Genomic DNA, 56,667 nt, shown 5'->3' on the forward strand with positions numbered 1-56,667 from the left:
GCCCCGGCAAAAACCCTGATTACAACTTCTATCGTGTTGCAGGTATGGCGATTGCCGGGAAGCCGAAAGGCTCCGCGCAGAATGAAGCCCAGCCGATCAACGTGAAGAGCTTGCTGCCTTAAGGAAGAAAGATGGAATTCGCTTTCTATTTCGCATCGGGTATCGCGGTTGTGTCCACGCTTCGCGTGATCACCAACACCAACCCTGTGCACGCCCTGCTCTACCTGATCATTTCGCTGATTGCCGTGGCGATGACGTTTTTCGCCCTCGGCGCACCGTTTGCCGGTGTGCTGGAAGTGATCGCCTACGCTGGCGCCATCATGGTGCTGTTCGTGTTCGTGGTGATGATGCTGAACCTGGGCCCGGCCTCGGTTCAGCAAGAGCGCGTCTGGCTCAAGCCCGGTATCTGGCTCGGCCCGGTCGCGCTCGGCACCCTGCTGCTGGTTGAACTGCTGTACGTGCTGTTCAGCCACGACAGCGGCCAGGCCATCGGCCACACCACCGTAGACGCCAAGGCCGTGGGCATCAGCCTGTTCGGTCCTTATCTGCTGGTGGTCGAACTCGCCTCGATGCTGCTGCTCGCCGCAGCCGTCACGGCGTTCCACTTGGGCCGCAACGAAGCCAAGGAGCAATGACGATGCCTGCTATCCCTATGGAGCATGGTCTGGCGGTCGCCGGCATCCTGTTCTGCCTCGGTCTGGTCGGCCTGATGGTCCGCCGCAACATTCTCTTCGTGCTGATGAGCCTGGAGGTCATGATGAATGCCTCCGCACTGGCCTTCATCGTTGCCGGTAGCCGCTGGGCGCAGCCGGATGGACAGATCATGTTCATCCTGGTGATCAGCCTGGCAGCCGCCGAGGCCAGTATTGGCCTGGCGATTCTGTTGCAGCTGTATCGCCGCTTCCACACTCTCGATATCGACGCTGCCAGCGAGATGCGCGGATGAATCTTCTCTATCTGACTTTCGTATTCCCTCTCATAGGTTTCCTGCTGCTGGCGTTCTCACGCGGCCGCCTCTCGGAAAACCTGTCGGCGCTGATCGGCGTCGGCTCCATTGGTCTGTCGGCCATCGTCACGGCTTATGTGATCTGGCAATTCAACGTCGCTCCACCTGAAGGTGGTCACTACACCATGGTGTTGTGGCAGTGGATGGCGGTGGAAGGCTTTACGCCTAACTTCGCGCTGTACCTGGATGGTCTGTCCCTGACCATGCTCGGTGTGGTGGTCGGCGTCGGCTTCCTGATCCACCTGTTCGCGTCCTGGTACATGCGCGGTGAAGCCGGTTACTCGCGCTTCTTCGCCTACACCAACCTGTTTATCGCCAGCATGCTGTTCCTGGTCCTGGGCGATAACCTGTTGTTCCTGTACTTCGGTTGGGAAGGCGTGGGCCTGTGCTCGTACCTGTTGATCGGTTTCTACTACAGCAACCGCAACAACGGTAACGCGGCACTCAAAGCCTTCATCGTCACCCGGATCGGCGACGTGTTCATGGCCATCGGCCTGTTCATCCTGTTCGCGCAACTGGGCACGCTGAACATCCAGGAACTGCTGGTGCTGGCACCGCAGAAATTCCAGGCTGGCGACTTCTGGATGGTCATGGCGACCCTGATGCTGCTGGGCGGCGCTGTCGGTAAATCCGCGCAACTGCCGCTGCAAACCTGGCTGGCGGACGCGATGGCCGGTCCTACTCCGGTTTCGGCACTGATCCACGCCGCAACCATGGTGACCGCCGGTGTCTACCTGATCGCCCGTACTCACGGCCTGTTTTCCCTGGCGCCGGATATCCTGCACCTGGTTGGCGTTGTCGGCGGTGTGACCCTGGTACTCGCCGGTTTTGCCGCACTGGTTCAGACCGACATCAAACGAATCCTCGCCTACTCGACCATGAGCCAGATCGGCTACATGTTCCTGGCGCTGGGCGTTGGTGCCTGGGATGGCGCGATCTTCCACCTGATGACCCACGCCTTCTTCAAGGCGCTGCTGTTCCTTGCATCCGGCTCGGTGATCGTTGCCTGCCACCACGAGCAGAACATCTTCAAGATGGGCGGCCTGTGGAAGAAACTGCCGCTGGCCTACGCCAGCTTCATCGTCGGTGGTGCCGCTCTGGCAGCCCTGCCACTGGTGACCGCAGGCTTCTACTCCAAGGACGAAATCCTCTGGGAAGCGTTCGCCAGCGGCAACCACGGTCTGCTGTACGCAGGTCTGGTCGGTGCGTTCATGACTTCGCTGTACACCTTCCGCCTGATCTTCATCGCGTTCCACGGTGAAGTGAAAACCGAAGCGCACGCCGGTCACGGCATCGCTCACTGGCTGCCACTGTCGGTGCTGATCGTATTGTCTACCGCCATTGGCGCGATGATCGTTCCACCGCTGCACGGTGTGCTGCCGGAAAGCGTCGGTCATGCCGGCGGCGAAGCCAAGCACAGTCTGGAAATCGCGTCGGGCGCCATCGCCCTGTCCGGTATCCTGCTGGCCGCGCTGCTGTTCCTCGGCAAGCGTCGTTTCGTCACTGCAATCGCCAACAGCGGCATCGGCCGCTTCCTTTCGGCCTGGTGGTTCGCTGCCTGGGGCTTCGACTGGATCTACGACAAACTGTTCGTCAAGCCATACCTTGCGATCAGCCACGTACTGCGCAGAGACCCGCTCGACCAGACCATCGGTCTGATCCCGCGTATGGCCAAAGGCGGTCACACCGCCCTGAGCCGTACCGAAACCGGTCAACTGCGTTGGTACGCGGCATCGATGGCAGCCGGCTCCGTGCTGGTCATCGGCGCCATCGTGCTGGTAGCGGTCTGAATATGAACCTTGCGAACTTGCGAAAGGAATTGAGCCCGTCATGATTCTGCCTTGGCTAATCCTGATCCCCTTCATCGGCGGCCTGCTGTGCTGGATGGGTGAGCGCTTCGGCGCTACCCTCCCCCGCTGGATTGCGCTGATCACCATGTCCCTGTTGCTCTCCCTCGGCCTCTGGCTGTGGGCCAACGGTGACTATTCACTTGCCCCGGCGCCTGGCGCCGACCCGACCTGGGTGCTTGAGTTCAAGCATGTCTGGATCCAGCGTTTCGGCATCAGCGTGCACCTGGCCCTCGACGGCCTGTCGCTGCTGATGATCATGCTGACCGGTCTGCTGGGTGTTCTCTCGGTACTGTGTTCGTGGAAAGAGATTCAACGTCATGTTGGCTTCTTCCACCTGAACCTGATGTGGATCCTGGGCGGTGTCGTCGGCGTGTTCCTCGCCCTCGACCTGTTCATGTTCTTCTTCTTCTGGGAAATGATGCTGGTGCCGATGTACTTCCTCATCGCGCTCTGGGGTCACAGTTCTTCGGACGGCAAGAAAACCCGGATCTACGCAGCGACCAAGTTCTTCATCTTCACTCAGGCGTCCGGCCTGATCATGTTGGTGGCGATCCTGGGTCTGGTTCTGGTCAACTTCAACGACACCGGCGTAATTACCTTCAACTACGCCGACCTGTTGAAAACCAAGATGTCGCTGACCACCGAGTACATCCTGATGCTCGGTTTCTTCATCGCTTTCGCGGTGAAGCTGCCAGTGGTGCCGTTCCACTCCTGGTTGCCTGACGCTCACGCCCAGGCGCCAACAGCGGGTTCGGTCGACCTGGCCGGTATCTTGCTGAAAACCGCTGCTTACGGTCTGCTGCGCTTCGCCCTGCCGCTGTTCCCGAATGCGTCGGCCGAGTTTGCGCCGTTCGCCATGACCCTCGGTCTGATCGGGATCTTCTACGGTGCGTTCCTGGCGTTCGCACAAACTGACATCAAGCGTCTGGTCGCGTACTCCAGCGTTTCGCACATGGGCTTCGTGCTGATCGGCATCTACTCCGGCAGCCAACTGGCGCTGCAGGGCGCGGTGATGCAGATGCTCGCGCACGGCCTGTCGGCCGCGGCACTCTTTATCCTGTGTGGCCAGCTCTACGAGCGCACTCACACTCGCGACATGCGTGAAATGGGTGGCCTGTGGTCGAAAATCGCCTACCTGCCAGGCGTCAGCCTGTTCTTCGCGGCGGCCTCCCTGGGCTTGCCGGCGACCGGTAACTTCGTCGGCGAATTCCTGATCCTGATCGGCACGTTCCCTGCCGCCCCATGGATCACTATCATCGCGACGTCCGGTCTGGTGTTCGGTTCGGTCTACTCGCTGATCATGATTCACCGTGCCTACTTCGGCGCGTCCAAATCGGACGCGGTGATGCATGGTATGGACGGTCGCGAACTGATCATGGTGGTCGGTCTGGCGGCACTGCTGATTTACATCGGCGTGTACCCGCAGCCGTTCCTCGACACCTCTGCCGCGACGATGCATGGCGTGCAGCAGTGGCTCGGCACCGCCTTCACTCAACTCGCTTCGGCCCGGTAAGAGCGCTATGGAATTCACGACTCAACACTTTATCGCGCTTGCGCCGTTGTTGATCACCAGCGCCACGATCATCGTGGTGATGCTGGCGATCGCCTGGCGCCGCAACCACTCGCAGACCTTCCTGATTTCCGTGGCGGGTCTGAACCTGGCGTTGCTGTCGATCCTGCCAGCCCTGAAAGTCGCGCCTCTGGCCGTGACTCCACTGCTGCAGATCGACACCTTCGCTTGCTTGTACATGGCGCTGATCCTGGTCGCCACCCTCGCTTGTGTGACCCTCGCCCACGCCTACCTCGGCGATGGCGGTTCGGGTTACCCGGGCAACCGTGAAGAACTTTACCTGCTGATCCTGATGGCCGCCGCCGGTGGCCTGGTACTGGTCAGCGCGCAGCACCTGGCCGGGTTGTTCATCGGTCTGGAACTGCTCTCGGTACCGGTCTACGGTCTGGTGGCTTACGCCTTCTTCAACAAGCGTTCGCTGGAAGCCGGTATCAAGTACATGGTGCTGTCGGCCGCCGGTTCCGCGTTCCTGTTGTTCGGTATGGCACTGCTGTATGCCGACTCCGGTAGCCTGAGCTTCGTCGGTATCGGCCAGGCCCTGGCGGCCACCGGCCTGCCAAGCTCGCTGGCGCAACTGGGCCTGGGCATGATGCTGATCGGTCTGGCGTTCAAGCTGTCGCTGGTACCGTTCCACCTCTGGACCCCGGACGTTTACGAAGGTGCTCCGGCACCGGTAGCTGCGTTCCTGGCCACCGCTTCGAAAGTGGCGGTGTTTGCGGTGATGGTGCGTCTGTTCCAGATCTCGCCAGCCGCAAGCAGCGGTGTCCTGAGCGACGTGCTGACCATCATCGCCATCGCGTCGATCCTGTTCGGTAACCTGCTGGCACTGACCCAGAGCAACCTCAAGCGTCTGCTGGGTTACTCGTCCATCGCTCACTTCGGTTACCTGCTGATCGCCCTGGTGGCGAGCAAGGGTCTGGCCGTGGAAGCCATCGGCGTGTACCTGGTCACCTACGTGATCACCAGCCTCGGCGCGTTCGGCGTGATCACGCTGATGTCCTCGCCGTACAACGGCCGTGACGCGGATGCCCTGTACGAATACCGCGGCCTGTTCTGGCGCCGTCCGTACCTGACCGCCGTACTGACCGTAATGATGCTGTCCCTGGCCGGTATCCCGCTGACCGCGGGCTTCATCGGCAAGTTCTACATCATCGCTACCGGCGTCGAGTCGCACCAATGGTGGCTGGTCGGTTCCCTGGTACTGGGCAGCGCCATCGGCGTCTTCTACTACCTGCGTGTGATGGTCACCCTGTTCCTGATCGAACCGAACCTGCGTCGCCACGATGCGCAACTGCACTGGGAACAGCGTGCAGGCGGCGTGATGCTGCTGGCGATCGCTGCACTGGCGTTCTTCCTTGGGCTGTATCCACAGCCGTTGCTGGTGCTGGTTCAGCAGGCAGGGTTGGCGGGTTGATCGCTTAAGCGACACTTGGTAGAAAACAGAAACGGCACCTTCGGGTGCCGTTTTTGCGTTTTGGGAGATCTCACTCCAGCCTCTCCCCTCTCCTCCTGCATATCCAGAATAGCCTCGCGGGTGAATCAGCCGCGTCCTACATCCCCTTCCCTGCCTTCGACTTAACGTAATGACCTGACCGAATTGGCAGGAACAGAAACCTTGACCTATTCGATTCTTGTGATAGAAATATACGCAGGTAACGTACAGAACATGGACGCTCTTTTTATCGAATTACCCGCATTTCAAAAGCACAGAAATGACTACCTGGACGACGAACTGTTTCGCAGCTTTCAACTGGAGCTGCTGAAAAACCCGGAAGCGGGCGATCCAGTGGAAGGTATGGGCGGCTTGCGAAAGGTCCGTTTCTCCGACCAGCGACGAGGCAAAGGCAAGCGCAGTGGACTAAGGGTGATTTATTACTGGTGGTCGGGTTTTGATCAATTCTGGCTGTTCACCGTATATAGCAAAAACGAGCAAGACGACCTGTCGCCTTCCCAGAAGAAACTTTTCAGACAAACTCTAGATAGCGAAATCAACACGAGATCCCACTATGAAACGTGACATTTTTGCAGAACTGATGGAAGGCCTTGAAGCCTTGGCCGACGAGCGCCAAGGCAAGGTCACGCTGCGAACCCACAAGGTCAAACTGCCAAAACTGGTGCCAATCACTGCCGAGGAAGTCGTAGCCATACGCCAACAACTCAACCTTTCCCGTTCGGTATTCGCGATGTATTTGCGTACGAATACCCGGACGCTGGAAAACTGGGAGCAAGGACGCGCACAACCGAATGCACAGGCCACGACCTTGATTCGACTGGTCGAGCGCTTTCCAGAAACAGTCGAGCAATTGGCGGTGTTGACTTGACTCCAGTGCGATGGCGGCGGACCAGGCACAAACAAAAACGGCACCTTACGGTGCCGTTCGCATTTCGAAGTCCAGCGGTTTACTTACGCGCCGCCTCCCACGATTTCAGCAGTTCGGCATAACTCACGGTTTCACCTTTAGGCTTCTCGTTCGCCAGTTTCGGCTTCGGTGCACCCGGTTGATCCAACCAGTACTGCGCGTCGCGCTCGGGGTTCATTTTCGGTGCGCAGGTGGCTTGCGCCTTCGAGCGTTCCAGTCGGGTCATGATCGCGTCCTGATCCTTGGCCAAACCATCCAGAGCCTGTTGCGGGGTTTTCTCGCCGCTGGCGGCTTCGGCGATGTGGCTCCACCACAGTTGCGCCAAACGCGGATAGTCCGGCACGTTGGTCCCGGTCGGGGTCCATTGCACGCGGGCCGGGCTGCGATAGAACTCGACCAGACCACCGAGTTTCGGTGCCAGGTCGGTCATCGCTTGCGAGTTGATGTCCGACTCGCGGATCGGCGTCAGGCCAACGATGGTTTTCTTCAGGGAGACGGTTTTCGAGGTCACGAACTGCGCGTACAGCCAGGCCGCGAGTTTTTGCTTCTCAGGCGTGGACTTCATGAAAGTCCAGGAACCGGCGTCCTGATAACCGAGCTTCATGCCCTCTTCCCAGTACGGACCTTTCGGCGACGGCGCCATGCGCCATTTCGGCGTGCCGTCGGCGTTCATCACCGGCAAGCCCGGCTTGGTCATGTCGGCGGTAAACGCGGTGTACCAGAAGATCTGCTGGGCGATGTTGCCCTGGGACGGTACCGGACCGGATTCGGAGAAGGTCATGCCCGCCGCTTCCGGTGGCGCATATTTTTTCAGCCAGTCGACATACTTGGTGGTTGCATAGACCGCCGCCGGGCCGTTGGTGTCGCCGCCGCGGGTCACGCTGGAACCCACCGGATGGCAGTCCTCGACGCGGATGCCCCACTCGTCCACCGGCAATCCGTTGGGAATGCCCTTATCGCCAGCACCGGCCATGGAGAACCAGGCATCGGTGAAGCGCCAGCCGAGGGACGGGTCTTTCTTGCCGTAGTCCATGTGCCCGTAGATACGCTTGCCGTCGATTTCCTTGACGTCTTCGCTGAAGAATTTGGCGATGTCTTCATAGGCCGACCAGTTCACCGGCACGCCCAGTTCATAACCGTATTTTTCTTTGAATTTTGCTTTCAGATCCGCCCGCTCGAACCAGTCGGCGCGAAACCAGTAAAGGTTGGCGAACTGCTGGTCGGGCAGTTGATAGATCTTGCCGTCCGGCGCGGTGGTGAACGAGATGCCGATGAAGTCTTTGATGTCCAGAGTCGGCGAGGTATAGGCCTTGCCTTCGTTGGCCATCAGGTCGGTGATCGATTCGGTTTTACCGTAGCGAAAGTGCGTGCCGATCAGGTCCGAGTCGTTGACCCAGCCGTCATAGATGTTCTTGTCCGATTGCATCTGGGTCTGCAGCTTTTCCACCACGTCGCCTTCTTGCAGCAAGTCGTGGGTCAGCTTGATCCCGGTGATCTCGGTAAAGGCCTTGGCCAGCGTTTTGGATTCATATTCGTGGGTCGCGATGGTTTCCGAGACCACCTTGATGCTCATCCCGCGAAACGGCTCGGACGCCTTGATAAACCACTTCAACTCTTCGAGCTGCTGTTCCGGGGTGAGGGTGGACGGTTTGAATTCGCTGCCAATCCATTTCTTGGCGGCGTCTTCATAAGCATCGGCCCAGGCTGCAGCGCTCAGCCCGCTGAGTGCCAGCATGGCTGCCAATGAAACGCTATGTCGCAGCTTATTGTTTTTGTCGAACATAGAGACCTCCTTATAGGGTTTCGGAGCAACTTTGCCGAGCGATTCGACTAGCCCCAACGCATCACAGCCAACAGCCACACCAGGGACAACGCGAACGCAACCCAGATGCTCCAGTCGGTGACGCCGATTACCAGCAAATGCAGGTAGGCGCTGCCGAGAAGACCGATAAACAACCGATCGCCACGGGTGGTGGCAATCGGCAACAAACCACGCCGAAGAATGCTCGGCGAACGCAGTTCCCAGGTCGTCATGCCCACCAGGATCAAGGCAATGACGCTGAAGAATGCCGCCGTAGGGCCGGTCCAACTCATCCATTCCATCATCAGCTCCTCAGACCCGGCCCAGGGCAAAGCCCTTGGCCACGTGGTTGCGAACAAACCAGATCACCAGCATGCCTGGCAGGATAGTCAACACCCCCGCCGCCGCCAGCACGCCCCAGTCGATGCCGGACGCCGAGACCGTGCGCGTCATCACCGCCGCAATCGGTTTGGCGTTGACCGAGGTCAGGGTTCGCGCCAGCAGCAGTTCGACCCAGGAAAACATGAAGCAGAAAAATGCCGTCACACCGATCCCGGAACCAATCAGCGGAACGAAAATCTTCACGAAGAACTTGGGAAAACTGTAGCCATCGATGTAGGCGGTTTCGTCGATCTCCTTCGGCACGCCAGACATGAAACCCTCAAGAATCCACACCGCCAATGGCACGTTAAACAGGCAGTGAGCCAGTGCCACCGCGATGTGGGTGTCGAACAAACCGATCGAGGAATACAGCTGGAAGAACGGCAGCAAAAACACCGCCGGTGGCGCCATGCGGTTGGTCAGGAGCCAGAAAAACAGGTGCTTGTCACCGAGGAACCGATAGCGCGAGAACGCATACGCGGCCGGCAATGCCACGCTCAGCGAAATCACTGTGTTCAGGCTCACGTAGTACAGCGAGTTGAGATAACCGGTGTACCAGCTCGGGTCGGTGAAAATCACTTTGTAGTTGGCGAAGGTGAAATCCTGAGGAAACAGCGTCAGACCGCCGAGGATTTCGGTGTTGCTCTTGAAGGACATGTTCAGCAGCCAGTAGATCGGCACCAGCAGGAACAGGATGTAGATCAGCAGTGGAATCAGCTTTCTCTTGCTCATGGCGGGCCTCACCGATTGGCGTCAGAGTGAGTCATGGCGGTGTAGAACAGCCACGACACCAACAGGATGATCAGGAAGTACACCAGCGAGAAAGCCGCCGCCGGGCCGAGGTCGAATTGCCCTACGGCCATTTGGGTCAAGGTCTGACTCAAGAAGGTCGTGGCATTGCCCGGACCGCCACCGGTCAATACAAACGGCTCGGTGTAGATCATGAAACTGTCCATGAACCGCAGCATCACCGCGATCAACAACACGCTCTTGAGCTTGGGCAACTGGATGTGTCGGAACACCGCCCAGGCCGATGCCCGATCAATCCGTGCCGCCTGGTAATACACGTCCGGAATCGCCCGCAGCCCCGAGAAACACAACAGCGCCACCAACGACGTCCAGTGCCAGACGTCCATCACCAGCACCGTGACCCAGGCGTCCATGGTGTTGGCCGCATAGTTGTAGTTGATGCCCATGGCCTTCAGGCTGGCGCCGAGCAGACCAATGTCCGCCCGACCGAAGATCTGCCAGATCGTCCCCACCACGTTCCACGGAATCAGCAACGGAATCGCCAGGATGATCAGCACCAGCGAGGACCAGCGGCCCTTGATCGGCATGGTCAGGGCGATGGCGATGCCCAGCGGGATTTCGATCAGCAGCACACAGCCGGAGTAGATGAACTGACGCAGTAATGAGTCATGCAGGCGCGGATCGAGCAGCACTTGCTTGTACCAGTCGGCGCCGACGAAGTAGCGGCTGGACTGGTCGAAGATGTCCTGCACCGAGTAGTTGACCACCGTCATCATCGGGACCACCGCACTGAACGCCACCAGCAAAAACACCGGCAACACCAGCCACCAGGCCTTGTTGTTCTGCACCTTGTTCATGGCTACGTCTCCAAGAGATATTCGTCGGCATACACCATCAACCATTGAGCCGGGAAGCTGATGTAGGCGGTTCCCTCAGGCACTGGCTTGTCTTCGGCCAGGCGCACTTTCAAAGGGGCGCCGTCGAGGTTCAGGGTCATGATCTTGTAGGTGCCAAGGTCTTCGACGTGTACGACCTGTGCCTGCATCGCCTCATCAAACGGCTCATCCCACACGTGCACGAACTCCGGACGGATGCCGACCTTCAGGGTTTTCCACTCGGACTCGGCAACGCGTTTCTGTTGAGCATCGGAAAGCGGCAAATGAGTCGAGGCGAAACCGACACCGCCTGGCTGCGGCTGAACCTCGATCAGGTTCATCCCCGGACTGCCGATGAAATAGCCGACAAAGGTGTGGCTCGGCCGCTCGAACAGTTCTCGCGGCGTACCGAATTGCACAATCTGCCCGCCGTACATCACCGCGATCTTGTCGGCGAAGGTCGAGGCTTCGAGCTGATCGTGGGTGACGTAGACCATGGTGATGTTGAACTGCTCGTGGATCTGCTTGAGCTTGCGCCGCAATTTCCACTTCAAGTGCGGGTCGATCACGGTCAGCGGCTCATCGAACAGGATCGCCGACACGTCATCGCGCACCAGCCCACGGCCCATGGAGACTTTCTGTTTTTCATCGGCGGTGAGGTTGCGTGCCTTCTTGTACAGCAATGCCTGAAGGTCGAGGACTTCGGCAATTTCCTGCACCTTGCTGTGAATTTTCGCCTCGGCCATGCCCTGATTACGCAGCGGGAAGGCCAGGTTATCGAACACCGTCATGGTGTCGTAGACCACCGGGAACTGGAAAACCTGGGCGATGTTGCGCTTCTCCGGGGTCAGCTCGTTGACCACTTTGCTGTCGAACAGCACCTGGCCCTGAGACGGGCTGAGCAATCCGGAAATGATGTTGAGCAAGGTCGACTTGCCGCAGCCCGAAGGCCCGAGCAAGGCATAGGCACCGCCCTGCTCCCAAACGTGATCCATCTCGCGAATCGCGTAATCCTCGGGGCCGGTCGGCGTGCGGGTGTAACTGTGGGCGAGGTGCTGCAAACGGATTTCAGCCATCAGGCAACCCTCGCGATACGTCGACCGGGCGCCTGGACCAGCCGCCCCTGCGTATCGAAGACAAACAGTTTATGGGTCGGGATATAGATCCGAATTGGCGCATCGACGTCGTATTCGTGAACGCCGGGCAAGTGCAGCACCAGCAGGAAATGCTCGTTGCGCACGTGCAGGAACGTTTCCGATCCGCTGATCTCGGCCACCTCGACGGTCACCGCCAGTTCCAGGTCATCGTCGTTGCTCGGCACCAGCGAAATATGGCTGGGCCGAACGCCAAAGCGGAACTCGCCCTCGCCCACCGGCCGCAAATCGACGTTGAGCGGGAAGTGCACGAAATTGGCGAAGCTGACTTCGTTGCCGGCGATACGCCCCGGCATCAGGTTGATCGGCGGCTCGGAGAACAGCTCCGCCGCCAGCACGGTTTGCGGCTGGTGATAAACCTCGGAAGACTTGCCGCTCTGAATCACCCGGCCTTCGTGAAGAATGGTGGTCGTGCCGCCCAGCGCCAGGGCTTCGTTGGGTTCGGTGGTGGCGTAGATGGCAATGGTGTGGTGAGCCTTGAACAGCTCGCGCATTTCCTGACGCAATTCTTCGCGCAGTTTGTAGTCAAGGTTCACCAGCGGCTCATCGAACAGGATCAGTTCGGCATCCTTGACCAGCGCCCGGGCCATTGCCGTGCGCTGTTGCTGACCACCGGAAAGTTCAAGCGGATGGCGCTGGAGGAATTTCTCGATGCGCAACATCTTCGCGGTTTCCAGCACTTTGCTCTGGATCAGCTCATTGGAAACGCCGCCCTGGCGCAAGGGCGAGGCAATGTTCTCGAACACCGTCATGGTCGGGTAGTTGATGAATTGCTGATAGACCATCGACACATTGCGCAAACGCACCGGGCGCTGGGTGACGTCGACGCCGTTCATCAGGATGCGGCCGCTGTCGGGCTTGTCCAGACCGGCCATCAGGCGCATGAGACTGGTTTTGCCGGACAGCGTGCGCCCGAGCAAAACGTTGAAGGATCCGGCTTCGAAACTCAGGCACGCATCATCGATCCAGGTCTGGCCCTCGACGGTGCGGCTGACGTGCTCCAGGGTTAATGACATGGCTCGGCCTTTTTATTATTGGAGTCAAGCGACCGGAGCTACAGAGCGACATTCGTGCCAGAAATTGCAAGCCGTTGATCCGGCTTGAGAATCCTGCAAATGGAAGAAAAACTGCGTTCGTTGCTGAACAGAAATGAACAACCGCGACTGAACAATTGAACAATCCGGCGGTTGACAATGAACAATAGTGAACAACACTCTACGGACTGTTCGCGCTCCCTGTAGGAGCACGGCTTGCCGGCGATGGCGTCATCGAAATTGCCATCGCCATCGCCGGCAAGCCGTGCTCCTACAGGTCTGTGACGTGAAACATCACGTGAGAATTTCGACGTGGTGGGCAAAACCATAAAAACAATAAAAGCTTGCTCAGAGATCGACTGCCATGGCCGCACCCGCCTTGCCGCTCTCCCACGACGCCATCATCCAGGACTCCTGGTCCCGATGCCGCGCGTTCGGCCTCAATCATCAGAGCGCCCCGGCGTTCGATCAGTTGCCGGCCGAGGGCATTGCGCAATTGCTGGAGAGCCAGCACTCACTGGTGCAAACCACTCACCAGGAAGTCCTGCCGTATTACGAGAACATCCTCAGCAACTCCAACTGCCTGATCATGCTCGCCGACAATCAGGGCCAGGTGCTGACGTCCTGGGGCACCCAGCGTTTTATCGAGCCGAGCCTGACCCGCGGTTTCAGCGCCGGTGCCAGCTGGATGGAGCGTTGCAGCGGCACCAATGCGATCGGCACCGCGCTGGCCTGCGAGCAGGCGGTGCACATCGAGCACGATGAACACTTCCTCAAGGCCAACCGTTTCATGACCGGTTCCGCCGCACCGATTTTCGATGCCGAACGCAAGGTCATCGCGGTGCTGGATGTGTCCAGCGACAGCTACCTGCCGCCGTCCCACACGCTCGGCATGGTCAAGATGATGAGTCAGACCGTGGAAAACCGGCTGATCCTCAACCTGTTCCATGGCCAGCATTTCCAGCTGACCTTCAACACCGGGCTGAACAACCTCGACAGCCAATGGGCCGGGCTGCTGATCTTCGATGAAACCGGCCAGGTGCTGTCGGCCAACCGCAGGGCTGACAATCTGCTGGGCATCAGTCTGTCGCGGGTCAGTGTCGAAAGCCTGTTCAAGGTCTCGCTGCTGGAGTTGTTGAACCAGCCGGACGGCCTGCCCTTCGCCTTGCAAACCTCAGGGCGCAACCGCTTCCAGTGCCTGTTGAAGCGGCCGAAACAGGCAGTGATTCAGGCGCGGCAATTTTCTGAAACAAAGAGCACTGAACTCACGGCGCCAGCAACCGCCGCGATCAGCCTCAATACCCTGCATTTTGGTGACAGCCGCGTGGAAAAAGCCGTGCGCCAGGCCGAGCGGTTGCTGGAAAAAGACATTCCGCTGTTGATCCACGGCGAAACCGGGGTCGGCAAGGAAGTCTTCGTCAAAGCCCTGCATCACGCCAGTTCGCGCAACAAACAACCGTTCATTGCCGTCAACTGTGCAGCGATCCCCGCCGAACTGGTGGAGTCTGAGCTGTTTGGCTACGAGAAAGGTGCGTTCACCGGTGCCAACCAGAAAGGCAGCATCGGGCTGATCCGCAAGGCCGACAAAGGCACCCTGTTCCTTGATGAAATCGGCGATATGCCGTTGCCGACTCAGGCTCGACTGCTGCGAGTGTTGCAGGAGCGTTGCGTGCAACCGGTGGGCAGCAGCGAGCTGTTCCAGGTGGATATACGGATTATTTCGGCAACCAACCGCTCGTTGCGCGAACAGGTTCAGTTGGGGCGGTTTCGTGAGGATTTGTATTACCGGATTGGTGGTTTGACCCTGGAACTGCCACCGTTAAGAGAACGCAGTGATAAAGAGGCCTTGTTCAAACGTCTGTGGGAACAGCACCGCGAACCGAGCCAATGGGCCGGTTTGAGCAGAGAGGTAGTGGAGTTGTTCGGGCGCCATCCGTGGCCGGGGAATTTGCGCCAGGTCAGCAGCGTGATGCAGGTAGCGCTGGCCATGGCCGAGGAACAACCCGTGCGGCCGGAGCACTTGCCGGATGATTTTTTTGTCGATCTGGAGATGGAGCCGGTGGATTCGCCGGAGCCGTTGGCGGTGGATTTGAATGATGCCGAGGAATTGAATCGGCAGTTGCAGGCGGCTGGGGGGAATATTTCGCATCTGGCTCGGCGCCTTGGGGTTAGCCGGAATACCCTTTACAAGCGGTTGCGCCAGTCGGAAAGCTGACTGCTGCGCAGTCAATCGCGGGCAAGCCTTGCTCCTACGGGATTGCGCCGTACACAAGTTCAGCGAACGACGCTATCCCGTAGGAGCAAGGCTTGCCCGCGATGGCGTTAGCCGAGGCACCGCTGCACTTGAGCCCTCCTAAAAAACAAAAACCCGCACAAGGCGGGTTTTGTTTGTAGCAAACGCAGCAATCAGTCAGCCAGACGCCAGGTCGTGCCGCCCTTGCCGTCTTCCAGCACCACGCCCATCGCGGTGAGCTGGTCGCGGATACGGTCGGACTCGGCCCAGTCTTTACCAGCACGAGCCGCCAGACGCGCGGCAATCAGCGCATCAACTTCAGCCGCATCAACCCGCCCTTCGGCGCCGGCCTGCAGGAAGTCATCAGCCTCAAGCTGCAACACACCCAGCACGCTCGCCAATTCTTTCAAACGAGCCGCCAGACCGGCCGCGGCATTGAGATCGCTCTCGCGCAGACGGTTGATCTCGCGGACCATCTCGAACAGCACCGCACAGGCTTCCGGCGTGCCGAAGTCGTCGTTCATCACCTGGGTGAAACGCTCGACAAAGGCTTCGCCGCCAGCAGGCGCCACGCTCGGCAGGCCTTTCAACGCGTGGTAGAAACGCTCGAGTGCGCCCTTGGCGTCCTTGAGGTTGTCTTCCGAGTAGTTGATCGCGCTGCGGTAGTGGCTCGACACCAGCAGGTAACGCACGACTTCCGGGTGGTACTTTTCCAGCACGTCGCGAATGGTGAAGAAGTTGTTCAAGGACTTGGACATCTTCTCGCCATTGATGCGAATCATGCCGCAATGCATCCACGCGTTGGCGTAGGTCTTGCCGGTGGCCGCTTCGCTCTGGGCGATTTCGTTTTCGTGGTGCGGGAACTCGAGGTCGCTGCCGCCGCCATGAATATCGAAGGTCTCACCGAGGCAGCAGGTGGACATCACCGAGCACTCGATGTGCCAGCCCGGACGACCGTCGCCCCAAGGCGATGGCCAGCTTGGCTCGCCCGGCTTGGCGCCCTTCCACAGCACGAAGTCCAGCGGGTCCTGTTTCGACTCGTCGACTTCGATCCGCGCACCGATGCGCAGGTCTTCGATTTTCTTGCGCGACAGCTTGCCGTAGCCCATGAACTTGGCGACGCGGTAGTACACGTCGCCATTGCCCGGGGCGTAGGCGTAACCCTTGTCGATCAGGGTCTGGATCATGGTCTGCATGCCAGCGATGTGATCGGTGGCCCGCGGTTCCATGTCCGGCTTGAGGATATTGAGGCGCGCCTCGTCCTCGTGCATCGCCGTGATCATGCGCTCGGTCAGCACGTCGAACGGCTCGCCGTTCTCCTTGGCCCGATTGATGATCTTGTCTTCAATGTCGGTGATGTTGCGCACATACGTCAGGTTATAACCGCTGAAACGCAACCAGCGGGTCACCAGGTCGAACGCGACCATGCTGCGGCCGTGGCCAATGTGGCAGTAGTCGTACACGGTCATCCCGCAGACGTACATGCGCACATTGTTGCCATCCAGCGGCTTGAAAACTTCTTTGCTCTTGGTGAGCGTGTTGTAGATCGTAAGCACTTTATGTTGCCTATTTATCAAGGCCGGTCAGGCCTGTAATCACTGGCCCCACGAATCACGCAAGGTCACGGTACGGTTGAATACCGGAGCACCTGGTTTCGAGTCCTTGATATCCGCGACGAAGTAACCTTCGCGCTCGAACTGGAAACGGTCTTCCGGCTGTGCATTGCCCAGCGAAGGCTCAGCACGACAACCGGTAAGGACTTGCAGCGAGTCAGGGTTGATGTTGTCCAGGAAACTGGCGCTGTCTTCGGCCTTCTCAGGGTTGGCCGAGCGGAACAGGCGATCGTACAGACGCACTTCGCATTCGACGCTGGCCGCAGCCGGCACCCAGTGAACCACGCCTTTGACCTTGCGGCCTTCAGGGTTTTTGCCCAATGTTTCCGGGTCGTAGGAGCAACGCAGTTCGACGATGTTGCCATCGGCGTCCTTGATCGCTTCGTCGGCACGGATCACGTAGCTGCCGCGCAGACGCACTTCGCCGGCCGGTTCCAGGCGTTTGTAGCCTTTTGGCGGCTCTTCCATGAAATCTTCACGGTCGATGTAGATCTCACGGGCGAACGGCAGGACGCGCACGCCCATGTCTTCTTTCGGGTGGCACGCCAGTTCGAGGTTCTCGACCTGGCCTTCCGGGTAGTTGGTGATCACGACTTTCAGCGGACGCAGCACGCACATGGCACGCGGGGCGCTGTGGTCGAGGTCGTCACGGATGCTGAATTCGAGCATGCCGAAGTCGACCACGCCGTCGGAACGGTTGGTGCCGATCATTTCGCAGAAGTTGCGGATCGATTTCGGCGTGTAACCACGGCGGCGGAAGCCGGACAGCGTGGACATGCGTGGATCGTCCCAGCCATGAACGTGCTTTTCATCGACCAGTTGCTTGAGCTTGCGCTTGCTGGTGATCGTGTAGTTCAGGTTCAGACGGCTGAATTCGTACTGACGCGGTTGCGCCGGCACGGGCAGGTTCTCGAGGAACCACTCGTACAGCGGACGATGGCTTTCGAACTCCAGGGTGCAGATCGAGTGGGTGATGCCTTCGATGGCGTCCGACTGACCGTGGGTGAAGTCGTAGTTCGGGTAGATGCACCACTTGTCGCCGGTCTGGTGGTGGTGAGCGTGACGGATGCGATACATGATCGGGTCGCGCAGGTTCATGTTCGGCGAAGCCATGTCGATCTTGGCCCGCAGCACGCGTGCGCCGTCCTTGAATTCACCGGCCTTCATGCGGGCGAACCAGTCCAGGTTCTCTTCCACGGAGCGATCGCGGAACGGGCTGTTCTTGCCCGGCTCGGTCAGCGTGCCGCGATATTCCCTGGCCTGTTCAGGGCTCAGGTCATCGACGTAGGCCTTGCCGGCCTTGATCAGTTCAACGGCCCAATCGTGCAACTGGTCGAAATACTGCGAGGCGTAGCGCACTTCACCGGACCATTCGAAGCCCAGCCATTTGACGTCGCTTTCGATCGCGTCGATGTATTCCTGGTCTTCCTTGGCCGGGTTGGTGTCGTCGAAACGCAGGTGCGTGACGCCGCCAAATTCCTGGGCCAGGCCGAAGTTCACGCAAATCGACTTGGCGTGACCGATGTGCAGGTAGCCGTTGGGCTCAGGCGGGAAACGGGTGACGATCTGCGTGTGCTTACCCGAGTCCAGGTCCGCCTGGATGATCGGGCGCAGGAAATTGACCGGCACGGCAGGGCCGGTCTTGGAATTCGAGGTAGGGTCGACAGTGGGCTTGCTCATAGGATCCTTGAACGTACAAGTGCGCGGCCAGTTGGCCAAATCAAAGCGGCGGTTAAAACAAAGGGGCTTATCATAGCCGATGCCGTCAAGTCGCTGACAGAGCAGGCCCGAAAACGGCTGCATTTAATCGGATGCAAATGAAAAACAGCCTCGAAATTCGCGCCCGGCACGCTAAACTGCGCACCTTGGCCGAATTTGGCCGGACCGGTTGAGGGCTTCAACGCCCCGAAACCCACGAATTATTAGAATGAGTACCGATCATGACCCAAGTCAAACTGACCACCAACCATGGCGACATCGTCCTGGAACTGAACGCTGAGAAAGCCCCGATCACCGTGGCCAACTTCATCGAGTACGTCAAAGCCGGTCACTACGAAAACACTGTTTTCCACCGCGTCATCGGTAACTTCATGATCCAGGGCGGCGGTTTCGAGCCAGGCATGAAAGAAAAGAAAGACAAGCGCCCAAGCATCCAGAACGAAGCCGACAACGGCCTGCCGAACGAGAAGTACACCGTTGCCATGGCCCGCACCATGGAGCCGCATTCGGCTTCCGCCCAGTTCTTCATCAACGTGGCTGACAACAGCTTCCTGAACCACAGCGCCAAGACCACTCAGGGCTGGGGTTACGCCGTGTTCGCCAAGGTCGTTGAAGGCACCGACGTGGTCGACAAGATCAAAGGTGTTTCCACCACCATGAAGTCCGGCCACCAGGACGTACCAGCAGAAGACGTGATCATCGAGAAAGCCGAGATCATTGAGTGATACTGCTGATTTCAGACTTGCATCTGGAAGAGGAGCGCCCGGACATCAGCCGGGCGTTTCTGGATTTGCTCGCCGGACGCGCCCGCTCGGCGAGTGCGTTGTACATCCTGGGCGACTTTTTCGAGGCGTGGGTTGGCGACGATGCCATGACGCCGTTCCAGCGTTCCATCTGCCAGGCCCTGCGCGAACTCAGCGACAGCGGCACGGCCATTTTTCTGATGCACGGCAATCGCGACTTCATGCTCGGCCAGGCCTTCTGTAAACAGGCCGGTTGTACGTTGCTGAAGGATCCGAGTGTCGTGCAGTTTTACGGTGAGCCGGTGCTATTGATGCACGGCGACAGCCTCTGCACCCGCGACGAAGCCTATATGAAGCTGCGTCGCTATCTGCGTAATCCGGTCACCCTGTTCATCCTGCGGCACTTGCCTTTGCAGACTCGCCATAAACTGGCGCGCAAGTTGCGCAGTGAAAGCCGTGCGCAGACGCGGATGAAGGCCAATGACATTGTTGATGTCACGCCGGAAGAAGTGCCGCGGATCATGCAGGAATATGGCGTGAAGACCTTGATCCATGGGCACACCCATCGCCCGGCCATTCACAAGTTGCAGATTGGCGAGCAGGCGGCCAAACGGATTGTGTTGGGGGATTGGGATCGTCAGGGCTGGGCGTTGCAGGTGGATGAGCAAGGGTTTGCGCTGGCGCCGTTCGACTTCGCCCCGCCGCTGGGTTTATCGAATGGCTGAAAACCACCCCTCACCCTAACCCTCTCCCCAAGGGGCGAGGGGACTGACCGAGGTGTTCTTGGATTTACATCGACCTGAAAAATCGAGTCGAACTCAGGTTTGAAAAGCATGGAGATCGGCTCCCTTTCCCCTCTCCCCCGTGGGGAGAGGGCTGGGGTGAGGGGTCGATCTCAAGCCGTACCCTCAATGCCCTGACGCTGCCGGCCCCGCTTTAGCCGCAAACGGCGGTTTCGCCAGCCACACCAGCACAATCAAGCCCATGAATGCCCAACCCAGCAACGTGAAGTAATCCACGGTGGAGAGCATGTACGCCTGACTGGTCAGCACATGATCCAGCTGCGCATACGCCGGGTTGCTCGCCCCGCCCAGGCTGTTCAACGCCTCGCGGGTCGCCGGCTCATAGGTGCTGATGCTTTCGCTCATGTAGGCGTGGTGCTGATCGGCCCGGCGAATCCAGATCCAGGTCGTCAGCGACGCCGCAAAACTACCGCCCAGTGTCCGCAGGAACGTCGCCAGGCCTGCGCCGTCGGCGATCTGGCTCGGTGGCAGGTCCGACATCAGAATGCTCAAGGTCGGCATGAAGAACAGTGCCACGCCAATCCCCATGAACAGCTGCACTAGGGCGATGTGCTGGAAGTCCACTTCGTTGGTAAACCCGGCACGCATAAAGCAACTCAGGCCAATCGCCAGGAACGCCAGGCCGGCCAGCAGCCGCAGGTCGAACTTGTGCGCGTACTTGCCGACAAACGGCGACATCAGCACCGGCAGAATCCCGATCGGCGCCACCGCCAGCCCCGCCCAGGTCGCCGTGTAACCCATCTGGGTTTGCAGCCATTGCGGCAGAATCAGGTTGATCCCGAAGAACCCAGCGTAACCCAACACCAGCACGATGGTGCCGATGCGGAAGTTGCGGTAAGCGAACAGCCGCAGGTTGACCACCGGGTGCTTGTCGGTCATTTCCCAGATCACGAACACCGCCAGCGCTATCACTGAAATGGCCGCGCCGACGAGGATGAAGTTCGACTCGAACCAATCCAGGTCGTTACCCTTGTCGAGAATCACCTGCAACGCGCCGACGCCAATGATCAGTGTGATCAAACCGACGTAATCCATCGGCTGGTAGCTGGTTTCCACCGGTCGCGCCTTGAGTTGCTGGCGCACCACCATCACCGCGAAAACACCAATGGGCACGTTGATAAAGAAGATCCACGGCCAGCTATAGCTGTCGGTAATCCAGCCGCCAAGGATCGGGCCGGCAATCGGCGCCACCACCGTGACCATCGCCAGCAACGCCAGGGCCATGCCACGCCTGGCCGGCGGATAGACGGCAATCAGCAGCGTTTGAGTCATTGGGTACAGGGGACCTGCCACCAGACCTTGAAGCACCCGAAAGCCAATCAGCTCCGGCATCGAGGTCGAAATACCACAGAGAAACGAGGCCAATACGAACAGAATCGTCGCCCAGAGAAACAGCTTCACCTCGCCGAAGCGCCGGCTGAGCCAACCGGTCAGCGGCAGCGCGATCGCGTTGCTCACGGCGAACGAGGTAATCACCCAAGTGCCCTGCTCCGAACTCACGCCGAGGTTGCCGGAAATCGTCGGCAGCGCCACGTTGGCGATGGTGGTGTCGAGTACTTGCATGAAGGTCGCCAGCGACAGGCCAATGGTGCTGAGCAGCAGGCTGGGCGGCGTGAAAGACGCGTTATTGCTCATCGCGAATCCTTTGAAACCTGATTGGCGCTGCGCCTGTTACAGACGCAGCTTCCTTTGTGGGAGTGAGCCTGCTCGCGATGGCGGATTAACATTCAACATCTTTGTTGATTGATCCACCGCTATCGCGAGCAGGCTCACTCCCACAGGGTCAGTGTGATGACTAATCAGCGTTGAGCGGTTTTGCTGACCGCAGCGCTGTTGTCGTGGATCAACTGAGTGATCATCGCGTCGGCCTCGGCCAACTGACGGTCGTAGACGTTGGTGCTGAACGAGGCCTTTTGCGGCGGCTGTTGCGCCAGCACCGGGCCGCTCTGGTCACGCAGGTTCACATCGACTTGAGTCGACAGGCCGACCCGCAACGGGTGCTTGGCCAGTTCTTCGGCGTTGATGTGAATCCGCACCGGCACCCGCTGGACGATCTTGATCCAGTTACCGGTGGCGTTCTGCGCCGGTAGCAAGGCAAACGCGCTGCCGGTACCGGCGCCGAGGCTGTCGATGGTGCCGCTGAACTTCACGTCGCTGCCGTACAGGTCGGCTTCGATGTCCACAGGCTGCCCGATGCGCATGTCACGCAGCTGGGTTTCCTTGAAGTTGGCGTCGATCCACAGCTGATCCAGCGGAATCACCGCCATCAATGCGGTGCCCGGCTGGACGCGTTGGCCCAGTTGTACCGAGCGCTTGGCCACGTAACCGGTCACCGGCGCGATCAAGGTGCTGCGGGAGTTGTTCAAGTAAGCCTGACGCAGTTGCGCGGCAGCGGACATCACGTCCGGGTGCGACGACACCACCGTGTCATCCACCAAAGCACTGGTGGTTTTCAGTTGCTGTTTGGCGTTGGCCAGGGCGTTTTGCGCCGAGGTCAGGTCGTCGCGAGCGTGAGACAGTTCTTCCTGGGAAATCGCCCCGCCAGCGGCGAGGTTTTTCCGGCGATTGAAGTTGTCCTGAGCCTTTTGCACTTCAGCCTGTTGCGCGTTGACCTGGGCTTTCATGCCGTCGACGTTGCTGTACAAGCCGCGAACCTGACGCACAGTGCGGGCCAGATTGGCCTGGGCACTTTGCAGGCCGACTTCGGCGTCGTTCGGGTCGAAATTGATCAGCACCTGACCTTCATGAACCAGGTCGCCATCGTCGGCACCGATGCTGACCACGGTGCCGGTGACCAACGGAGTGATTTCCACCACATTGCCGTTCACATAGGCGTCGTCGGTGCTTTCGTTCCAGCGCCCGTAGAATTCGTGATAACCCCAGACGCCGACACCGGCGAGGATCACCACGATCGCGAGCACTACCAGCATGACTTTGCGTTTGCGCGAATTGCTGGTGTCTTGTGTGTTGTCAGGGGTTGGTGTTGTTTCGGCAGTGGCCATGACAAATACCTTGAATTAGTTGTTCAGCGTGGCTGGGGTTGCGTTGGCTGCGGTCAGGGTTTCGCTCTGGAAGCCGCCGCCCAGCGCCTGCATCAATTGGATCGACAGGTCGATCTGCTCGGCATTCAGGTTGGCCAGCTGACGCTGGGCCTGGAGCAATTGCTGCTCGATGCTGAGCACGTCCAGGTAATTCCCGATGCCGGAACCGTACCGCTGGACCACGGTGTTGTAAGAATCCCGGGCAATGTCGGTGGCGCGCTGCTGTGTCCCGATCTGCCGGCCGATATCGCGCAACTGGTTGATGGTGTCGCTGACATCACCCAGGGCTTTCACCAGGCTTTTGTTGTACTGCGCCACCGCGAGGTCGTAATCGGCGTCGCGGGAATCGAGGTCGGCGCGCAGGCGGCCACCATCGAAAATCGGCACCGAGATCGTTGGCGCAATGTTGAAGAAGCGGCTGGCTGAACCGAACATCGCATCGCCCAGCAACGACTCGGCACCGGCCGCGGCGCTCAGGTTGAGGTTGGGGTAGAAGCGGGTTTTGCCGGCGTCGATGTTCTTGCTCGCCGCCTCGACCCGCCAACGCGCGGCCACCAGGTCCGGACGTCGACCGAGTAACTCGGCCGGCAGCACCGACGGCAACGCGACGGCGCTGGCCTGGAGGATTTTCGGCCGGGCGATTTCATTGCCGCGATCCGGGCCTTTGCCGAGCAAGACAGCCAAGGCGATTTTCGCGCTTTGCAGGCGTTTCTCGGCGTCGATCAGGCTGGCTTCGGACGTGGCTTCCAGGCTTTCGGTTTGCTGGTACTGGTACTGACTGTCGATCCCAGAGCTCAGGCGACGCTGGCTCAGGTCGAGCATTTGTTGGGTGCGCTTGAGGTCTTCACTGGCCAGGTCGTAGACGATATGTGCCTGACCCAAATCGCTGTAGGCGCGAGCCACGTCGGCGGACAACGTCAGCTGAGCGGCCTGTTGATCGACTTCGGCAGCACGGGCCTGACCCAGCGCAGCTTCCCAGGCATCACGCTGACCGCCCCAGAGGTCGAAGTTGTAATTGAAACTGGCGCTGATGTTGCGCACGGTGGAATAAGTGCCGCCCTGCCCGCTCGGGTCCTGATCCCGGGCCAGACGCGAACGGCTGACGCCGGCGCTGGCATCGAGGGTCGGCATGCGGGCGGCATCCGCTGCATAAGCGGCGGCGCTGGCCTGGTGAGCACGGGCGTCGGCGATTTGCATGTCGGGGCTGTCGTGCAGGGCTTCGCGGATCAAGCCGTCGAGCTGTGGGTCGCCGAGGCTTTTCCACCAGTCGCTTTTCGGCCAGGCCGCGGGCGACAGGGTCACGCCGCTGAGGGATTGTCCGGCCTTGAGGGTTTTCGCATCCAGGCTTTTGCCTTCGGTAGTCAGGCCGCTGTAGCTGGCGCAACCGGCCAGGGTCATGGCCGCCAGCACCAGGCTCAGGCCGGTACGCAGGGTTTTACTGCTCATTTGTCACCTACCCGCAGCAGGGTGATCGAGTCACCGGCCGCCACCAAGATTTTCTTCAGGATCTGTTCCAGGGTCTGCAACTCCTCTGGTGTGATCGCGCCAGCCAGTTCATTCATGGCGTCGGCACCGATCTCCGGCAGGCGGTCAGTCAACTGCTGGCCTTGTTCGGTCAGCACCAGCTGAACCTGACGGCGATCCGCTTCGGAGCGTTGGCGGGCGAGGAAGCCTTTCTGTTCCAGACGATCGAGCATGCGGGTCATCGACCCGCTGTCCAGCGACAGGTGACGGCACAGCTCGGCCGGGGTATCGACGCCGAACTGGGCCATGATGATCAGCACTTTGAACTGCGCGGCGGTGATGCCGTGGGGTTCCATGTGCGTGTCGATGATCCGGTCCTTGAGCAGCGCAGCGCGCCCGAGCAGGAGGCCGAGATGGCACGTGTGGAATTCGTCTGGGGTGAAATGCTTCATCTGACCACCAATTAGCTGCCTAGGCAGAGAATGTATGTCGAGATGTTACTGCCTAGGCAGCGAATGTCAACGTAATAGTTAGGTTGCTTGCTATTTAGTTGATAAATGGCAGCCGTCAGACCGCTATCGCGAGCAGGCTCGCTCCCACAGGTTCGGTGTGATCCCTGTGGGAGTGAGCCTGCTCGCGATGGGAGCGACTCGGTTTTAGAGAGGACGGGGTCTAGAAATCCCGCTTGTAGAAGATGTCCAGCGAACTGGCCACGCCGCCCGCCGCTTCGAGGTAGACCTTCTTGCTCAGCTTGTAACGCAAGGCGATGGTGTTGGCCGGCTCGAACACACCAACCCCATAACGCAGGCTGAGCTTCTCGGAGATATTGCCGCTGGCGACCACGCTGGTGGCGCTGCCGCTACCCTCGGTATCGAGCTGGAAATCCTGAATCCCCAGGTTTTTCGCCAAGCCGCCGGTCACTCCCGAACTGCCCATCAACCCCAACCCGAGCGCGGCCTGGGCGAGCATGTTGTTGTCTTCACCGTTACTGGCCAACGGACGCCCCAGCACCAGATAGGACAAGGCCTGCTCCTGGCTCATCGCCGGCTCGGAGAAGATCTGTGTGGTCGGCTGCTCGGCGCTGCCGCTCAGGCGAATGCCGGCGATCACGTCGTCGGTCTGGCGAATCGCTTCGATGTCCAGATACGGCTGATCGATCGGGCCGGCAAACAGCAAACGCGCCCGGCGCACGGTCAACCGCTGACCGTAGGCGCGATAACGCCCATCGTTGAGCCAGAGCTCGCCGCGGGTGTCCATGTTGTCGCCGATATGCACATGACCTTGCAGGTTGGCGGTCAAGCCAAACCCGGCGAAGCTGAGTTTGTCCTGCCCGACCACCACATCGATGTCCATCGCCATGGCCATCGGGGGTTTGCCCTCTTCGGTCTGCTGGCCAACGATCACCGTGTCATCGGACACCTTGACCGTCGATGGCGGCAACTCGCGCACGGTGATCTCGCCTTTTGGCACCAGCACCTTGCCGGTGATCGCCAGTTTGTCGTCCTTCACCGAAATCTTCAGGTCCGGCGCCATTTCCAGCTTGGCGTAGGGCTCGACGGTGACGGGCAATTGCGTACCTTTGAGCGCCAGATCCACCACCAACGCCTGACCCCAGGCGATGTTGCCGCTCAAGGTGCCCTGCCCGGTCTTGCCGCTTTTCCAGCCGCCGTTCAATTGCACGGTTTCGCCAGCAATCACGGCTTGAAGTTGCAGCGCTTCGAGGTCCATCGGCAGTTCAGGACCGGAAATCTCGCCGTCGCTGAGCAGCAGATTGCCGTTGACCTGCGGCGCCAGCAGCGTACCGGCGAGCGTGCCGCTGCCATTCAAGCGTCCGGTCAGTTTCTCGACCATCGGCACGAATGGCCGCGCCACCGACAGATCCAGACCACTCAGGCGGAACGAGCCGGTCAGTGGTTTGTCCTTCGGCAACGGATTGATTTGCGCCTGGAGCATCAGTTCACCGAGCTTGCCGCCGACAAAATTGAGGTCAGTGTCGATGCGCTTGGGCGTGAGTTTGCTGTTGAGTTTCAGGGTCTGGTACGGGAAGTCCAGCCACTGGTCCTTTTCCTTGATGCGCAACGTGCCGCCGCTGGCATCGACGCTGATCTGGCCGTTCGGGCCGCTGGCCGGCAGGTCCAGTTGCAGGTCGGCGTTGAGCCGGCCCTTCCAGGCGAAATCCTTGGGCAACCACTGCGCCAGGCTGTCGATCGGGAACTGTTTGAGGTGATAACGCAGCTTCGGCTCAGGCATCAGGCGCTGATCCTCACCGCACAGGCTGGCCGGGCCGGACGTCCAGCAGTGGGCGCCAAAATTGATCTTGCCGTCCGCCATCCGCTCCAGCTTCGCCGGACCTTGCAGTTTCCAGTCTTGACCACCGGCCTGGATATCGCCGCTGGCCAGGCGCCCACGCCAATTGCCTTGGTCCAGATTGCCGTCGAGGCCGAGGGCGAGTTTCAGCTTCGGCCCTTGCAGGTCGAGGGTGAGTTTCTGGTTTTTGATATCGCCCTGCCCGCTAGCGGTCAGCGTGCCCAGCGACGTTTCACCGGCCTGAATGCCGCTGCCCTTGAGGTCGATTTTCGCCCGTTGCGCGCTGTCGAGGGTGGCGTCCAGATTCAGGCTTTGCAGGCGATTGTCTTCGAAGGCCAGTTGCGTGCCTTGCAGACCGAGCTTGCCTTGCGGGGCCTTGAGTGTCCCGGCGACATCGACGCGACCATTGAGCTGACCACGCAGTTGCGGCCACAGCTGAGCCAGGCGCGGCAGCTTGATATCGATCTGACCGGCGAGCTTCTGTTGCAGGCTGCCCTTGCCGTTGATGCTGTTGTCGCCGAGGCGAATTTGCAACGCGCTGAGGTTCCATTGCTCGCCACCGCCATCGGCTTTGGCCTGGATCACTGCCGGTTGGCCGCGCAGTTTGCCTTTCAAGTCGAGATCAGCAGTCAGGCTGAGTTTTTCATTCTTCATCTCGCCCTTGCTGCGCAACGGTCCGGCCAGGGTGCCCGGCAACTCCGCGACCCAGTACGCCGGGTTGATCGCCGACAGGTCCAGTGCCGTGTCCCAGGCAATGCCATCGGCGAATTGCAGGTTCAGGTGCCCTTCGGCCTTGCCTTGCCCGGCTTCGAGTTGAATTTGTTGCAGGTAGATTTTCGTCAGGTCGCCGCTGAACGGGCTGGTCAGGCTGAACGCCCCGGCCGGGCCGTCGAGTGCGGCTTTGAAGCTGCCGAGGTATTTGCCGTCGGTGTAAGAGACTTCACCGTTGAAACTGCGCAACGCCACTTCTGGCTCATCGATCAGCGGATAGAGGCTGTGCCACGGGAAATCCAGCCAGTCGATTTTGGCATCGGCGCTCAGGCCTTTGCTCCAGTCGAGTTTGCCGGTGAGTTTGAGGCTTTGCTTGTCGTTGGCCGTGAGGTCCAACCCGGCGATCTGAGCGCCGTTGGCGTCGACCTTGCCTTGCAGCAACAACGCGACGGGTCCTTTTTCACCAGGCAACGTGGCTTTGCCGAGTAACTGGTAACCGTTTTTCAGGTCTCCGTCGCCGGTAAGTTCCAGTTGGTTGAGTTGCAAGGTGTCCGGCAGATCGGCACCAGGCTTGAAGCCGTCAGCGGTGATCCGCACCTTGGCCGGCAGGTTTTCCGCCAGCGGCTGCAGTTCGCCGGTCAGTTGTCCATTGAGGTAACCGCTGCTGTCGGCTTTCAGGTTCAGGGTTTTCAGCAGGTCGCCGTCGACCTTCAGGGCCAGCGTCCAAGGCCCGGTGCCGGGGGCTGGCAGGGTCAGTTTGCCTTCGGCCTTGAGCGGCCAGTTACCGCTGGGTTGCAGCAGGCCTGAAAGATTCAGGCTCAGGTCATCCCTTTGCAAATGAACGGAATCGATCTGCAAACCGTTGGCTGTCCAGTGCGCCGCCAGTTGCAGGCCCTTGAGTTCTTCGCTGCCGTTGAACAGCAGGCTGCCGACCTGGACATCGCCCAGCTCGATGGCCAGGGGCAACTTCAGATCCGGGAGGCTGATCGGCCCGCTGCTTTCTTCTTCCGCGCCGGGCGGGAATTGCAGGCTGACCTGATCGGCTTTCAATTGCTCGATGCACAGGGTCATGCGCGTCAGGCACAGCGGCGACCAGGCGAAAATCACCTTGTTCAGCTCAACCCGACTGCTGTCCTGCTGCCACAGCACATGGTCAGCACTCCACTGTCCGCCCAAACGCCCCTGGAAGTTCTCGACGGTCAAACCCGGCACAAAGCCGAGCGCCCAACGACTGCCCGTCGCCGTGCCAAGCACCGTGGCCACGGTCAAAACGACCAGCATCAGCAGCGCCAGAATCGCTAGCAGCGTTATTTTCAAACCACGATTCACAGCTCAGGCCCCATGGAAAAGTGCAGTCGAATGCCGCCGTCGTCGTCCATCGCATGGGCCAGGTCGAGGCGTATCGGCCCTACCGGCGAGACCCAGCGCACGCCGATACCGACGCCGGTCTTGAGGTCCGGCAGTTCGAGGGTATTGAAGGAGTTGCCCTGATCGATGAAGGTCGCGACCCGCCATTTTTCAGCGATGGAGTACTGATACTCGACGCTGCCGGCGATCATGTAGCGGCCACCGATGCGGTCGCCCTCGGAGTTTTCCGGGGACAGGCTCTGATAGTCGTAACCGCGCACGCTCTGATCGCCACCGGCGAAGAAGCGCAACGACGGCGGTACCGACTTGTAGCCGTTGGTGGCGCTGCCGCCGACCTGCACCCGCCCGAGGAAGCGGTGTTTGTCGAAGACCGTGGTCAAGCCTTTCACCAACGCGGTGCCGTAAATCAGGTTGGTGTCGGAGCCCAAACCCTCCTTGGCCACTTTTGTCTCGAATCCCAGGCGATAACCGTTGTGCGGGTCGATGCGGTTATCACTTTTAAGGTAGGAATAGCTGACGCCAGGCATCAGCAATGTGCTAAGCCCCGAGTCGTCGCCGAGCCTGTATTCCTCGCGCTGCCACTTGAGCGACACCACTCGCTGCCAACCGCTGGGCAGCTTGCTGTGCCACTCGGGGCCGATGGTCAGCAGTTTGCTGAGGGAGTCCTTGTCGGCGATTTCTTCATTCTGATAGCCAGCGGCGAACCGCAATTTGTCGGTCAGCGGCGGGTCCAGGGGAATGTCGTAGAACACACCGACGTTCTGCCGGGGCGCCGAAACTTCGGTCTCCCAGCCATAGCTGTGCCCCTGAGGGTTGACCCAGTGCCGGGTCCAGTTGGCCTTGATCCGTGGGCCGACGTCGGTGGAATAACCCAGCCCGAGACCCATGGTCCGTGGTTTGCGCGTTTCGAGTTTGACGTCCACCGGGATCACGTCGTTCCTGGACGCCGTCGGCGCCGCATCCACCCGCACGCTTTCGAAATAGCCGCTCGATTGCATGGCTTGATTGAGCTCGGCGATCAGTTCGGAGTCATAAGGCGCGCCCGCCTTGAATGGCACCATGCGCAGCAGCAGGTCTTCGTCGAACGGCGTGTCACCTTCGAAACTGACCTTGCCCAGTGAATAGCGCGGGCCGCTGTTGTAGATCAGTTCGATGTCGGCAACGCCGGCTCGCGGGTCGACCAACAATTTCTGGCTGCTGAAATAACCACTGAAAAAGCCATAGCGCGAAGCCTGATTCTGAATCAAGCGCTTGGCGTCTTCGTAATGGCCATGGTTGAGCACTGCGCCGGTTTTGAGCGCATTGCTTTTGGGTACACGGAATGATTTGAGGGAGGCGGCCGGGCCGTCGACGCGAATAGTGACATTGCGCAAATGCACCGGCTCGCCGGGCTCGATGTTCAGCACCAGGCGCGGCGTCTTGCCGCCCTTCACATCCGAGTCGATCTGCGGCTGGTAATAACCCAAGGCCTGGGCGGCCTTGCGCGCCTGTTCTTCGGCGCCACGACTGAAGCGCAGCAAGGCTTCTTCGTCTCGATCGCCGAGGCTGCCGATATAGCCCTCTATATTGGCTTTCAGTTCATCGTTGGACGGTTTGATCCGCACATCCAATTCACTTTGCGCCAGCGCCGCGCAGCTGGTAATCAGCATCAGCACGCCGCTGGTAATTCTTCCTGGAAACTTCATAGGCGCGGATGCTATCACGAGCTTGGGAGCGTGATAGAGCCTGGCGTGCGGTGAAAGTTCTACCCTTATGCCGTTGCTGTTTGTAACACCTGCGGATTGGCGTGGAAAAACACGTGTTCGCGAATCGGTCCTACGGCGACCTCACCGATTTCCTCATAGCCCTGGCGCTTATAGAACTCCAGATAACGAGGATTCCCGGTATCGAGGATGACGCCCTCGGAGTGCTCATCCACCGCGCACCAGTTGTGCACCGCTTGCAGCAATTGTTCGCCAAAGTGTTTGCCCTGGAATTGCGGATGAACCCCCAGCAATGGCAGCAGGTGCACCGAATCGGACGGCACGCAAGCCATCACGGCATCGTGATACTCGAGATAGCGTCGGGTGCAGCGAAACCCGGTGCTGAGCAGCATGCGCAGACGCCAGGCCCAACTCTCGGTGATGCCCAGGCGACGTTGCGGCGGCGCGATCAGCGCGATGCCGATCAACCGGTCGTTGACCAGCAGGCCGATGGCCGGCAAGTCCTGAAGAAAGTGTTGCTTGACCAGTTCGCGCACGGTGGCCCGGACCCGTTGCTCATAACCAGGACGCTCCGCTTCGAACAGGTAGCCGAACGTCGGCTCATGCCGGTAAGCCTGGTACAACAGCGAACGTGCTTCGCGGGAATAGCCGCTGTCGAGCATGTGAATATCGGCGATGACGGTCGAGGTTTCGGGCATAACGGTTGATCTCCCCGGGGCACAGGTCAAATGACTGCGCTCTTCTGATTACGAGCCTATAGCGCTGGCACAGTTCCTTGCTGATCCGAATCAGTGTTGGTTGTGATGCCGCCATCGCGAGCAGGCTCGCTCCCACCAGTTATAGACCAGACTCATAACCTGTGGGAGCGGGCTTGCTCGCGAAGGGGCCATAACTGCCTATACAAAGCTGACGGACAAACACGAATCCCCTCACCCCACACTGGCCCCATTCCTACATGTCAGCTAGCATCGCCCTTTTGCCAGGACTGCCGACCATGAAGATCGTCTCCTTCAACATCAACGGGCTGCGCGCTCGCCCCCATCAGCTGGCGGCGCTGATCGAAAAGCATCAGCCCGATGTGATCGGACTGCAGGAAACCAAGGTTCACGACGACCAATTCCCGCTGGCCGAGGTTCAGGCACTGGGCTATCACGTGTATTTCCACGGTCAAAAAGGTCACTACGGCGTGGCCCTGCTCTCGCGTCAGGAACCAATCGCGCTGCATAAAGGTTTCGCCACCGATGAAGAAGACGCTCAGCGCCGCTTCATCTGGGGCACGTTCGCCGACGCCAATGGCGTGCCGGTGACCATCATGAACGGCTATTTCCCACAGGGCGAAAGCCGCGATCACCCCACCAAGTTCCCGGCCAAGGAACGCTTTTACAGCGATCTGCAACAGTTGCTGGAAAGCCAGTTCAGCAACGATCAGCCGCTGGTGGTGATGGGCGACGTGAACATTTCCCCCGAAGACTGCGACATCGGTATCGGCCCGGACAACATGAAACGCTGGCTGAAAACCGGCAAATGCAGCTTCCTGCCGGAAGAACGCGAGTGGATGGCCCGCTTGAAGAACTGGGGCCTGGTGGACAGCTTCCGCCACTTGAACCCCGAGGTGGCTGACCGTTTCAGCTGGTTCGACTACCGTAGCCGCGGTTTTGAGGATGAGCCCAAGCGTGGGCTGCGGATTGACTTGATCATGGCGTCCCACGGGTTGTTGCCACGGGTGAAGGATGCGGGCGTGGATTACGAATTGCGCGGGATGGAAAAGCCGTCGGATCACGCGCCGATCTGGCTGGAATTGAGCTGATCCCACAACATCTACATAGATCAAATGTGCGAGCAAGCCCGCTCCCACATTTGAAAACTGTCATCTTTCAGAAACCTTACTGACTTATTCTCCCGGCACTTCCTTTGGCTTGTAAGGTGCTGGCATGACGCTGCGCGTGTTATTCCTGTTGATGCTGTGTGCCTGGCTGCCGCTGGCGACTTCGGCTGGCGAGTTGCCGACGCCCGAGGCTGGCCCGGTGCTGCGCATCCAGGGCTCCAACACCATTGGCGCGGCATTGGGCCCGGCGCTGGTTGAGGGGTTGATGCGCGAACAGGGCCTGCTGAAGATTCACAGCGAGGCCCCGGACAAAGCCAACGAGCTGCGCGTCATCGGCGAAACCGTTCAAGGCCGCCGGGTCGCGGTGGACATTGCGGCCCACGGATCCAGCACCGGCTTCACCGCCCTGAAAACCGCCACCGCCGACCTCGCCGCCTCCTCGCGCCCGATCAAGGACAGCGAACGGGCAGACCTTGCACACTTGGGCGACTTTAAAAGCGCCGGCGCCGAGCAGGTCATCGCCATCGATGGTCTGGCGATCATTCTTCATCCGCAAAATCCGTTGAGTGAACTGAACACCGAACAACTGGCGCGAATCTTCAGCGGCGAGGCAAAAACCTGGGAAGAACTCGGCGGCAGTGGTGGGACGATTCATCTCTATGCGCGGGATGACCAATCGGGCACCTACGACACGTTCAAGGAATTGGTCCTCAGCCGTCATGGGAAAACCCTGAGCAGCGCTGCGAAACGGTTCGAATCCAGCGAGCAATTGTCCGACGCGATCAGCCTGGACCCGCAAGGTATCGGCTTCATCGGCCTGCCTTACGTGCGTCAGGCCAAAGCCGTGGCGATTGCCGATGGCCAATCCCAAGCCATGTTGCCGCTCAATAGCCTGATTGCCACGGAAGATTATCCGCTGTCTCGTCGGCTGTTCTTTTACCTGCCGCCCAACGGGAAAAATCCCTGGGCCGACGCATTGGTCGCGTTCGCCCAAAGCAGCAAGGGCCAGGCGATTGTCGCGGCCAATGGTTTTATCGCCCAGACCGTCCAGGCCATGACGGTCACGCCGAATGCATTGATGCCGGAGGGTTATCAGGCGCTCAGCCGTCACGCCCAGCGCCTGACCGTGAATTTCCGTTTCGAAGAAGGCAGTGCGACGCTGGACAACAAGGCCCGTCAGGACCTGTGGCGGGTGCTCGACTATATAAAGCAGCGTGACAAGACCAATCGGCAGGTGACGCTGGTGGGGTTTGGCGACGCCAAAAGTGATCCGGCGCGGGCCGATCTGCTGTCGAAACTGCGCGCCATGGCGGTGCGGCGGGAACTGGTGAAAAGCGGCGTGGTGTTTCGCGAGATTCGTGGTTTTGGCGCCGAGATGCCAGTGGCGGCCAATAGCGCGGATGAGGGGCGAATCAAGAATCGGCGGGTTGAGGTTTGGGTGTATTGATGCCTCGGCTGATTCAGGCATACCACCTTTGCAGTAATGGGCTTACCTGTGGCGAGGGGGCTTGCCCCCGTTGGGTGGCGAAGCCGCCCCAAACCGGTTACCCGCGTTTTTCAGGAAGACTGCATTTATCGGTTTTACGACTGCTTCGCAGCCCAACGGGGGCAAGCCCCCTCGCCACAGGTTTTTAGTTGCCTCAGGATTTGCAATCAGCCGAGGAGTTTCTGCAGCTGCGCCGTGGTGTCCACCGCGCCCATGGTCTTGGCGGCATCCAGCGCAGAGACGCCATTGGCGTCCTTGGCTTTCGGGTCGGCGCCTTTGCTGATCAGGTAGTCGACGATTTCCACGCGATTGAACATCGCCGCCATCATCAGCGCAGTGCGACCGTCGAAGGACGAACCTTCCACTTGCGCGCCGCCGTCAACCAGTGCCTTGACCACCGCCAGATCACCCTTGAACGCCGCGCCGGCAATCGGGCTCTGGCCGTTGTCGTTGCGGATTTCCGGGTCGGCCTTGTGTTCGAGCAGGACTTTTACCGTCTCCACGTGTCCGTGATACGCAGCCAGCATCAGCAAGGTGTCGCCCTTGTGGTTACGCAGGTTCGGCGGCAGGCCCTTGGTCAACAGCGCAGCCATCATGGCCGCATCGCCCTCACGCGCCTTGTTGAATACCTGTTCGGCAAATTCAGCGGCTTCTTCGGGGGTCATCTGGCGGCTTTGGTCTGACATTGGGCACTCCACGTTCTGTTATTCGCAAAGCCGACAGTTTCCCGAGCAGCCCCGAGGCTGTCACTTCTTTTTTCTCATGGACGGCCATAGGCACATTCAATAGCGCTGCATTCAATAACGAAAAGCGCCGCCGTGAATATCCGCCAGCAACTGCGGAGTAACCTGCACGTAAGTCTGGGTCCCTGGCAGCCAGGCATAGATCGGATCATCGCCGGTTTTGCCGGGGTCGAAGGCTTCATCCTTAAGCCGGGTCTTCTGATATTTGAAGGTGCCGGTGGTCTCCATTTTCACCTTCACTCGCAAGAACAAAGGCACCGCATAGGCGGGCATTTGCTCACGGGCGAACGCCAGCAGTTCACTGAAATCCAGGGTCGCCAAGGACTCGGCTGGCGTAATCGCCGCCATCCCGGCACGCCCGTTGGTGTTGCGGATTTCCACGCCGTAGGCCACGGCTTCGGAAATATTCGGGTGTTGCAAAAGGATGTTCTCAACCTCGGTGGTCGAGACGTTTTCGCCCTTCCAGCGGTAGGTATCGCCCAAACGGTCAACAAACTGCGCGTGACCGAAACCGATGTTGCGCAGCAGGTCACCGGTATTGAAGTAACGGTCGCCCTTCTCGAACACGTCGTGCAGCACAACCTTTTCGGTCTTCTGCGGATCGGTGTAGCCATCCAGCGGCGCCTTGTCGTCGATCTTCGCCAGCAACAGCCCCTGCTCGCCTTTGGCGACTTTGCGCATGAAGCCCTTGGCATCCCGAATCGGCGCACCGCTGTCGTGGTCGTACGCCGCCAACTCCCATGACATCAGGGAAAAACCGACGGTGTTATCAAAGTTGAGGATGTTGGTGAAGCCGATGTTGCCGTCGCTGGCGGCGTACAGCTCACAGATATGATTCACCCCGAATCGCGTCTTGAACTCGCCCCACGCGCCGGGGCGCAGGCCATTGCCGATCATCTTCGTCACGCGGTGCTGGCTGTCGTCGGCGCTGGGCGGTTGATCCACCAGGTAGCGGCACAATTCGCCGACGTATCCGAGGGTGGTCGCGCGGTACTTGCGCACATCGTTCCAGAATTGACTGGCGCTGAACTTGCGGCGAATCGCAAAGCCCGAGGCGCCACTGATCGCCGAGCCCCAGCACACGCATAGCCCGGTGGCGTGATAGAGCGGCAAGGTGCAATAGACGACATCCTCCGGACGCATATCCAGGGCGATCAGCCCGAAGCTCGCGGAGCTGCGCATCCAGCGGCCGTGCTTGAATACCCCGGCCTTGGGCAAGCCGGTGGTGCCCGAGGTGTAGATATAGAAACAAGGGTCGTCGAAAAAAACCTGCTGACTGCTGGCGGGGTCGGCGCTGGAGCTGTCGGCACTGGCGGTCATCAGGTTGATGAACCCGTCGGGCGCAATGCCCGGATGGCTGAAGGTGTCTCGATCAGCGACGAACCAGGTGTGCGCCGCGTCGATCGACACCCGTTCGCGAACCGCCGAAAACGCCGGCACCAGCTCTTCTCCGACAATGATCGCCGCGGGCGCCACCAGGTTCAGGCTGTGAGCCAGGGTATCGCGGGTCTGCGAAGTATTGAGCAAGGCACTGATCGCGCCGACCTTGGCCACCGCCAGGATCGTCACCAGCAGTTCCGGGCGATTCTCGATAAAGACCGCTACCACATCGCCCTTGCGGATGCCTTGGGCAATCAGATGATGGGCAATGCGATTCGCCCACTGGTTGACCTGAAAATACGTCAGCGCCACCTCGCCCTGCAGCAATGCAGGGCCATCGGGATTGCGCAATGTCGCTTGCTCGAAGCTCCAGCCCAGGCCGCACGATTGGGTCGGGTCCTTGACGTTGGCGGCTTTCATGCCTTTCACCACGCGAGGAATGGCTTTGGCAATGGAAGGCAGCTTGCGGAGCATCATGCCCCAGGTAATCGTGTCGTTCGGCGTGCGGCTCATGGTTGCTCCCGGTCGATCTTTTTATTGTTCGGGCGGCGTTGATTGAGGCCGAAAATACGTCAGCGGTTCCTGAGCTGTACACGCGGTTTTTGAAATGATTTGTATCCACGTCTGCGGCGGTCGAAAGCGTGAGCTTGCGCGGGGCAATTGGTTCCATCGAATCGATGTCGACCACGCAAAATGCAGGATGCACGATGGCCATTCATGCAGATTGCACGAAAGTGCAAAAACACTGAAAAACCAACCTATTGATATATAAGGATTTTTAAAAAATCAGGTGCTGGCACAATCACTGCAACTACCTCTGCATGCTTGCCATTCAAGAGCTAACGGAGCTGATAGACATGAACCTGATCCAAGAAAAATTTTCGTCCCTGTTCTCCAACTTCGAAGTGACCACCCAGCCACGTCCTGATGGTGGCATTCTGCTGACCTTGAGCAGCACCGACGGCAAAGTCTTCAAACGCTCGATTTCCTACCAGCAATTGCATGCAGGTGATCAGCTGTCCTGGGTGATCAGTGCCATTCGCCGTGACATCGCCGAACAGGCCAGCGAACTGCCGCAGATTTCCATGCTGCAAAGCCAGCAGCGGTTTGCCCTGCCGACGTATCACTCGGTTTAAACCGTTGCAGAGCTGTAAACAAACAGGCCGTGAGCGCTTTCGCTTCACGGCCTGTTTTGTTTCTGACGGTACGCAATCCTTGCCTCTGTTCCCTGATTCCTGATTCCTGATTCCTGTTCCCTGATTCCTGATTCCTGATTCCTGATTCCTGATTCCTGATTCCTGTAGGAGCTGAGCTTGCTCGCGATGGCGGTGTATCAGGAGACATTAGTGCTGACTGATACACCGCCATCGCGAGCAAGCTCAGCTCCTACAGGGTTATGTGGTTATGTGGTTATGTGGGTATGTGGGTATGTGGGTATGTGGTTATAGGGTGGAAGGATCGATCCGCGCAAAACTGTCCACCGTCACATGCCCCGCCAGCTCCCCGCCCTCTCGGGCCAGTCCGCACGTCGCCATTCCCGCCGTGCGCGCCGCGTCCAGTTCCTCGACGATGTCGGACAGAAACAGGATCTGCGAAGCGTCCAGGTCAATGGCCTGGGTAATGCGCTCGTAGGACTTCGCTTCACGCTTGGGTCCCGAGGTGGTGTCGAAATAGCCACTGAACAGGGGTGACAGATCCCCCGCTTCCGAACAGCCAAAGATCAGCTTTTGGGCCTGGATCGAACCGGACGAATAAACAAACAGTTTAAAGCCGTCCTGATACCAGCGCTTGAGCGCTTCAACGGCGTCCGGGTAAACGTGGCCTTTCAACTCTCCGGCCTGATAACCCTGCTCCCAGACCATGCCTTGCAACGCTTTCAGCGGCGTGGCTTTGCGGTCTTCGGCGATCCAGCCCAGAACAATCTCGATCACTCGCTCGACGTCGGCGTTCGGCTCGTTGCTATCCCGGCGAACGGCGTCCAGTTGCTCGGCAACATCCGCATGCGCGGCGTGCTGGCGAACAAAATCCGGCAAGTGTTTGGCGGCGTAGGGAAACAGCACGTCGAACACAAAACTCACCGCGCTCGTAGTGCCTTCGATGTCGGTGAGAATTGCTTTGATCGGCATCGCCTCAGTCCTCAAGACGCGGGAACCGGCTGGCGATGTCTTCGCCGGTGAAATTGGCCACCCAGCCTTCGGGGTTGTTGAACAGACGGATCGCGACGAAATGCGGATGCTCGCCCATGTCGAACCAGTGAGGGGTGCCGGCCGGTACCGAGATCAGGTCGTTTTTCTCACATAGCACCGCGTAGACGTAATCGCCGATGTGCAGGGAGAACAAGCCACGGCCGGCGACGAAAAATCGTACTTCGTCTTCGCCATGGCGATGTTCGTCGAGAAACCTGGCGCGCAATTCGGCTTTTTGCGGGTGGTCGCTGTTCAGGCTGATGACGTCGACGGTGATGTAACCGCGTTCGGTCATCAGCTTGTCGATTTGCTCCTGATACGCGGCGATCACTTCTTCCTGACTGGCGCCGGGCTGGATTTTCGCCGTGGCTTGCCAGCGGTCGAAACGCACGCCCTGCTCGGCCAGGGTCGAGGCGATGTCTTCGAAATGTGTCAGCACCTTGTTAGGTAAATCAGGGCTTGAGACGTGGTAAACGGACAGGCTGCTCATCAGGGCAACTCCTTAACGGTTCATACTTTACAGTTCAAGAGTGAGCGCATCTTCAACTCGCACTCGAACAAAAATTCAAAGGCCTCGATCTGCCGCAGTGCATCGCTCATGCGCGCGCCCCAGGTGTAGAGACCGTGGCCGCGGATCAGGTAGCCGACGCAATCGGGATGCGCGTCTAGCCAAGGCTGCACCTTGGCGGCGAGGCGCGCAATGTCCTGGTCGTTGTCGAAAATCGGCACACGCACCCGGGATTCGTGGGTCGACACACCACTGAAGGCTTTTTGCAGTTCGTAGTCTTCGAACTCGATGAAGTCTTGCGGCGTCAGGCGCGACAGCACCGTGGCGTTCACCGAATGCGTGTGCAGCACCGCGCCGATCTCCGGGCGCCAGTTGTAGAGCTGGGTGTGCAGCAGGGTTTCGGCGGACGGCTTTTTGCCCGGTTCCAGGCTGTTGCCGGACAGATCGGTCGCCAGCACATCGTCGGGGCCGAGTTGGCCTTTGTGCTTGCCGGACACCGTCAGCAGCGCTTCAGTCGGCGACAGGCGCGCCGAGTAGTTGCTGCTGGTGGCCGGTGACCAGCCGCGGCCATACAGAAAACGCCCGGCATCGATGATTTCCTGGGCGAGGTGCTCACGGGTGAGGCTCATGGCCTGTCCTCTTGCATACGTGTCGCAATGATAACGGCTGCCGCGAAGGCTGCGAGGCTGGCAATACTAAAGGTCAATGCCGGGCCGAGGGCATTCCAGCTGTAGCCGGAATACAACGCGCCCAGTGCGCCGCCGGTGCCGGCCAGTGCGGCGTATAACGCCTGGCCCTGCCCTTGTTGGCGTGCGCCGAAGCTACGTTGCACGAACTGGATGGCAGCCGCGTGAAAGCTGCCGAAGGTCGCCGCGTGCAGTACCTGGGCAAACAACAGCACCCAAAGGAACTCAGCGAACGAACCGAGCAACAACCAACGCAATGCCGCCAACAGAAAACTCGCCAGCAACACCCGACGCACGGAGAAACGCGCGAGGATCTTGCTCATGGCCAGAAACATCAAGACTTCGGCGACCACACCGACCGCCCATAGCATACCGATCAGCCCACGGCTGTACCCGAGTCGCTCCAGGTGCAAGGTCAGAAAGGTGTAATAAGGACCGTGGCTCATCTGCATCAGCGCCACGCAACCGTAAAACGCCAACACCCCGGGACTGCGCACCTGCTTGAGAAAACCGTCCCCCGCCAACCGTTCGCTCTGAATCGGTTGAGCGTTGGGCACCCATAGGCTGCTGACCACGATTCCGGCCAGGATCAGCACCAGCGCCACCGGGTAGATGTCGAGGCTGAGCCATTCGAACAATCGGCCAAGGGCGACCACGGTAATGATGAAACCGATGGAACCCCACAAGCGGATCTGACTGTAGCGGTTAGTCTGGCCCTGCAAGTGCGCCAAGGTGATGACTTCGAACTGCGGCAATACCGCGTGCCAGAAAAACGCGTGCAAGGCCATGACCATCGCCAGCCAGGCGTAGGTCTTGCTGACGAAAATCAGCGAAAACGTCAGCAGCGTGCAGACCGCACCGAAGCGCACGATGGCCAGGCGTCGGCCGGTGTAATCACCGAGCCAGCCCCAGATGTTCGGCGCCACGCAGCGCATCAGCATCGGGATCGCCACCAGCTCGCCGATGCGCGCGCTGGAAAAGCCCAGGTGATCGAAGTACAGCGCCAGAAACGGCGCTGTCGAACCGAGCAAGGCGAAATAGAACAAATAGAAACTGGAGAGCCGCCAGTACGGGAGCGCCGCCACTGTCCTTAGACCGCAGCGGCTGTGAGGTCAGCCATTAAAGCTGACCCAGCACCGGCGTGCTCACGCGCACGTCCAGGTTCTGCCCACGGTGACGCAACAGGTGATCCATCAGCACGATGGCCATCATCGCTTCGGCGATCGGTGTGGCGCGGATGCCGACGCACGGGTCGTGGCGACCCTTGGTGACGACTTCCACCGGGTTGCCATGGATGTCGATGGAACGGCCCGGCGTGGTGATGCTCGAGGTTGGCTTGAGCGCCAGGTGCGCGACGATCGGCTGACCCGACGAAATGCCACCTAAAATGCCGCCCGCGTTGTTGCTGAGGAAACCTTGCGGGGTCATTTCATCGCGGTGTTCGGTGCCGCGTTGGGCAACGCTGGCGAAACCGGCGCCGATTTCCACGCCTTTGACCGCGTTGATGCTCATCAACGCGTGAGCGAGTTCGGCATCGAGACGGTCGAAGATCGGCTCGCCGAGGCCCGGCATTACGCCTTCAGCGACTACGGTGATCTTCGCGCCAACCGAATCCTGGTCGCGACGCAACTGGTCCATATAGGCTTCCAGTTCCGGGACCTTGTCTGGATCAGGGCTGAAGAAAGCGTTCTCCTCCACCGAATCCCAGGTCTTGAACGGGATTTCGATCGGGCCGAGCTGGCTCATGTAGCCACGAATGACGATGCCCTGAGTGGCCAGGTATTTTTTCGCAATCGCACCGGCTGCCACGCGCATGGCCGTTTCACGGGCCGAGCTGCGACCGCCGCCACGGTAATCGCGCTCGCCGTATTTGTGGTGGTAGGTGTAGTCGGCGTGGGCCGGGCGGAACAGGTCCTTGATCGCCGAGTAATCCTTGGACTTCTGGTCGGTGTTGCGGATCAACAGGCCGATGGAGCAACCGGTGGTGCGTCCTTCGAACACGCCGGAGAGGATTTCGACTTCGTCGGCTTCCTGGCGCTGGGTGGTGTGGCGGCTGGTGCCGGGTTTGCGGCGATCCAGGTCACGCTGCAGATCCTCCAGAGAGATCTCCAGGCCCGGCGGGCAGCCGTCGACAATGGCGACCAACGCCGGACCATGGCTTTCGCCCGCGGTGGTGACAGTGAACAGCTTGCCGTAGGTATTGCCGGACATGCAGGACGCTCCGTGAATTCGAACCAAATACGTAATGCGCGCCAGTATACGCAGGCTACCCAACTAGTTCATCCTCGAACCTTATGGGTGCCTGCGAGTCCAACCGGCATCTTGTTCATGATGGCGTGATGATGCTGCGAGTTATAGCCTTGAGCCTTACCCTCTTTACCGGCTTTGTACAGGCCACTGTCCTGCAACGCCCGATCACCTTGGACACCGGCACCGGCGAGCTTTTCGGCTCGTTATTGCTGCCCAAGTCCGACACGCCGGTACCGGTTGTCCTGATCATTTCCGGCTCCGGTCCTACAGATCGTGACGGAAACAACCCCGACGGCGGACGCAACGACAGCCTCAAGCGTCTCGCTTGGGTACTGGCCAAACACAACATCGCCAGCGTGCGATATGACAAACGTGGCGTGGCGGCGAGCCTTGCGGCGACCCCGGATGAACGCAATCTGTCGGTTGAAGCCTACGTGGCCGACGCCGAAGCCTGGGGCCGCAAGCTCAAAACCGACCCGCGATTTGGCCAGTTGATCCTGCTGGGCCACAGCGAAGGCGCCTTGATCGCCAGCCTCGCGGCGCCGAGCCTGGATGCCGCCGCGGTCATTTCCATGTCCGGCAGCGCCCGGCCGATCGATCAGGTGCTGCGCCAGCAATTGAGCAATCGCCTGCCGCCACCGCTGATGCTGCGCAGCAATGAACTGCTCGACAGCCTCAAGGCCGGCCACACCGACGACAACGTGCCGCCGCAGTTGCAGGTGATTTTCCGCCCGAGCGTGCAGCCGTATCTGATTTCATTGTTCCGCCAGGATCCGGCGGCGGCGTTCGCCAAGTTGAAGATGCCGGCGCTGATCATCCAGGGCAGCAACGACATCCAGGTCGGTGTCGGTGATGCCAGGCTGTTGAAGGCCGCCAAACCGGACGCCGAGCTGGCGCTGATCGAAGGCATGAACCACGTGATGCGCATCGTGCCCAACGATGTAAAACGGCAATTGGCCTCTTATAAGGATCCGCAATTGCCTCTGGCAGCGGAACTCGGCACGCGAATCCTCGGGTTTATTGACGGACTTCGCGCAAGTTAAGCGGCGTTAGGGGCGTGAAAACTGGTTGAGAACGTCTCCTAACCCTCCAGTCCTGAAAAAAACGGCCGATAAGCTTTTGTCGCCAGCGCTATGACTGGCGGCAAGCAGAGCTTGGACAGGATCTCGCCGTTATGACTGATACCCAGACTTCACCCGATACCACTGCTGAAAAAGACGCACCACCAGTGGTCGAGCTGCCATGGGCGGACGTCCACGCCGAGCACCACAAGATGCTCCGTCTGGCGCCATTGAAAACCGACCGCAACACCGGTGGACGGCCGCTGCGCTTTGTTGAGTTCGGTTACGCCGAGCGCAACAACAAGGAACACAGCCTGATGCGCATGAGCATTGCGCTGCCCGGCCAGCGCGTGCGCAAGGAACAGAATCATCTGGACGTGTGGGTCGATCACGCCACCAAGCGCGTGCATTTCGGGCCTGACAGCGGTTTACAGATCGAACCGATGAACCGTGGCATCGGTCGTTTCATGGCCGCTCAGGGCATTACCTGGGCGAAAAAGAGATGGCCCGGCTACACCGTCGACGGCACCGACCTGAACAACAAGGATGCGCTGAACGAAGACACTCGCCTGCGCCGCGATCACTTTTTGCGGATGCATGGTTTCGACGTGATCTACGCCGACGCCCAGCATTTGAAGGGCAGCGTCAAAGAAGTGCAGGTCGGCGACCTGTTGAGTGACTGGAGTACGGAAAAATTGCAGGTCGTGGAAATTCTTGAGGCGGCGCAGATGCTCCAGCAAGCCGAGCAAAATCTCGCCGAGCAGGAAGTCAAACTCAAGAAACACGAAGAAAAAGTCAGCAAGTACAAGCGCGAAGACGCCGGACTGCGCTTTACCATTACCTGCCTGGTGGCGTTTGCGGTGTTTCAGGCGGGGTTGTTGATCTGGATTGCCACACACCGGTAACAACTTTAGACCGAGGTGTGGCCATCGCGGGCAAGCCACGCTCCCACAGGTTTTGTGTGTACCACATCATTTGAGCACGGCACAAAAACCTGTGGGAGCGGGCTTGCCCGCGATTGCTTTCGGGGTCAGACGCGGGAAGCGAACAGCGCCTGATGGTTGCGGCACTGTTCCGCCGTCAGCATGAACACGCCATGCCCACCGCGCTCGAAATCAAGCCAGGCGAAGTCGACTTCCGGGTACAGCGCCGAGACGTGAACCTGGCTGTTGCCCACTTCGACAATCAGCAAGCCCTTCTCGGTCAGGTGATCCGCCGCTTCGGCGAGCATGCGACGCACCAGGTTCAAACCATCATCACCGCAGGCCAGGCCCAGCTCCGGTTCGTGCTGGTATTCATCCGGCATGTCGGCGAAATCTTCCGCATCGACATAAGGCGGGTTCGACACGATCAGGTCAAAACGCTGACCTGGCAAACCATCAAATCCGTCACCCTGCACCGTGTACACCCGCTCATCGACGCCATGGCGCTCGATGTTCTGGTTGGCCACTTCCAGCGCTTCAAACGACAGATCGGCCAGCACCACTTCGGCGTTCTGGAACTCGTAGGCACAGGCGATACCGATGCAGCCGGAACCGGTGCACAGGTCGAGAATCCGCGCAGGTTCGGCGCCCAGCCACGGTTCGAAACGTTTTTCGATCAGCTCGCCAATCGGCGAACGCGGGATCAATACGCGCTCATCGACTATGAACGACATGCCGCAAAACCACGCCTCACCCAACAGGTAGGCGGTAGGAATGCGTTCTTCGATACGGCGCTTGAGCAAGCGTTGCAGCTTGACCAGCTCGTCTTCTTCAAGATTGCAGTCGAGGTAGCTGTCGGCGATTTCCCACGGCAAGTGCAAGGCACCCAACACCAACTGACGCGCTTCGTCCCAGGCGTTGTCGGTCCCATGGCCGAAAAACAGATCCTCCCCATGGAAGCGGCTGACGGCCCAACGGATATGGTCACGCAGGGTACGAAGTCGGGAAGTGATCACGGGGTAAACTCCAAAAAAAACGACTGGCGATTCTAACAGCCAAAACGCGTCTCGACGACGCGGGAAAACTACCGGGGCGAATGTAGGACTAATCTATTTTTTCGACCGGCTATTGAACAAAACGGGCCTATTGACAAGGCTGCGAGCCAGCAACGACGGCGCCTACGATGGTAGCGATTCACAGAAGCGCTCAGCCAGAGGACAATGTCGCAAAAGCCCCACCCGAAGGAGCCCCAGAATGTCCGTTCCAAAAACGATGTTTCAACTCAGCGGCCGCGGTTATGCAGCTGCCGTTCTGAGCCATGCGACCCTTGTCATCATCGATGCCCAGAAAGAATACCTCAGCGGCCCGTTGGCCTTGAGCGGCATGGATGCTGCCGTCGCGAACATCAAGCAACTGGTGGCTGCTGCCCGTGCAGCCGGCCGGCCGATCGTCCATGTCCGCCACCTCGGTACCGTCGGTGGGCTGTTCGATCCACAAGGTGAGCGCGGTGAGTTCATCCCGGGCCTGGAACCACAGGGCGACGAAACCATCATCGGTAAATTGCTGCCGAGTGCGTTCCACGGCACCGAACTGCTGGAACGCCTGCAGAATCTCGGCTCGCTGGACCTGATCGTGTGCGGTTTCATGAGCCACTCCAGCGTCAGCACCACGGTGCGCGCCGCGAAGAACCTGGGTTTTCGTTGCACGCTGGTAGAAGACGCCTGCGCGACTCGCGACCTGCCTTACAAGGGCGGCGTATTGAGTGCAGACCACGTTCAGCAGACCGAAATGGCGATCATGGCGGACAACTTCGCCACCCTCGCATTGACTCATGAACTGATCTGATCGACGCTCGATGAGCGGTCCATGCCGCCGCTCATCCGCAAAAACCTATCATTTGCTGTAATTGTCTTAGCCTCAGGAACATCCCGGTCAACTCCCGGTCGAAGGGCCGATACCCATTGAGGAAGGTCGGAATGAAGTTATCCGATGGTTTTGACGCTCGCCGCTTGCGGCCCAAAGGCCAACGCAACTGGCGTTTTCGAATCGGCGCGGCATTTGCTGCCTTGCTGTCGATGAGCGGTGTGTTGCTGGCGATGGCAGGCATAGCCAGCCTGCTTGGCCACGCACCCGCCTTGGGCGAGTTGAATACCAACCGGGTCGGTTCGGCAGTGATTCTGGCGATTGGCCTGTTCGTACTGTACCTCGGCGTGTGGCTGTGGCGTCGCTGCCGTCGCCGCTCGCGGCAGTCGCAAGCGCTGAACATCTCCCCGCATTTGATGAAAAAGCACGACTGAGCCGAGTGCTGTGCGTTTTCTCGCGCCCCATTCCCCTCGAGTTGGGTAAACTGGCCGCCCTTCGCGGAGGCTGACATGCAAGACGACGATTTTTCCCTGTTCAAAAGCGCGATCCAAGGCGTCAAGCCGATCAAACACGATCGCGCCGAAACCGGCAAACCCAAAGCTGACCGCGCGCAAATCGCCAAGTTGCGTCAGGCCGCCACTGTGCGCACCGATGCCACCACCGTTGACGGGCTGTCCGATCAGTTCGTCATCGATGTTGGCCCGGAAGACGAGCTGATGTGGGCGCGTGACGGTGTTCAGGAAAGCCAGATGCGCAAGCTCAAGATCGGACAGATCCCGTTCGAAGGCAGCCTCGACCTCCATGGCATGAGCGTGGAAAAGGCTCGGGAAACCCTCTGGGCGTTTCTGGCCGAAGCGACCAAATTCGAAATCCGCTGCGTGCGCGTCACCCACGGCAAGGCTGTGCGTCTGGACGGCAAGCGGCCGATGATCAAAAGCCACGTCAACACCTGGCTGCGCCAACATTCACAAGTGCTCGGCTTCACCTCGTGCCAAGCGAAACACGGCGGCGCCGGAGCGGTTTATGTGATGCTCAAACGGACCATGATGGAAGGTCGCGACGAATAAAGCTGTCGCCTGGCAAATTATCGGGATAACGATTTGCAATGATATAGGAGCTCCCGTAATACTCCGCAGATGGAATTCAAAGAACGACTCAAAGCAGCCCGCCAACACGCCAAGCTCAATCAGACCGAGCTTGCCGAACGCGCAGGCCTGACCCAAACCTCAATCTCCGACCTCGAGCGCGGGAAATCGAAGGCAACAGCCTTTGCTGCCCAGATCGCTTCAGTGTGTGGCGTTTCACCGATGTGGCTGGCTGAAGGTGTCGGTGACATGCTCAAGGGGGTGTCCGATGCTGCTCCGTTGAATCGCCCCCCTCCAAGCGTTTCAATGTCAGACATTCAGCCTTGGGACGACAGCACGCCCCTGGATGACGACGAGGTTTATGTCCCCTTCCTGCGTGAAGTTGAGCTGGCGGCCGGCTCAGGCCGTTTCGTGATCTCAGAAAGCGACAGCGCCAGGCTGCGCTTCTTCAAGAAAGACCTGCGTCACAACAACGTGCAGTTCAGCAACGCCAGGTGCGTGGTGGTGAGCGGAAACAGCATGCTCCCGGTACTGCGCGACGGCGCTACCGTGGGCATGAACGTCGGAAAGAACTCGCTGGGCGACATCGTCGACGGCGACATGTACGCGATCAACCACAACGGCCAGCTCCGCGTGAAACAGCTCTACCGACTGCCCAGTGGGATCCGCCTACGCAGTTTCAACCGAGACGAGCATCCGGACGAGGACTACACCTTCGCCGAGATCCAGGAGCAGCAGATTGCGATCTTGGGTCATGTCTTTTGGTGGGCGATGTATTCACGGTGAACTCAGTTGCAGTGATTCGGGAACGTCCAGTGCCATGACGTGCAATACGGCAAATCGACGCCCACCCAAGAGAGCCCGCCAAGCGCGGGCTTTTTTTGTACCTGGAATATAGGTACGGAATAAAATATGGGAATACCCATTGACACATAATATGGGAACACCCATATTTGTATTCAAGCCAACGAGAAATCGATCGCAAGCTGCCAAGCATCACTTCTGCCCATTCACCGAGTGGGCAGTGGGATGTAGGCCTGCATCAAACGCAAGGCTCACCAGAGCCAAAAGCAACATCAATGGACTGAGGCAAAAACCATGACTGTAGACATCAGCAACTTCACCATCGCTACCCCGCTTCCAATCTCCGACACCAACCCGATTGCGCTTGAGCTCATCGGCTGGCGCGCACTGATCGAATGCCCCAACGTCATCTCAATGCTTGACGATGGTTCGCTGCAGATGACGGCGCCGACACTTGGAGCCTCGAGCAAAAGCACGCTACGAACCCGCTGCGAGTGGAAAGAGCCAGGCTACTGGTTGTTCTCCAGCGCGGCGGACCACTGGAACCGCCAGGAAATGCGACTGACCAAAGTCAACTCGCTGCAGAAAGTCGTGATCGGTCAGATTCATGTGCAAGGCTCTGAACGACCTCCGGTAAAGGTGTTCTGGAACAAAGGAAAAATCACCATGGGGTTCCGAACCAGTTACCTCCAGGACGATCCGGTCAACTCGACGATTTTGGAGAACGTGCCGCTCGGTGCACTTTTCAAAATCAACATTCACGCCAATTCGAGCGGCGCCGTCTCTGTTTCGGCTAGCTGTAACGGCGTCCAATCCACTTCCGCGATCATGCGCCTCGACAACACCTGGGACACGAAAACACTCGCCTTCCACGGCGGCGTGTACAACCAGATCGATTACTCCGACACCACGGACCCGCTAGACGGTTCTGTCTGCATCATCAGCGATCTGTCGATCACTCACGCCTGATACGACCTGCTCGGCCTGATGAGCAAAACAGGCTTCAGGAAAGCATCACTGCTGCACCTTGGCGACAGGGTGTAGCGGGATGCGGATAAAACCCGGCAGGCCAGCGTGACCGACAAACACTTCCCGGCCGCAATGACCGATTTGGGCCTTCGCGCCCGCCGGCAATACAACTGCCGGCACACATACGCTACCATGTGCCCCATGTCGGGGATGAACCCTGCGTTTATTGCCACTCAGCTCGGTCATAGCGTTCAGATATTGCTATCGACCTACGCCCGATGGATCAACACCAGCACTGACTGGGGTGAGCCCGGGAAACTTGAAAAGAGCTTGATTGGCACACAATTGGTACAGACAGAAACAGTACCCCTCTGAAACCCGTATGGAATCAGCCTCTGTGACACTGGAACAGAACTACACCGCGATTCTCGGCCAACTGGGCGAGGACGCCACCCGCGAGGGCCTGCTCGACACGCCAAAACGTGCCGCCAAAGCCATGCAGTACCTCTGCCGCGGTTATGAACAGACACTGGAAGAGGTCACCAACGGTGCCTTGTTCAGCTCCGACAACAGCGAAATGGTGCTGGTGAAGGACATCGAGCTCTACTCGTTGTGCGAACACCACCTGCTGCCGTTTATCGGCAAGGCTCACGTCGCCTACATCCCGAGCGGCAAGGTATTGGGCCTGTCGAAAGTCGCGCGGATCGTCGATATGTACGCCCGCCGCCTGCAGATCCAGGAAAACCTCAGCCGCCAGATCGCCGATGCGGTCCAGCAAGTCACCGGCGCTCTGGGCGTTGCAGTGGTGATCGAGGCCAAACACATGTGCATGATGATGCGCGGTGTGGAGAAACAGAATTCGACGATGATCACTTCGGTGATGCTCGGTGAGTTCCGCGAAAACGCGGCCACCCGCAGCGAATTTCTCAGCCTCATCAAGTAATTCGCAGCACGAAGAAAACCGGCATTCATCGCCGGTTTTTTTTCGCCTGCGAAAATCAGGTAAGCTGCGCGCCTTCTGTTTGCCCCTGTGAGGCTTATACCGTGTTCGTTAAAGCGCTTCGTGTCGGCCTTGGCCAACTGATCATCTTCATCGACTTCATTACCCGCCCAGGCAAAAAGCAGCGCCCTGCCGCCGCTCAGGCTCAGGTCAACACGGCGGCCAAGGACCTGACCCTGTATCAGTTCCACGCCTGCCCGTTCTGCGTGAAAACCCGCCGCACCCTGCGCCGCTTGAACGTGCCGGTGGCGCTGCGCGACGCGAAGAACAACGAACAGGATCGCCAGGCCTTGCTGGAGCAAGGCGGCAAGATCAAGGTTCCATGCCTGCGCATCGAAGAGAATGGCCAGACGACCTGGATGTATGAGTCCAAGGTGATCATCGATTATCTGGACAAGCGGTTTGCCGCGGCCTGATGGTTTTGTGGTGCTGCTGATGGCCTCTTCGCGGGCAAGTCGGATCGCCGCACCGCTCGCTCCTACACGGGCGAGGTGACCATTCGGACACACCGCCAACCTGTAGGAGCGAGCGGTGCGGCGATCCGACTTGCCCGCGAAGGCGCCCGCCCAGACACCACAAATTCCAGACAAAAATAAACCGGCCCTTGCGCCGGTTTATTCGTTTCTACCCTCCCCTCAAGCCGCTTCCGCCGCCTGAGCCTGACGCACCACCGCAGCCAAACGCTTAAGCCCTTCGTCCAGCCGTGCCGGGTCGATGTGGCTGAAGTTCAGGCGCAAATGCCCCGGGTTGCTGTCCGGCTCAGGAAAGAACGGCTCGCCCGGCATGAACGCCACATCCGCTGCCAGTGCAGGCTTGAGCAACGTACGCGTGTCCAGCGGCTGCTTGAGCGTCAGCCAGAAAAACAGCCCGCCCTGCGGCACATTCCAGTCTGCCAAATCCGCAAAATGCGTTTCCAGGGCTGACTGGAACGCGTCCCGACGAACCCGGTAGAAGTCCCGCAGCTCGCTCAAGTGATGCTGGAATTTGTCGGTGCCGATCCACTGCAGCGCTTGCCACTGGCCCACGCGATTAGTGTGCAGGTCGGCCGATTGCTTGAGTTTCAGCAAGTGCGGGAAGAGATCCGGACTGGCGATCAGATAGCCGACTCGCAATCCGGGCAACAGGGTTTTCGACACGGTGCCGGTGTAGATCCAGCTGGCCTTTTTCAAGCGACTGACAATCGGCGTGGCGCTGCCACCGTCGAAGGTCAGCTCGCGGTAGGGCTCGTCTTCGATCAAGGTCACGCCGAACTCATCGAGCAAGGCTGCCACGGCATCGCGCTTGGCTTCGCTGTAGCGCACGGCCGAAGGATTCTGAAAAGTCGGAATCAGGTAGATGAACGCCGGACGGTGTTTTTCCAGACGAGTACGTAGTTGCGCCAGGTTCGGGCCATCAGCCTCCAGCGGGACCGTGATGCAGTCGGCGCCGAACAGCTGAAAAATCTGCAAGGCCGCCAGATAAGTCGGCGCTTCGAGCAAAATCTCGGTGCCGTTGTCGATGTACAGCTTGGCCGCCAGATCAAGGGTTTGCTGGGAGCCGCTGACCACCAACACCTGACTCGCCTCGCAGGGTACGCCCAGCACCCGAGCCTCTGCTGCCAGCGCTTCACGCAGCGCCGGCTCACCTTCGCTCATGCCGTATTGGCCCATGGACAGCGGCATGTCGGCCCACTCGACTTTCGGCAGCATGGCTTCGGCCGGCAAGCCGCCAGCGAACGACATCACTTCCGGGCGCTGGGCGGCGGCGAGGATTTCACGGATCAAAGAACTTTTAAGACGCGAGACACGTTCGGAAAATGCCATGGGGTCACCGGTAGCGAGGCCTGAGGAAAATGAGTCAAACTGGTTGACCGAAATTACGACAGACCGAACGGATACGTCAATATGCTTGACCTTAAAAACCCCGCTACTCAGCAACAAGCGATGGAAGCGTTTTTCTTCGGTTATCAGGCGTTCACCGCGAAAGCCGACGAAATGCTCGAGCGTCGTGGCTTGAGCCGGGTGCATCAACGCATAGTGTTTTTCATCGCGCGCTACCCCAACTTGAGCGTCAAGGAGTTACTGGCGTTGCTCGGGGTAACGAAACAGGCGCTGAACATTCCGCTGCGCCAGTTGGTGGAGATGCATTTGGTGAACAGTGTCGCTTCCGAAACCGACAAGCGTAAGCGGTTGCTGGAGCTGACCGACGATGGCGCACGGTTTGAGCAGTCGTTGCGGCGTGAGCAGGTGAAATTGCTGGAGCGGGTGTTTGCCGAGGCTGGGGAGACGGCGGTGAATGGGTGGCTGGCGGTGAATCTGGCGCTGGGTAAAGCCCAAGCGCCAGCCGAGTAGCCGATATATCCCGATCAACAAACTTTTCGTCTACAAAATCAAAAACATTATTTGCTTTATTTGTATACAAAAGCATAATCCACTTCGTGCGAGTTCCTGACCAAGCGGTCAACAAATTCGCAAGTACCTCAAAGGGTCGCTGCCACCCTCATGGGTCCGGCCCTGGAAATAACAATAAAACTCTTGAGGAGTACTCGCTGTGGAAAGCCGCAAATCCGAAGCCCCGACGCTGGAACTCTCGCCGCCGTTACGCAATGGCTGGCTGGAGCGCATCTTCAAACTCAGCTTGCATGGCACCACGGTGAAGACCGAGTTGATTGCCGGTCTGACAACCTTCATCACCATGGCCTACATCATCTTCGTCAACCCCAACATCATGGCCGACGCCGGAATCGATCACGGTGCCGCGTTCGTCGCCACCTGCATCGCTGCCGCGCTGGGTTGCCTGTTGATGGGTCTGTACGCCAACTGGCCGGTCGGCCTGGCGCCGGGCATGGGCCTCAACGCCTTCTTCACCTACACCGTGGTCGGCACCATGGGCTACAACTGGGAAACCGCCCTTGGCGCGGTGTTTGTTTCCGGTGTGTTGTTCATGTTCCTGACCTTTTCGCGGATCCGCGAATGGCTGCTCAATAGCATCCCGGTGAGTTTGCGCTTTGCCATGGGCGCCGGCGTGGGCTTGTTTCTGGGGCTGATTGGCTTGAAAACCGCGGGCATCGTGGTCGACAGCCCGGCCACGCTGATCAAGCTCGGCTCCCTGCGCGAACCTGGTCCGCTGCTGGCCGCCATCTGCTTCCTGATGATCGCCGTACTCAGCTATCACAAAGTGTTCGGCGCGATTCTCATCAGCATCATCACCGTCACCCTGGCGGGTTGGGGCCTTGGCCTGGTGCACTACGAGGGCCTCATGTCCGCCCCGCCGAGCCTGGCGCCGACCTGGATGGCCATGAACATCGCCGGCGTATTCAACGTCAGCATGATCAGCGTGGTGCTGGCCTTCCTCTTTGTGCACATGTTCGACACCGCCGGCACCCTCATGGGCGTCGCCCAGCGCGCTGGCCTGGTGAACGCGGATGGCAAGATCGAAAACCTCTCCCGCGCCCTGAAAGCCGACAGTGCTTCCAGCGTATTCGGTGCGATGGTTGGTGTTCCGCCGGTCACCAGCTACGTGGAAAGTGCCGCGGGTGTAGCCGCTGGTGGTCGGACTGGTCTTACCGCCGTGACCGTAGGTGTGCTATTTATTGCGGCAATGTTTTTCGCACCGCTGGCTGGCATGATTCCCGCTTACGCAACCGCCGGTGCGCTGATTTATGTGGCGATGCTGATGATGGGCGGCATGAAGCACATCGAATGGGACGAAGCGACCGACAGCATTCCGGCGATCGTCACCGCGATCATGATGCCCCTGACCTTCTCGGTCGCCGATGGCATTGCGCTGGGCTTTATCACTTACGTGGTACTGAAGGCCTGTACCGGTAAGCACAAGGAAATTTCCATCAGTCTGTGGGTGCTCTGCGCGATCTTCATCGCCAAGTTCATTTTCTTGTAAACCGTTTACGTTTCAAAAGCAGGTTTCAAAACAGCCTCACCCCGTCGGGTGAGGCTTTTGTGCAAATGGAGGAAAGTGATGAGTCTGGAAACCTGGCTGCTGTTCAGCGGCGCTGCGCTGGTGGTAATCCTGATCCCGGGGCCACTGTCTTTGCTGATGATCAGCAACAGTCTGAATTACGGTTTGCGTCGTTCTTACCCGGCATTTCTGGGTGGCGTGATTGCGTCGATCTGCTTGCTCAGTGCGTCGGCGCTGGGTTTGGGCGCCTTGCTGCTGGCATCGGAACAGTTGTTCAGCGCCCTGAAGATCGTCGGGGCGCTGTACCTGTTCTACCTGGCCTGGCAGAGCTGGCAGCAATCGCGTCAACCCTCCCACGGCGCTGAAGTGCCCCAGGCTGCGCCAGTGCCACGCTTTCGCGCACTGTTCGGGCGCGCGTTCATGCTGGGCGCCAGCAACCCGAAAGATATTCTGTTCTTCGCCGCTTTCCTCCCGCAGTTCCTCAGTGCCGAGCAGCCGTTCCTGCCGCAGTTGCTGGTGATGATTGCGACCTGGACCGTGCTGGATTTGCTGTGCAAGTTGGCTTATGGGTTGGGTGCTCATGGTGCGGCGCGGTATCTGCGCAGTGGCAAGGGGCAGAGCTGGTTTAACCGGGTGAGTGCGGGGTTGTTTAGTGGTGCGGGTGCTGCGTCGCTGTTGAGCCGCTAAAGAGCAAAAGCATCGCGAGCAAGCTTTGCTCCTACGGGTTTTGATTCGTCCACAGGCGAGCGACACAAAACCCGTAGGAGCAAAGCTTGCTCGCGATGGCGTCATCACAAACACCACACTTCTGACAGGCAAAAAAAAGCCCGCAGTGTGAGCGGGCGAAAGACCAAAGAAGCTATATGCGCAGTCGCTTCTCGGAGGAGGCAGCTGCTTGGGGGATCAACTGCCTCGATACGTCGAATAGCTATACGGCGAAATCAGCAATGGCACGTGGTAGTGATCCTGTTCTGCAGAGATGCCAAAACGCAGCACCACCACATCCAGGAACGCGGGTTCTGGCAGCTGAACGCCACGGGCGCGGTAGTAATCGCCCGCATGAAACTGAACCTGATAGACCCCGGAACGGTAGTCATCGCCTTGCAGCAGCGGTGCATCGACCCGGCCGTCGCTGTTGGTTATCGCAGTGGCGACCAATTCCAGCTGCGAACCTTCAACGCGGTACAACTCGACCTTGATCGAGCTGCCCGGGCAACCATGTGCAGCGTCTAAAACGTGAGTAGTCAAACGTCCCATTGATTCTGCGCGCCTGCCTGCGTGGAGCAGTCAGACCTCGCGCCTCCCGAAGTCAGTTGAAAGGAGACCGCACCGATTCGGAGCACGAAACGCTGCGGCGAGCGACTGATTAAGACACTTTTCAAAAAAATTGTACACAATAAAAACAACATATTTACCGCTATACCCATCATTCCGGGATTCCCGCCGAATCTGCCGCCGAGCCATAGGGCCAAAGGACCTTCTATCCATTAGCTGACCAATCAGGCAGGTTTCTTGCAATAACATGTGAAGATGACAGTCAGTGAAAAATGCAAAAAAACAGGCTTACAAAGTGGATATAAAGTTGTATACAATCAGCCCATCGCTGTGACGCCAGCCTTGGATCTCATCGCCAGGCCGCTCACACAAACCGTTACCACGAATAAGAAGGAAGACTGCAGTGAGCGCTGACTACCCACGCGACCTGATCGGTTACGGCAGTAACCCTCCTCACCCACACTGGCCGGGCAATGCCCGCATCGCCTTGTCCTTCGTGCTCAATTACGAAGAAGGCGGCGAGCGCAATATCCTGCACGGCGATAAAGAATCCGAAGCCTTCCTTTCGGAAATGGTCTCGGCGCAGCCGCTGCAAGGCGCGCGCAACATGAGCATGGAATCCCTTTACGAGTATGGCAGCCGTGCCGGCGTCTGGCGGGTTCTGAAACTGTTCAAGGAATTCGACATTCCGCTGACCATCTTCGCCGTGGCCATGGCCGCCCAGCGTCACCCGGACGTGATCCGCGCGATGGTCGATGCCGGCCACGAAATCTGCAGCCACGGCTATCGCTGGATCGACTACCAGTACATGGACGAAGCGCAAGAACGCGAGCACATGCTCGAAGCGATCCGCGTCCTCACCGAAATCACCGGCGAACGTCCGCTGGGCTGGTACACCGGCCGCACCGGTCCGAACACCCGTCGACTGGTGATGGAAGAAGGCGGTTTCCTCTACGACTGCGACACCTACGACGACGACCTGCCCTACTGGGAACCGAACAACCCGACCGGCAAGCCGCACCTGGTGATTCCGTACACGCTGGACACCAACGACATGCGCTTCACCCAGGTCCAGGGTTTCAACAAGGGCGACGACTTCTTTGAATACCTCAAAGACGCATTCGACGTGCTGTACGCCGAAGGTGCCGAAGCGCCGAAGATGCTGTCGATCGGCTTGCACTGCCGTCTGATCGGCCGTCCGGCGCGTCTGGCCTCGCTCAAACGCTTTATCGAATACGCTAAAAGTCATGAACAGGTGTGGTTCAGCCGTCGCGTCGACATCGCTCGCCACTGGCACGAAACCCACCCGTATCAAGGTGCCGCGAAATGAGCCACTTCCAAACCCTGAAGCCTTCGACCCTGAGCCGCGACGCGTTTGTCGCGGCCTTCGCCGACATCTACGAACATTCGCCATGGGTGGCCGAGAAGGCCTTCGACCTGGGCCAGGACGCTTCGATCGACCAGATCGAAACCCTGCACCAGCGCATGAGCGACATCCTGTTGAGCGCCGATCACGCCAGTCAATTGGCACTGATCAACGCTCACCCGGACCTGGCCGGCAAAGCCGCCGTCCAGGGCCAGCTTACCGCGGCCAGTACTGAAGAACAGTCTGGCGCGGGTATTCACCAATGCACGGCCGAAGAGTTCCAGCGCTTCACCGAGCTGAACGACGCCTACAAGGCCAAGTTCAAGTTTCCCTTCATCATGGCGGTAAAAGGCAGCAACCGGCATCAGATCCTCGCGGCGTTCGAAACGCGCATTCACAACTCGGCAGATACCGAATTCAAATGCGCGCTGGCGGAGATCAACAAGATCGCCCTGTTCCGATTACTGACCCTTTAGCGAGCAGCCCTTGTGAAAAGCCCCGAGTGTTCTTAAACGCAAAAAAGCACCCAGGGCTCCTGCGAGCATCCCAAGCCAACTAATTAAAGGCAGACAAGAAGAATGAAAGCTTACGCCGTACCTTTCGAGAAGTTCGTCAACCTGGCCGACGCCCGCCTGGGCACCAAAATCATCTCGGTCACCGATGACTGGTTCGCTGATGCCAACCGCCTGTTCCAGCCGACCCCGGCTGTGTGGAAGGAGGGCGTGTTCGATGACAACGGCAAGTGGATGGACGGCTGGGAGTCGCGCCGCAAGCGCTTCGAAGGCTACGACAGCGCCGTGATCCGCCTGGGCGTCCCGGGTTCGATCAAGGGCGTGGACATCGACACTTCATTCTTCACCGGCAACTTCCCGCC

Annotated in this window: 54 protein-coding genes and 1 pseudogene (2 of these 55 running past the window's edge); 30 read left to right on the plus strand and 25 right to left on the minus strand. The window is 59.3% G+C overall.

The features are described 5' to 3' along the window. The 8 genes from nuoI to PMI27_RS17605 form a co-directional block, all read left to right on the plus strand. Nucleotides 1-122, plus strand: partial view of an NADH-quinone oxidoreductase subunit NuoI gene (gene nuoI, locus PMI27_RS17640; RefSeq protein WP_007905075.1) — the 3' portion only. It extends 424 nt beyond the left edge of the window; the window shows 122 of its 546 coding nt (coding positions 425-546); the start codon falls outside the window, past its left edge; it ends in the stop codon at nt 120-122. Nucleotides 123-131: 9 nt separating this feature from the next. After that, nucleotides 132-635, plus strand: a complete 504-nt coding sequence (gene nuoJ, locus PMI27_RS17635) for an NADH-quinone oxidoreductase subunit J (RefSeq protein ID WP_008146049.1) — start codon at nt 132-134, stop codon at nt 633-635. A 2-nt stretch (nt 636-637) separates the two neighbouring features. Then, entirely contained in the window at nt 638-946 is a 309-nt protein-coding gene (gene nuoK, locus PMI27_RS17630) for an NADH-quinone oxidoreductase subunit NuoK (RefSeq protein WP_007946416.1), read from the plus strand. Further along, the gene (gene nuoL / locus PMI27_RS17625; protein ID WP_008146051.1) at nt 943-2,796 is read left to right on the plus strand and encodes an NADH-quinone oxidoreductase subunit L; all 1,854 of its coding nucleotides are present in this window, start codon (nt 943-945) and stop codon (nt 2,794-2,796) included. The genes nuoK and nuoL overlap by 4 nt, the downstream gene beginning before the upstream one ends. 40 nt (nt 2,797-2,836) lie before the next feature. Beyond that, nucleotides 2,837-4,369 carry an NADH-quinone oxidoreductase subunit M gene (gene nuoM / locus PMI27_RS17620; protein WP_008146052.1) on the plus strand — a complete coding sequence of 511 codons (1,533 nt, stop codon included), beginning with the start codon at nt 2,837-2,839 and terminating at the stop codon, nt 4,367-4,369. Nucleotides 4,370-4,376: 7 nt separating this feature from the next. Then, nucleotides 4,377-5,840, plus strand: coding sequence for an NADH-quinone oxidoreductase subunit NuoN (gene nuoN / locus PMI27_RS17615; protein WP_008146054.1), 1,464 nt, complete (start codon nt 4,377-4,379; stop codon nt 5,838-5,840). A gap of 252 nt (nt 5,841-6,092) precedes the next feature. After that, nucleotides 6,093-6,443, plus strand: a complete 351-nt coding sequence (locus tag PMI27_RS17610) for a toxin (RefSeq protein ID WP_033053357.1) — start codon at nt 6,093-6,095, stop codon at nt 6,441-6,443. After that, on the plus strand, nt 6,433-6,747 hold the full coding sequence (locus PMI27_RS17605) for a helix-turn-helix domain-containing protein (protein WP_008146058.1): 315 nt from the start codon (nt 6,433-6,435) through the stop codon (nt 6,745-6,747). Before PMI27_RS17610 ends, PMI27_RS17605 begins: the two co-directional genes overlap by 11 nt. A gap of 79 nt (nt 6,748-6,826) precedes the next feature. On the opposite strand, the gene PMI27_RS17600 is transcribed toward PMI27_RS17605, so the two are convergent. The 6 genes from PMI27_RS17600 to PMI27_RS17575 are packed head-to-tail and all read right to left on the minus strand — an operon-like array spanning nt 6,827 to nt 12,763. Next, a complete protein-coding gene (locus tag PMI27_RS17600) occupies nt 6,827-8,569 on the minus strand; it encodes an ABC transporter substrate-binding protein (protein WP_008146059.1) in 1,743 nt (580 codons plus the stop codon). A gap of 47 nt (nt 8,570-8,616) precedes the next feature. Continuing rightward, on the minus strand, nt 8,617-8,889 hold the full coding sequence (locus tag PMI27_RS17595) for a DUF2160 domain-containing protein (RefSeq protein WP_008146061.1): 273 nt from the start codon (nt 8,887-8,889) through the stop codon (nt 8,617-8,619). Between the two features lie 10 nt (nt 8,890-8,899). Then, nucleotides 8,900-9,700 (minus strand): carbohydrate ABC transporter permease, encoded by an 801-nt coding sequence (locus tag PMI27_RS17590; RefSeq protein WP_007896138.1) that lies wholly within the window; start codon nt 9,698-9,700, stop codon nt 8,900-8,902. Nucleotides 9,701-9,708: 8 nt separating this feature from the next. Beyond that, the gene (locus PMI27_RS17585) at nt 9,709-10,575 is read right to left on the minus strand and encodes a carbohydrate ABC transporter permease (protein ID WP_008146063.1); all 867 of its coding nucleotides are present in this window, start codon (nt 10,573-10,575) and stop codon (nt 9,709-9,711) included. Nucleotides 10,576-10,577: 2 nt separating this feature from the next. Next, nucleotides 10,578-11,669: an ABC transporter ATP-binding protein gene (locus PMI27_RS17580; RefSeq protein WP_008146066.1), complete on the minus strand. Its 1,092-nt coding sequence runs from the start codon at nt 11,667-11,669 to the stop codon at nt 10,578-10,580. Beyond that, nucleotides 11,669-12,763 carry an ABC transporter ATP-binding protein gene (locus PMI27_RS17575; RefSeq protein ID WP_008146067.1) on the minus strand — a complete coding sequence of 365 codons (1,095 nt, stop codon included), beginning with the start codon at nt 12,761-12,763 and terminating at the stop codon, nt 11,669-11,671. Before PMI27_RS17575 ends, PMI27_RS17580 begins: the two co-directional genes overlap by 1 nt. A 382-nt stretch (nt 12,764-13,145) precedes the next feature. Between PMI27_RS17575 and PMI27_RS17570 the strand changes: the two genes are divergently transcribed. After that, on the plus strand, nt 13,146-14,996 hold the full coding sequence (locus tag PMI27_RS17570; RefSeq protein WP_008146071.1) for a sigma-54-dependent Fis family transcriptional regulator: 1,851 nt from the start codon (nt 13,146-13,148) through the stop codon (nt 14,994-14,996). A gap of 191 nt (nt 14,997-15,187) precedes the next feature. On the opposite strand, the gene cysS is transcribed toward PMI27_RS17570, so the two are convergent. Beyond that, on the minus strand, nt 15,188-16,570 hold the full coding sequence (gene cysS, locus PMI27_RS17565) for a cysteine--tRNA ligase (RefSeq protein WP_008146072.1): 1,383 nt from the start codon (nt 16,568-16,570) through the stop codon (nt 15,188-15,190). Nucleotides 16,571-16,609: 39 nt separating this feature from the next. Beyond that, entirely contained in the window at nt 16,610-18,307 is a 1,698-nt protein-coding gene (locus tag PMI27_RS17560) for a glutamine--tRNA ligase/YqeY domain fusion protein (RefSeq protein WP_008146075.1), read from the minus strand. A 260-nt stretch (nt 18,308-18,567) separates the two neighbouring features. On the opposite strand from PMI27_RS17560, the gene PMI27_RS17555 reads away from it, so the two are divergent. Both PMI27_RS17555 and lpxH read left to right on the plus strand, forming a co-directional pair. After that, on the plus strand, nt 18,568-19,071 hold the full coding sequence (locus tag PMI27_RS17555; RefSeq protein ID WP_008146076.1) for a peptidylprolyl isomerase: 504 nt from the start codon (nt 18,568-18,570) through the stop codon (nt 19,069-19,071). Beyond that, nucleotides 19,068-19,814: a UDP-2,3-diacylglucosamine diphosphatase gene (gene lpxH, locus PMI27_RS17550; protein WP_008146077.1), complete on the plus strand. Its 747-nt coding sequence runs from the start codon at nt 19,068-19,070 to the stop codon at nt 19,812-19,814. Before PMI27_RS17555 ends, lpxH begins: the two co-directional genes overlap by 4 nt. A 183-nt stretch (nt 19,815-19,997) precedes the next feature. Here the strand turns inward: lpxH and PMI27_RS17545 are convergent, their stop codons facing one another. From PMI27_RS17545 to PMI27_RS17515, 7 genes are all read right to left on the minus strand, one after another. Beyond that, a complete protein-coding gene (locus PMI27_RS17545; protein ID WP_008146079.1) occupies nt 19,998-21,527 on the minus strand; it encodes a DHA2 family efflux MFS transporter permease subunit in 1,530 nt (509 codons plus the stop codon). Between the two features lie 164 nt (nt 21,528-21,691). Next, a complete protein-coding gene (locus PMI27_RS17540) occupies nt 21,692-22,894 on the minus strand; it encodes an HlyD family secretion protein (protein ID WP_008146081.1) in 1,203 nt (400 codons plus the stop codon). Between the two features lie 15 nt (nt 22,895-22,909). Further along, a complete protein-coding gene (locus PMI27_RS17535) occupies nt 22,910-24,379 on the minus strand; it encodes an efflux transporter outer membrane subunit (protein ID WP_008146083.1) in 1,470 nt (489 codons plus the stop codon). Beyond that, entirely contained in the window at nt 24,376-24,849 is a 474-nt protein-coding gene (locus PMI27_RS17530; RefSeq protein ID WP_008146086.1) for a MarR family winged helix-turn-helix transcriptional regulator, read from the minus strand. Before PMI27_RS17530 ends, PMI27_RS17535 begins: the two co-directional genes overlap by 4 nt. 220 nt (nt 24,850-25,069) lie before the next feature. Next, complete coding sequence (locus tag PMI27_RS17525; protein WP_008146088.1) at nt 25,070-28,744, minus strand: translocation/assembly module TamB domain-containing protein; 3,675 nt, start codon at nt 28,742-28,744, stop codon at nt 25,070-25,072. Beyond that, nucleotides 28,741-30,468, minus strand: a complete 1,728-nt coding sequence (locus PMI27_RS17520; protein WP_008146091.1) for an autotransporter assembly complex protein TamA — start codon at nt 30,466-30,468, stop codon at nt 28,741-28,743. The genes PMI27_RS17525 and PMI27_RS17520 overlap by 4 nt, the downstream gene beginning before the upstream one ends. Before the next feature lie 65 nt (nt 30,469-30,533). Further along, nucleotides 30,534-31,184: a GNAT family N-acetyltransferase gene (locus PMI27_RS17515; RefSeq protein WP_008146093.1), complete on the minus strand. Its 651-nt coding sequence runs from the start codon at nt 31,182-31,184 to the stop codon at nt 30,534-30,536. Between the two features lie 296 nt (nt 31,185-31,480). On the opposite strand from PMI27_RS17515, the gene xthA reads away from it, so the two are divergent. Continuing rightward, a complete protein-coding gene (gene xthA / locus PMI27_RS17510; RefSeq protein WP_008146095.1) occupies nt 31,481-32,293 on the plus strand; it encodes an exodeoxyribonuclease III in 813 nt (270 codons plus the stop codon). Nucleotides 32,294-32,417: 124 nt separating this feature from the next. Then, nucleotides 32,418-33,758 (plus strand): substrate-binding domain-containing protein, encoded by a 1,341-nt coding sequence (locus tag PMI27_RS17505; RefSeq protein WP_008146097.1) that lies wholly within the window; start codon nt 32,418-32,420, stop codon nt 33,756-33,758. A 206-nt stretch (nt 33,759-33,964) separates the two neighbouring features. Here PMI27_RS17505 and PMI27_RS17500 read toward each other — a convergent pair whose 3' ends face one another. Next, nucleotides 33,965-34,483, minus strand: coding sequence for an ankyrin repeat domain-containing protein (locus PMI27_RS17500; RefSeq protein ID WP_008146100.1), 519 nt, complete (start codon nt 34,481-34,483; stop codon nt 33,965-33,967). A 111-nt stretch (nt 34,484-34,594) separates the two neighbouring features. Further along, the gene (locus tag PMI27_RS17495; protein ID WP_008146101.1) at nt 34,595-36,433 is read right to left on the minus strand and encodes a long-chain-acyl-CoA synthetase; all 1,839 of its coding nucleotides are present in this window, start codon (nt 36,431-36,433) and stop codon (nt 34,595-34,597) included. A 344-nt stretch (nt 36,434-36,777) separates the two neighbouring features. On the opposite strand from PMI27_RS17495, the gene PMI27_RS17490 reads away from it, so the two are divergent. After that, nucleotides 36,778-37,056: a DUF3509 domain-containing protein gene (locus PMI27_RS17490; RefSeq protein WP_008146103.1), complete on the plus strand. Its 279-nt coding sequence runs from the start codon at nt 36,778-36,780 to the stop codon at nt 37,054-37,056. 306 nt (nt 37,057-37,362) lie between these two features. Here PMI27_RS17490 and mtnC read toward each other — a convergent pair whose 3' ends face one another. Genes mtnC through aroC form a run of 5 tightly spaced genes read right to left on the minus strand, consistent with a single transcriptional unit; the run spans nt 37,363 to nt 41,511 of the window. Then, nucleotides 37,363-38,046, minus strand: a complete 684-nt coding sequence (mtnC, locus tag PMI27_RS17485; RefSeq protein WP_008146107.1) for an acireductone synthase — start codon at nt 38,044-38,046, stop codon at nt 37,363-37,365. Between the two features lie 4 nt (nt 38,047-38,050). Further along, complete coding sequence (locus PMI27_RS17480) at nt 38,051-38,596, minus strand: 1,2-dihydroxy-3-keto-5-methylthiopentene dioxygenase (protein ID WP_008146110.1); 546 nt, start codon at nt 38,594-38,596, stop codon at nt 38,051-38,053. A gap of 20 nt (nt 38,597-38,616) precedes the next feature. After that, nucleotides 38,617-39,243: a methylthioribulose 1-phosphate dehydratase gene (locus tag PMI27_RS17475; RefSeq protein ID WP_008146112.1), complete on the minus strand. Its 627-nt coding sequence runs from the start codon at nt 39,241-39,243 to the stop codon at nt 38,617-38,619. Continuing rightward, nucleotides 39,240-40,385: an MFS transporter gene (locus PMI27_RS17470; protein ID WP_008146114.1), complete on the minus strand. Its 1,146-nt coding sequence runs from the start codon at nt 40,383-40,385 to the stop codon at nt 39,240-39,242. Before PMI27_RS17470 ends, PMI27_RS17475 begins: the two co-directional genes overlap by 4 nt. 34 nt (nt 40,386-40,419) lie before the next feature. Next, entirely contained in the window at nt 40,420-41,511 is a 1,092-nt protein-coding gene (aroC, locus tag PMI27_RS17465) for a chorismate synthase (protein WP_008146116.1), read from the minus strand. Nucleotides 41,512-41,594: 83 nt separating this feature from the next. Between aroC and PMI27_RS17460 the strand changes: the two genes are divergently transcribed. Both PMI27_RS17460 and PMI27_RS17455 read left to right on the plus strand, forming a co-directional pair. Next, nucleotides 41,595-42,593: an alpha/beta hydrolase gene (locus tag PMI27_RS17460; RefSeq protein ID WP_008146117.1), complete on the plus strand. Its 999-nt coding sequence runs from the start codon at nt 41,595-41,597 to the stop codon at nt 42,591-42,593. A 131-nt stretch (nt 42,594-42,724) separates the two neighbouring features. Next, nucleotides 42,725-43,516 carry a hypothetical protein gene (locus PMI27_RS17455; RefSeq protein WP_008146118.1) on the plus strand — a complete coding sequence of 264 codons (792 nt, stop codon included), beginning with the start codon at nt 42,725-42,727 and terminating at the stop codon, nt 43,514-43,516. A gap of 125 nt (nt 43,517-43,641) precedes the next feature. Here PMI27_RS17455 and prmB read toward each other — a convergent pair whose 3' ends face one another. Beyond that, the gene (gene prmB / locus PMI27_RS17450; protein ID WP_008146120.1) at nt 43,642-44,550 is read right to left on the minus strand and encodes a 50S ribosomal protein L3 N(5)-glutamine methyltransferase; all 909 of its coding nucleotides are present in this window, start codon (nt 44,548-44,550) and stop codon (nt 43,642-43,644) included. Between the two features lie 238 nt (nt 44,551-44,788). On the opposite strand from prmB, the gene PMI27_RS17445 reads away from it, so the two are divergent. The 8 genes and pseudogenes from PMI27_RS17445 (at nt 44,789) to PMI27_RS17415 (ending at nt 49,671) form a co-directional block, all read left to right on the plus strand. Beyond that, nucleotides 44,789-45,379 (plus strand): cysteine hydrolase family protein, encoded by a 591-nt coding sequence (locus tag PMI27_RS17445; protein ID WP_008146122.1) that lies wholly within the window; start codon nt 44,789-44,791, stop codon nt 45,377-45,379. Between the two features lie 131 nt (nt 45,380-45,510). Then, a complete protein-coding gene (locus tag PMI27_RS17440; protein ID WP_008146123.1) occupies nt 45,511-45,831 on the plus strand; it encodes a hypothetical protein in 321 nt (106 codons plus the stop codon). Between the two features lie 75 nt (nt 45,832-45,906). Beyond that, nucleotides 45,907-46,464, plus strand: coding sequence for a Smr/MutS family protein (locus PMI27_RS17435; protein WP_008146127.1), 558 nt, complete (start codon nt 45,907-45,909; stop codon nt 46,462-46,464). A gap of 69 nt (nt 46,465-46,533) precedes the next feature. Next, the gene (locus PMI27_RS17430; protein ID WP_008146129.1) at nt 46,534-47,268 is read left to right on the plus strand and encodes an XRE family transcriptional regulator; all 735 of its coding nucleotides are present in this window, start codon (nt 46,534-46,536) and stop codon (nt 47,266-47,268) included. Between the two features lie 312 nt (nt 47,269-47,580). Further along, the gene (locus tag PMI27_RS17425) at nt 47,581-48,255 is read left to right on the plus strand and encodes a polysaccharide lyase family 7 protein (protein WP_008146132.1); all 675 of its coding nucleotides are present in this window, start codon (nt 47,581-47,583) and stop codon (nt 48,253-48,255) included. Nucleotides 48,256-48,348: 93 nt separating this feature from the next. Further along, nucleotides 48,349-48,630: pseudogene (locus tag PMI27_RS32100) on the plus strand (site-specific integrase); the annotation flags it as partial. A gap of 22 nt (nt 48,631-48,652) precedes the next feature. Further along, nucleotides 48,653-49,198 (plus strand): GTP cyclohydrolase I FolE, encoded by a 546-nt coding sequence (gene folE, locus PMI27_RS17420; protein ID WP_033053183.1) that lies wholly within the window; start codon nt 48,653-48,655, stop codon nt 49,196-49,198. A gap of 101 nt (nt 49,199-49,299) precedes the next feature. Then, nucleotides 49,300-49,671 carry a glutathione S-transferase N-terminal domain-containing protein gene (locus tag PMI27_RS17415; RefSeq protein WP_008146136.1) on the plus strand — a complete coding sequence of 124 codons (372 nt, stop codon included), beginning with the start codon at nt 49,300-49,302 and terminating at the stop codon, nt 49,669-49,671. A gap of 219 nt (nt 49,672-49,890) precedes the next feature. On the opposite strand, the gene PMI27_RS17410 is transcribed toward PMI27_RS17415, so the two are convergent. After that, on the minus strand, nt 49,891-51,057 hold the full coding sequence (locus tag PMI27_RS17410) for an aminotransferase-like domain-containing protein (RefSeq protein WP_008146138.1): 1,167 nt from the start codon (nt 51,055-51,057) through the stop codon (nt 49,891-49,893). Nucleotides 51,058-51,138: 81 nt separating this feature from the next. Between PMI27_RS17410 and PMI27_RS17405 the strand changes: the two genes are divergently transcribed. The 3 genes from PMI27_RS17405 (at nt 51,139) to PMI27_RS17395 (ending at nt 53,839) form a co-directional block, all read left to right on the plus strand. Beyond that, nucleotides 51,139-51,585: a MarR family winged helix-turn-helix transcriptional regulator gene (locus PMI27_RS17405; protein WP_008146140.1), complete on the plus strand. Its 447-nt coding sequence runs from the start codon at nt 51,139-51,141 to the stop codon at nt 51,583-51,585. A gap of 199 nt (nt 51,586-51,784) precedes the next feature. After that, the gene (locus PMI27_RS17400) at nt 51,785-53,134 is read left to right on the plus strand and encodes an NCS2 family permease (protein WP_008146141.1); all 1,350 of its coding nucleotides are present in this window, start codon (nt 51,785-51,787) and stop codon (nt 53,132-53,134) included. Between the two features lie 78 nt (nt 53,135-53,212). Next, on the plus strand, nt 53,213-53,839 hold the full coding sequence (locus PMI27_RS17395) for a LysE family translocator (RefSeq protein ID WP_008146144.1): 627 nt from the start codon (nt 53,213-53,215) through the stop codon (nt 53,837-53,839). A 216-nt stretch (nt 53,840-54,055) separates the two neighbouring features. On the opposite strand, the gene uraH is transcribed toward PMI27_RS17395, so the two are convergent. After that, on the minus strand, nt 54,056-54,409 hold the full coding sequence (gene uraH / locus PMI27_RS17390) for a hydroxyisourate hydrolase (protein ID WP_008146146.1): 354 nt from the start codon (nt 54,407-54,409) through the stop codon (nt 54,056-54,058). Nucleotides 54,410-54,830: 421 nt separating this feature from the next. Here uraH and puuE point away from each other — a divergent pair, with 421 nt between their 5' ends. From puuE to alc, 3 genes are all read left to right on the plus strand, one after another. Then, a complete protein-coding gene (gene puuE / locus PMI27_RS17385; protein ID WP_008146148.1) occupies nt 54,831-55,757 on the plus strand; it encodes an allantoinase PuuE in 927 nt (308 codons plus the stop codon). Beyond that, complete coding sequence (gene uraD, locus PMI27_RS17380; RefSeq protein WP_008146150.1) at nt 55,754-56,269, plus strand: 2-oxo-4-hydroxy-4-carboxy-5-ureidoimidazoline decarboxylase; 516 nt, start codon at nt 55,754-55,756, stop codon at nt 56,267-56,269. Before puuE ends, uraD begins: the two co-directional genes overlap by 4 nt. A 102-nt stretch (nt 56,270-56,371) precedes the next feature. After that, a protein-coding gene (gene alc, locus PMI27_RS17375; protein ID WP_008146152.1) for an allantoicase crosses the window boundary here: on the plus strand, nt 56,372-56,667 show its beginning. The gene runs 700 nt beyond the window's last position; the window shows 296 of its 996 coding nt (coding positions 1-296); the start codon lies at nt 56,372-56,374; its stop codon lies beyond the right edge, outside the window.

This window comes from Pseudomonas sp. GM41(2012), from assembly GCF_000282315.2.
Taxonomy (GTDB): Bacteria; Pseudomonadota; Gammaproteobacteria; order Pseudomonadales; family Pseudomonadaceae; genus Aquipseudomonas.

Excerpts from the sequence above, each read along its gene's own strand:
- PMI27_RS17435 (WP_008146127.1), top strand. The coding sequence starts at position 45,907 with ATGCAAGACGACGATTTTTCCCTGTTCAAAAGCGCGATCCAAGGCGTC.
- PMI27_RS17530 (WP_008146086.1), bottom strand. The coding sequence starts at position 24,849 with ATGAAGCATTTCACCCCAGACGAATTCCACACGTGCCATCTCGGCCTC.
- nuoN (WP_008146054.1), top strand. The coding sequence starts at position 4,377 with ATGGAATTCACGACTCAACACTTTATCGCGCTTGCGCCGTTGTTGATC.
- PMI27_RS17460 (WP_008146117.1), top strand. The coding sequence starts at position 41,595 with ATGGGTGCCTGCGAGTCCAACCGGCATCTTGTTCATGATGGCGTGATG.
- PMI27_RS17440 (WP_008146123.1), top strand. The coding sequence starts at position 45,511 with ATGAAGTTATCCGATGGTTTTGACGCTCGCCGCTTGCGGCCCAAAGGC.
- PMI27_RS17500 (WP_008146100.1), bottom strand. The coding sequence starts at position 34,483 with ATGTCAGACCAAAGCCGCCAGATGACCCCCGAAGAAGCCGCTGAATTT.
- PMI27_RS17610 (WP_033053357.1), top strand. The coding sequence starts at position 6,093 with ATGGACGCTCTTTTTATCGAATTACCCGCATTTCAAAAGCACAGAAAT.
- nuoL (WP_008146051.1), top strand. The coding sequence starts at position 943 with ATGAATCTTCTCTATCTGACTTTCGTATTCCCTCTCATAGGTTTCCTG.
- PMI27_RS17445 (WP_008146122.1), top strand. The coding sequence starts at position 44,789 with ATGTCCGTTCCAAAAACGATGTTTCAACTCAGCGGCCGCGGTTATGCA.
- PMI27_RS17575 (WP_008146067.1), bottom strand. The coding sequence starts at position 12,763 with ATGTCATTAACCCTGGAGCACGTCAGCCGCACCGTCGAGGGCCAGACC.
- PMI27_RS17480 (WP_008146110.1), bottom strand. The coding sequence starts at position 38,596 with ATGAGCAGCCTGTCCGTTTACCACGTCTCAAGCCCTGATTTACCTAAC.
- PMI27_RS17410 (WP_008146138.1), bottom strand. The coding sequence starts at position 51,057 with ATGGCATTTTCCGAACGTGTCTCGCGTCTTAAAAGTTCTTTGATCCGT.
- PMI27_RS17540 (WP_008146081.1), bottom strand. The coding sequence starts at position 22,894 with ATGGCCACTGCCGAAACAACACCAACCCCTGACAACACACAAGACACC.
- PMI27_RS17505 (WP_008146097.1), top strand. The coding sequence starts at position 32,418 with ATGACGCTGCGCGTGTTATTCCTGTTGATGCTGTGTGCCTGGCTGCCG.
- PMI27_RS17545 (WP_008146079.1), bottom strand. The coding sequence starts at position 21,527 with ATGAGCAATAACGCGTCTTTCACGCCGCCCAGCCTGCTGCTCAGCACC.
- xthA (WP_008146095.1), top strand. The coding sequence starts at position 31,481 with ATGAAGATCGTCTCCTTCAACATCAACGGGCTGCGCGCTCGCCCCCAT.
- PMI27_RS17430 (WP_008146129.1), top strand. The coding sequence starts at position 46,534 with ATGGAATTCAAAGAACGACTCAAAGCAGCCCGCCAACACGCCAAGCTC.
- PMI27_RS17495 (WP_008146101.1), bottom strand. The coding sequence starts at position 36,433 with ATGAGCCGCACGCCGAACGACACGATTACCTGGGGCATGATGCTCCGC.
- PMI27_RS17560 (WP_008146075.1), bottom strand. The coding sequence starts at position 18,307 with ATGAGCAAGCCCACTGTCGACCCTACCTCGAATTCCAAGACCGGCCCT.
- PMI27_RS17535 (WP_008146083.1), bottom strand. The coding sequence starts at position 24,379 with ATGAGCAGTAAAACCCTGCGTACCGGCCTGAGCCTGGTGCTGGCGGCC.
- PMI27_RS17590 (WP_007896138.1), bottom strand. The coding sequence starts at position 9,700 with ATGAGCAAGAGAAAGCTGATTCCACTGCTGATCTACATCCTGTTCCTG.
- PMI27_RS17475 (WP_008146112.1), bottom strand. The coding sequence starts at position 39,243 with ATGAGCCTCACCCGTGAGCACCTCGCCCAGGAAATCATCGATGCCGGG.
- mtnC (WP_008146107.1), bottom strand. The coding sequence starts at position 38,046 with ATGCCGATCAAAGCAATTCTCACCGACATCGAAGGCACTACGAGCGCG.
- PMI27_RS17455 (WP_008146118.1), top strand. The coding sequence starts at position 42,725 with ATGACTGATACCCAGACTTCACCCGATACCACTGCTGAAAAAGACGCA.
- uraH (WP_008146146.1), bottom strand. The coding sequence starts at position 54,409 with ATGGGACGTTTGACTACTCACGTTTTAGACGCTGCACATGGTTGCCCG.
- PMI27_RS17595 (WP_008146061.1), bottom strand. The coding sequence starts at position 8,889 with ATGGAATGGATGAGTTGGACCGGCCCTACGGCGGCATTCTTCAGCGTC.
- PMI27_RS17555 (WP_008146076.1), top strand. The coding sequence starts at position 18,568 with ATGACCCAAGTCAAACTGACCACCAACCATGGCGACATCGTCCTGGAA.
- PMI27_RS17585 (WP_008146063.1), bottom strand. The coding sequence starts at position 10,575 with ATGAACAAGGTGCAGAACAACAAGGCCTGGTGGCTGGTGTTGCCGGTG.
- PMI27_RS17570 (WP_008146071.1), top strand. The coding sequence starts at position 13,146 with ATGGCCGCACCCGCCTTGCCGCTCTCCCACGACGCCATCATCCAGGAC.
- aroC (WP_008146116.1), bottom strand. The coding sequence starts at position 41,511 with ATGTCCGGCAATACCTACGGCAAGCTGTTCACTGTCACCACCGCGGGC.
- PMI27_RS17580 (WP_008146066.1), bottom strand. The coding sequence starts at position 11,669 with ATGGCTGAAATCCGTTTGCAGCACCTCGCCCACAGTTACACCCGCACG.
- PMI27_RS17515 (WP_008146093.1), bottom strand. The coding sequence starts at position 31,184 with ATGCCCGAAACCTCGACCGTCATCGCCGATATTCACATGCTCGACAGC.
- PMI27_RS17490 (WP_008146103.1), top strand. The coding sequence starts at position 36,778 with ATGAACCTGATCCAAGAAAAATTTTCGTCCCTGTTCTCCAACTTCGAA.
- PMI27_RS17520 (WP_008146091.1), bottom strand. The coding sequence starts at position 30,468 with ATGAAGTTTCCAGGAAGAATTACCAGCGGCGTGCTGATGCTGATTACC.
- PMI27_RS17395 (WP_008146144.1), top strand. The coding sequence starts at position 53,213 with ATGAGTCTGGAAACCTGGCTGCTGTTCAGCGGCGCTGCGCTGGTGGTA.
- PMI27_RS17425 (WP_008146132.1), top strand. The coding sequence starts at position 47,581 with ATGACTGTAGACATCAGCAACTTCACCATCGCTACCCCGCTTCCAATC.
- PMI27_RS17605 (WP_008146058.1), top strand. The coding sequence starts at position 6,433 with ATGAAACGTGACATTTTTGCAGAACTGATGGAAGGCCTTGAAGCCTTG.
- uraD (WP_008146150.1), top strand. The coding sequence starts at position 55,754 with ATGAGCCACTTCCAAACCCTGAAGCCTTCGACCCTGAGCCGCGACGCG.
- nuoK (WP_007946416.1), top strand. The coding sequence starts at position 638 with ATGCCTGCTATCCCTATGGAGCATGGTCTGGCGGTCGCCGGCATCCTG.
- PMI27_RS17405 (WP_008146140.1), top strand. The coding sequence starts at position 51,139 with ATGCTTGACCTTAAAAACCCCGCTACTCAGCAACAAGCGATGGAAGCG.
- nuoJ (WP_008146049.1), top strand. The coding sequence starts at position 132 with ATGGAATTCGCTTTCTATTTCGCATCGGGTATCGCGGTTGTGTCCACG.
- PMI27_RS17600 (WP_008146059.1), bottom strand. The coding sequence starts at position 8,569 with ATGTTCGACAAAAACAATAAGCTGCGACATAGCGTTTCATTGGCAGCC.
- nuoM (WP_008146052.1), top strand. The coding sequence starts at position 2,837 with ATGATTCTGCCTTGGCTAATCCTGATCCCCTTCATCGGCGGCCTGCTG.